The sequence below is a fragment of the Maridesulfovibrio frigidus DSM 17176 genome (assembly GCF_000711735.1).
Taxonomy (GTDB): Bacteria; Desulfobacterota; Desulfovibrionia; order Desulfovibrionales; family Desulfovibrionaceae; genus Maridesulfovibrio; species Maridesulfovibrio frigidus.
The window spans coordinates 230,687-282,266 of record NZ_JONL01000007.1 but is presented as its reverse complement, the minus strand read 5'-3'; the positions used below and the strand labels follow the sequence as shown (position 1 = coordinate 282,266).

55 protein-coding genes and 1 tRNA gene (1 of these 56 only partly in view) are annotated in these 51,580 nt (G+C 42.7%); 46 read left to right on the top strand and 10 right to left on the bottom strand.

Annotation, left to right across the window (positions count from 1 at the left end; translation table 11 throughout):
• Positions 1-16: 16 nt before the first annotated feature.
• Genes BR06_RS19860 through BR06_RS0114780 form a run of 20 tightly spaced genes read left to right on the top strand, consistent with a single transcriptional unit; the run spans position 17 to position 14,429 of the window.
• Entirely contained in the window at positions 17-457 is a 441-nt protein-coding gene (locus BR06_RS19860) for a DUF5675 family protein (RefSeq protein WP_051677120.1), read from the top strand.
• 2 nt (positions 458-459) lie between these two features.
• A complete protein-coding gene (locus BR06_RS0114870) occupies positions 460-1,047 on the top strand; it encodes a hypothetical protein (protein WP_031484434.1) in 588 nt (195 codons plus the stop codon).
• Positions 1,044-2,960 carry a portal protein gene (locus BR06_RS0114865; protein ID WP_031484432.1) on the top strand — a complete coding sequence of 639 codons (1,917 nt, stop codon included), beginning with the start codon at positions 1,044-1,046 and terminating at the stop codon, positions 2,958-2,960. Before BR06_RS0114870 ends, BR06_RS0114865 begins: the two co-directional genes overlap by 4 nt.
• Positions 2,935-3,255 carry a capsid staple protein gene (gp10, locus tag BR06_RS0114860; protein ID WP_031484430.1) on the top strand — a complete coding sequence of 107 codons (321 nt, stop codon included), beginning with the start codon at positions 2,935-2,937 and terminating at the stop codon, positions 3,253-3,255. Before BR06_RS0114865 ends, gp10 begins: the two co-directional genes overlap by 26 nt.
• Complete coding sequence (locus tag BR06_RS0114855; protein ID WP_031484427.1) at positions 3,248-3,478, top strand: hypothetical protein; 231 nt, start codon at positions 3,248-3,250, stop codon at positions 3,476-3,478. Before gp10 ends, BR06_RS0114855 begins: the two co-directional genes overlap by 8 nt.
• A gap of 9 nt (positions 3,479-3,487) precedes the next feature.
• On the top strand, positions 3,488-4,441 hold the full coding sequence (locus BR06_RS0114850) for a hypothetical protein (protein WP_031484426.1): 954 nt from the start codon (positions 3,488-3,490) through the stop codon (positions 4,439-4,441).
• A 9-nt stretch (positions 4,442-4,450) separates the two neighbouring features.
• The gene (locus tag BR06_RS0114845; RefSeq protein ID WP_031484423.1) at positions 4,451-5,464 is read left to right on the top strand and encodes a N4-gp56 family major capsid protein; all 1,014 of its coding nucleotides are present in this window, start codon (positions 4,451-4,453) and stop codon (positions 5,462-5,464) included.
• A 14-nt stretch (positions 5,465-5,478) separates the two neighbouring features.
• Positions 5,479-5,991: a hypothetical protein gene (locus BR06_RS0114840; protein WP_031484421.1), complete on the top strand. Its 513-nt coding sequence runs from the start codon at positions 5,479-5,481 to the stop codon at positions 5,989-5,991.
• The gene (locus BR06_RS0114835) at positions 5,991-6,647 is read left to right on the top strand and encodes a phage adaptor protein (RefSeq protein WP_031484420.1); all 657 of its coding nucleotides are present in this window, start codon (positions 5,991-5,993) and stop codon (positions 6,645-6,647) included. The genes BR06_RS0114840 and BR06_RS0114835 overlap by 1 nt, the downstream gene beginning before the upstream one ends.
• Positions 6,640-7,269, top strand: coding sequence for a hypothetical protein (locus BR06_RS0114830; RefSeq protein ID WP_031484418.1), 630 nt, complete (start codon positions 6,640-6,642; stop codon positions 7,267-7,269). The genes BR06_RS0114835 and BR06_RS0114830 overlap by 8 nt, the downstream gene beginning before the upstream one ends.
• Before the next feature lie 11 nt (positions 7,270-7,280).
• Positions 7,281-7,742 (top strand): phage tail fiber protein, encoded by a 462-nt coding sequence (locus BR06_RS0114825; protein WP_031484417.1) that lies wholly within the window; start codon positions 7,281-7,283, stop codon positions 7,740-7,742.
• A 2-nt stretch (positions 7,743-7,744) separates the two neighbouring features.
• Positions 7,745-8,047, top strand: a complete 303-nt coding sequence (locus BR06_RS0114820; protein ID WP_031484415.1) for a hypothetical protein — start codon at positions 7,745-7,747, stop codon at positions 8,045-8,047.
• Positions 8,044-10,674, top strand: a complete 2,631-nt coding sequence (locus tag BR06_RS0114815) for a hypothetical protein (RefSeq protein WP_031484413.1) — start codon at positions 8,044-8,046, stop codon at positions 10,672-10,674. The genes BR06_RS0114820 and BR06_RS0114815 overlap by 4 nt, the downstream gene beginning before the upstream one ends.
• Positions 10,675-10,890 carry a hypothetical protein gene (locus BR06_RS0114810; protein ID WP_031484412.1) on the top strand — a complete coding sequence of 72 codons (216 nt, stop codon included), beginning with the start codon at positions 10,675-10,677 and terminating at the stop codon, positions 10,888-10,890.
• 2 nt (positions 10,891-10,892) lie between these two features.
• Positions 10,893-12,599, top strand: a complete 1,707-nt coding sequence (locus tag BR06_RS0114805) for a hypothetical protein (protein ID WP_031484411.1) — start codon at positions 10,893-10,895, stop codon at positions 12,597-12,599.
• On the top strand, positions 12,596-12,787 hold the full coding sequence (locus BR06_RS0114800; protein ID WP_031484410.1) for a hypothetical protein: 192 nt from the start codon (positions 12,596-12,598) through the stop codon (positions 12,785-12,787). Before BR06_RS0114805 ends, BR06_RS0114800 begins: the two co-directional genes overlap by 4 nt.
• Positions 12,784-13,317: a hypothetical protein gene (locus BR06_RS0114795; protein ID WP_031484409.1), complete on the top strand. Its 534-nt coding sequence runs from the start codon at positions 12,784-12,786 to the stop codon at positions 13,315-13,317. Before BR06_RS0114800 ends, BR06_RS0114795 begins: the two co-directional genes overlap by 4 nt.
• Positions 13,314-13,955 carry a hypothetical protein gene (locus tag BR06_RS0114790; RefSeq protein ID WP_051677119.1) on the top strand — a complete coding sequence of 214 codons (642 nt, stop codon included), beginning with the start codon at positions 13,314-13,316 and terminating at the stop codon, positions 13,953-13,955. Before BR06_RS0114795 ends, BR06_RS0114790 begins: the two co-directional genes overlap by 4 nt.
• A 9-nt stretch (positions 13,956-13,964) precedes the next feature.
• A complete protein-coding gene (locus BR06_RS0114785; protein ID WP_031484407.1) occupies positions 13,965-14,228 on the top strand; it encodes a hypothetical protein in 264 nt (87 codons plus the stop codon).
• Positions 14,229-14,237: 9 nt separating this feature from the next.
• Positions 14,238-14,429, top strand: coding sequence for a hypothetical protein (locus BR06_RS0114780; protein WP_031484406.1), 192 nt, complete (start codon positions 14,238-14,240; stop codon positions 14,427-14,429).
• Between the two features lie 229 nt (positions 14,430-14,658).
• On the opposite strand, the gene BR06_RS0114775 is transcribed toward BR06_RS0114780, so the two are convergent.
• The 3 genes from BR06_RS0114775 to BR06_RS0114765 form a co-directional block, all read right to left on the bottom strand.
• Complete coding sequence (locus tag BR06_RS0114775; protein ID WP_031484405.1) at positions 14,659-14,934, bottom strand: hypothetical protein; 276 nt, start codon at positions 14,932-14,934, stop codon at positions 14,659-14,661.
• 212 nt (positions 14,935-15,146) lie between these two features.
• Positions 15,147-16,019 (bottom strand): GNAT family N-acetyltransferase, encoded by an 873-nt coding sequence (locus BR06_RS0114770; RefSeq protein ID WP_031484403.1) that lies wholly within the window; start codon positions 16,017-16,019, stop codon positions 15,147-15,149.
• A 312-nt stretch (positions 16,020-16,331) separates the two neighbouring features.
• Complete coding sequence (locus BR06_RS0114765) at positions 16,332-16,709, bottom strand: hypothetical protein (RefSeq protein ID WP_031484401.1); 378 nt, start codon at positions 16,707-16,709, stop codon at positions 16,332-16,334.
• A 468-nt stretch (positions 16,710-17,177) separates the two neighbouring features.
• On the opposite strand from BR06_RS0114765, the gene BR06_RS0114760 reads away from it, so the two are divergent.
• The 8 genes from BR06_RS0114760 (at position 17,178) to argH (ending at position 24,758) form a co-directional block, all read left to right on the top strand.
• Positions 17,178-17,411: a hypothetical protein gene (locus BR06_RS0114760; protein WP_031484399.1), complete on the top strand. Its 234-nt coding sequence runs from the start codon at positions 17,178-17,180 to the stop codon at positions 17,409-17,411.
• A gap of 175 nt (positions 17,412-17,586) precedes the next feature.
• Positions 17,587-18,753, top strand: coding sequence for a THUMP domain-containing class I SAM-dependent RNA methyltransferase (locus BR06_RS0114755; protein ID WP_031484396.1), 1,167 nt, complete (start codon positions 17,587-17,589; stop codon positions 18,751-18,753).
• Positions 18,754-18,887: 134 nt separating this feature from the next.
• Positions 18,888-19,256, top strand: coding sequence for a response regulator (locus BR06_RS0114750; RefSeq protein ID WP_031484394.1), 369 nt, complete (start codon positions 18,888-18,890; stop codon positions 19,254-19,256).
• A gap of 92 nt (positions 19,257-19,348) precedes the next feature.
• Positions 19,349-20,332, top strand: a complete 984-nt coding sequence (locus BR06_RS0114745) for a PhoH family protein (RefSeq protein WP_031484392.1) — start codon at positions 19,349-19,351, stop codon at positions 20,330-20,332.
• Positions 20,329-20,784, top strand: a complete 456-nt coding sequence (gene ybeY / locus BR06_RS0114740; protein ID WP_031484389.1) for an rRNA maturation RNase YbeY — start codon at positions 20,329-20,331, stop codon at positions 20,782-20,784. Before BR06_RS0114745 ends, ybeY begins: the two co-directional genes overlap by 4 nt.
• A gap of 195 nt (positions 20,785-20,979) precedes the next feature.
• Positions 20,980-21,957 (top strand): ornithine carbamoyltransferase, encoded by a 978-nt coding sequence (argF, locus tag BR06_RS0114735; protein WP_031484387.1) that lies wholly within the window; start codon positions 20,980-20,982, stop codon positions 21,955-21,957.
• Between the two features lie 18 nt (positions 21,958-21,975).
• A complete protein-coding gene (locus tag BR06_RS0114730; RefSeq protein WP_031484385.1) occupies positions 21,976-23,211 on the top strand; it encodes an argininosuccinate synthase in 1,236 nt (411 codons plus the stop codon).
• Positions 23,212-23,375: 164 nt separating this feature from the next.
• Positions 23,376-24,758, top strand: coding sequence for an argininosuccinate lyase (argH, locus tag BR06_RS0114725; RefSeq protein ID WP_031484383.1), 1,383 nt, complete (start codon positions 23,376-23,378; stop codon positions 24,756-24,758).
• 57 nt (positions 24,759-24,815) lie between these two features.
• Here the strand turns inward: argH and BR06_RS0114720 are convergent, their stop codons facing one another.
• A complete protein-coding gene (locus BR06_RS0114720) occupies positions 24,816-25,226 on the bottom strand; it encodes a bacteriohemerythrin (protein ID WP_031484381.1) in 411 nt (136 codons plus the stop codon).
• A 140-nt stretch (positions 25,227-25,366) separates the two neighbouring features.
• Positions 25,367-25,460 (bottom strand) — tRNA-Sec (locus BR06_RS0114715).
• Between the two features lie 193 nt (positions 25,461-25,653).
• On the opposite strand from BR06_RS0114715, the gene ftsH reads away from it, so the two are divergent.
• Genes ftsH through priA form a run of 8 tightly spaced genes read left to right on the top strand, consistent with a single transcriptional unit; the run spans position 25,654 to position 35,635 of the window.
• Positions 25,654-27,705, top strand: a complete 2,052-nt coding sequence (ftsH, locus tag BR06_RS0114710) for an ATP-dependent zinc metalloprotease FtsH (protein ID WP_031484380.1) — start codon at positions 25,654-25,656, stop codon at positions 27,703-27,705.
• Positions 27,706-27,718: 13 nt separating this feature from the next.
• Positions 27,719-28,561 carry a dihydropteroate synthase gene (gene folP, locus BR06_RS0114705; protein ID WP_031484378.1) on the top strand — a complete coding sequence of 281 codons (843 nt, stop codon included), beginning with the start codon at positions 27,719-27,721 and terminating at the stop codon, positions 28,559-28,561.
• On the top strand, positions 28,561-29,307 hold the full coding sequence (gene cdaA, locus BR06_RS0114700; RefSeq protein ID WP_031484377.1) for a diadenylate cyclase CdaA: 747 nt from the start codon (positions 28,561-28,563) through the stop codon (positions 29,305-29,307). The genes folP and cdaA overlap by 1 nt, the downstream gene beginning before the upstream one ends.
• Before the next feature lie 4 nt (positions 29,308-29,311).
• Positions 29,312-30,232 carry a CdaR family protein gene (locus BR06_RS0114695; protein WP_031484374.1) on the top strand — a complete coding sequence of 307 codons (921 nt, stop codon included), beginning with the start codon at positions 29,312-29,314 and terminating at the stop codon, positions 30,230-30,232.
• Positions 30,233-30,259: 27 nt separating this feature from the next.
• Complete coding sequence (gene glmM / locus BR06_RS0114690) at positions 30,260-31,609, top strand: phosphoglucosamine mutase (protein ID WP_031484371.1); 1,350 nt, start codon at positions 30,260-30,262, stop codon at positions 31,607-31,609.
• Positions 31,610-31,662: 53 nt separating this feature from the next.
• The gene (gene galU / locus BR06_RS0114685; RefSeq protein WP_031484369.1) at positions 31,663-32,532 is read left to right on the top strand and encodes a UTP--glucose-1-phosphate uridylyltransferase GalU; all 870 of its coding nucleotides are present in this window, start codon (positions 31,663-31,665) and stop codon (positions 32,530-32,532) included.
• Complete coding sequence (locus tag BR06_RS0114680; protein ID WP_031484367.1) at positions 32,523-33,281, top strand: hypothetical protein; 759 nt, start codon at positions 32,523-32,525, stop codon at positions 33,279-33,281. Before galU ends, BR06_RS0114680 begins: the two co-directional genes overlap by 10 nt.
• 11 nt (positions 33,282-33,292) lie before the next feature.
• Positions 33,293-35,635: a replication restart helicase PriA gene (gene priA / locus BR06_RS0114675; RefSeq protein WP_031484365.1), complete on the top strand. Its 2,343-nt coding sequence runs from the start codon at positions 33,293-33,295 to the stop codon at positions 35,633-35,635.
• A gap of 18 nt (positions 35,636-35,653) precedes the next feature.
• Here the strand turns inward: priA and BR06_RS0114670 are convergent, their stop codons facing one another.
• Together BR06_RS0114670 and BR06_RS0114665 are read right to left on the bottom strand one after the other, a co-directional pair.
• Entirely contained in the window at positions 35,654-36,718 is a 1,065-nt protein-coding gene (locus BR06_RS0114670; RefSeq protein WP_051677118.1) for an STAS domain-containing protein, read from the bottom strand.
• Positions 36,719-36,757: 39 nt separating this feature from the next.
• Positions 36,758-37,507, bottom strand: coding sequence for a Smr/MutS family protein (locus BR06_RS0114665; protein ID WP_031484361.1), 750 nt, complete (start codon positions 37,505-37,507; stop codon positions 36,758-36,760).
• A 379-nt stretch (positions 37,508-37,886) separates the two neighbouring features.
• Between BR06_RS0114665 and BR06_RS0114660 the strand changes: the two genes are divergently transcribed.
• The 3 genes from BR06_RS0114660 to BR06_RS0114650 all read left to right on the top strand — a co-directional run bounded on the left by BR06_RS0114660 (position 37,887) and on the right by BR06_RS0114650 (position 40,384).
• Entirely contained in the window at positions 37,887-38,648 is a 762-nt protein-coding gene (locus BR06_RS0114660; RefSeq protein ID WP_031484358.1) for an ABC transporter ATP-binding protein, read from the top strand.
• Between the two features lie 26 nt (positions 38,649-38,674).
• Positions 38,675-39,835, top strand: coding sequence for a SufB/SufD family protein (locus tag BR06_RS0114655; RefSeq protein ID WP_031484356.1), 1,161 nt, complete (start codon positions 38,675-38,677; stop codon positions 39,833-39,835).
• Between the two features lie 99 nt (positions 39,836-39,934).
• Entirely contained in the window at positions 39,935-40,384 is a 450-nt protein-coding gene (locus BR06_RS0114650; RefSeq protein ID WP_031484354.1) for a metal-dependent hydrolase, read from the top strand.
• A gap of 7 nt (positions 40,385-40,391) precedes the next feature.
• On the opposite strand, the gene BR06_RS0114645 is transcribed toward BR06_RS0114650, so the two are convergent.
• Both BR06_RS0114645 and sucD read right to left on the bottom strand, forming a co-directional pair.
• A complete protein-coding gene (locus tag BR06_RS0114645) occupies positions 40,392-41,483 on the bottom strand; it encodes a glycosyltransferase (protein ID WP_031484352.1) in 1,092 nt (363 codons plus the stop codon).
• Positions 41,483-43,573, bottom strand: a complete 2,091-nt coding sequence (gene sucD, locus BR06_RS0114640) for a succinate--CoA ligase subunit alpha (protein ID WP_031484351.1) — start codon at positions 43,571-43,573, stop codon at positions 41,483-41,485. Before sucD ends, BR06_RS0114645 begins: the two co-directional genes overlap by 1 nt.
• Positions 43,574-43,901: 328 nt before the next feature.
• Between sucD and BR06_RS0114635 the strand changes: the two genes are divergently transcribed.
• The gene (locus tag BR06_RS0114635; protein ID WP_031484348.1) at positions 43,902-44,678 is read left to right on the top strand and encodes a hypothetical protein; all 777 of its coding nucleotides are present in this window, start codon (positions 43,902-43,904) and stop codon (positions 44,676-44,678) included.
• Between the two features lie 14 nt (positions 44,679-44,692).
• On the top strand, positions 44,693-45,184 hold the full coding sequence (locus tag BR06_RS0114630; RefSeq protein WP_235727737.1) for a hypothetical protein: 492 nt from the start codon (positions 44,693-44,695) through the stop codon (positions 45,182-45,184).
• Between the two features lie 134 nt (positions 45,185-45,318).
• On the opposite strand, the gene BR06_RS0114625 is transcribed toward BR06_RS0114630, so the two are convergent.
• Positions 45,319-46,464, bottom strand: coding sequence for a polynucleotide adenylyltransferase (locus tag BR06_RS0114625; RefSeq protein WP_031484343.1), 1,146 nt, complete (start codon positions 46,462-46,464; stop codon positions 45,319-45,321).
• An 80-nt stretch (positions 46,465-46,544) separates the two neighbouring features.
• Here BR06_RS0114625 and BR06_RS0114620 point away from each other — a divergent pair, with 80 nt between their 5' ends.
• From BR06_RS0114620 to BR06_RS0114600, 5 genes are all read left to right on the top strand, one after another.
• The gene (locus tag BR06_RS0114620; protein ID WP_031484341.1) at positions 46,545-47,228 is read left to right on the top strand and encodes a TVP38/TMEM64 family protein; all 684 of its coding nucleotides are present in this window, start codon (positions 46,545-46,547) and stop codon (positions 47,226-47,228) included.
• Between the two features lie 30 nt (positions 47,229-47,258).
• Complete coding sequence (locus BR06_RS0114615) at positions 47,259-48,461, top strand: Crp/Fnr family transcriptional regulator (protein WP_235727736.1); 1,203 nt, start codon at positions 47,259-47,261, stop codon at positions 48,459-48,461.
• Between the two features lie 44 nt (positions 48,462-48,505).
• Positions 48,506-49,657, top strand: a complete 1,152-nt coding sequence (locus tag BR06_RS0114610; protein ID WP_031484337.1) for a Crp/Fnr family transcriptional regulator — start codon at positions 48,506-48,508, stop codon at positions 49,655-49,657.
• Positions 49,658-49,744: 87 nt separating this feature from the next.
• The gene (locus BR06_RS0114605; protein WP_031484334.1) at positions 49,745-50,668 is read left to right on the top strand and encodes a biotin--[acetyl-CoA-carboxylase] ligase; all 924 of its coding nucleotides are present in this window, start codon (positions 49,745-49,747) and stop codon (positions 50,666-50,668) included.
• Positions 50,669-50,933: 265 nt separating this feature from the next.
• Positions 50,934-51,580: the start of a PEP/pyruvate-binding domain-containing protein gene (locus BR06_RS0114600; protein ID WP_031484332.1), read on the top strand. 2,938 nt of this gene lie beyond the right edge of the window; 647 of the gene's 3,585 nt are visible here — the first part of the coding sequence; its start codon is at positions 50,934-50,936; the stop codon falls past the right edge of the window.

Below are 51,580 nucleotides of genomic sequence, written 5' to 3'. Positions count from 1 at the left end.
TCAAGGCGGCTAAGTAATGAAAAATTTACCTCCTCTTGACGCTTTTATCGTGCGTCGCCCCAGTACTGAACAAGGAACTATCGGCGTTCTGACTATTCCGGAAGTGAATTTCAAATGCTTCACCATCGAGCTTCCCTGGCTTGATAATGCAAACGGTATTTCCTGCATTCCAATCGGTATTTATAAACTCATCCTTCGTTGGTCAGATCACTGGAAAAGCTATGTTTACCAGTTTGTCCGTGTGCCTGATCGCTCAGCGGTGCAGGTTCACTGGGGCAATGTTGCAGGTGAAAAATCTAAGGGCTTCAAATCTCATTCTAAGGGTTGTGTGCTTTTAGGCTCAGTGGTTTGTCAGATCTGGGGCCAGCTCGCTGTCGGTAATTCCAAAAACACTTTTCGCAAATTTCTGGCCGCTACCTATGGCCGGGATCTGTTGCTCGAAATTCGGGAGGCTTAGTCATGGCTGATGCAGGACTGTTTGATATTATCGGTTCATCCTTGCTGGGTATCGGAACCGGCGGCATAGCGACCATCGCTCAAAACATTTTTGGCGGTATTTCCGGTTGGATCACTGAATGGCAGAAGCGCAAAACAATTGAGCTTCAGCACAAGCAAGAAATGGTGATGGCGGATAAGCAGATTGAAGTCATGCGTGTTGAAGGCGAAGTCGCTGTTCAGCAAGCGCGTGAAGAACGGGCCATGACTGAAACCATAATCGACGGCCAGAATTACCAGCAATCCTTGCTGCATGACAGCGCAACCTATTCTCGGGGCAAAGAGAAGACTTGGGCAGATTTTCTGCTGGTTGTTGCGGACTTTGTGCGGGGCATCACGCGCCCAACTATGACCGTATTTCTATGCTGGATAACATGGTCTACATATCAACATTTCACAGGCTACTTGGCCGAATCCAATGTGCTGGTTAGCAGCGATACAGCAAATGAGATGGTTCGTTACATCGTCATGAATACCGTTTTCATGTCCAGTTCTGCTGTGGGTTGGTGGTTCTCTTCCAGACCTTCGAACAAGGCTAAGGCTGCGGCATGAGCCAGAGTTTAGGAACGTTCCTTAAAGGTCTGTTTACCAAGGCCGAAGCCGCTAGAAAGGATAAAGAAGCGGTTTGGGCCTTGGATTACTTGCAGGAAAAGGGCGAGTACAGTCCGAAAGAGATGGAGAAAATCAAGCGTAGCAAAATGTTTGTTCCGGCTACCAGAGTCAAAATGACAACGGTTCGTTCGCAGCTTATGGATTTGCTTTTTCCTTCTTCCGGTGAACGCAACTGGGGACTTAAGCCTTCACCAAATCCGGAACTTCATCCAACGGTTATTGAGAACTATCGTAATCAGGCTTTGCAGAATGGTCAGGAACTTTCAGATGATGACATTGAATCCTTTGTTGAGAAGCAGGCAAAAGCATCCTCCGATGCAATGAGTAATGAGATTGCTGACCAGCTGGTTGGTAGTGGCGATCGTCAGTCATACCTTTCGGTTTGTAAGAGCGTAATCAATCAGAAGCTTAAATATGGAACCGGAATCCTAAAAGGGCCGCTTGTCCGTGAAGAATTCAGAGATGGGTACATTATCGATGAGGATGGGACGTGGACGCTTGAGAAGTCGCAGGTAAAAGAGCTGCGCCCGTTTTATGAAGCTGTTTCAGTCTGGAATATCTACCCTGATCCAAATGCTACGGATGCTCTGAGCTGTGAATATGTGATTCAGGATCACGTCTATAATCGTCAGGAAGTGCGCGATTTAAATGATTACCCAGGCTTTAAAGCTAAGGTCATAAGCCAGTATCTTCGCGATAATCCCGATGGCGATCTGGATGCAAAATCTTCATACCGTATCAGAAACGATAAAACTGGATCCGGCCGCAAGATCGAGAACCGTTACCGTGTGTATGAATTCTGGGGAACTCTCAGCGGTGAACAGTTGCAGAGTGCGGGAGTCGAAATTCCCGAAGAGGATCTTGCAGAAATTTTCCCAGCCAATATCTGGATGATTGGCGACAAAGTTATCAAAGCGGTCATTAATCCGCTTGAAGGCGCAACTATTCCTTACCAGTTCGATTACTTTGTAGAAGACGAAGATTCTATATGGGGTGACGGATTGCCTACTTTGCTACGCCACCCTCAGAAAGCTCTCAATTCATCCATGCGGATGTTGATTGATAATGCTGCTGTTTCCTGCGGTCCTCAAGCTGCGGTTAATGCTTCTGCCTTCATGCAGGGCGAAGACTTCCGCGACATTCATGCTTTCAAAGTCTGGCCTTTCAAATCCATCGAAGATGCCCGTAACGCGGTCCATTTCTGGTCAATGCCTTCTTATACGAATGAGCTGCTTGGTCTTGTGCGTGTTTTCAACGACATGGTTGATGATATGTCTGTTCCCCGTTTTATGTCCGGTGACGGTTCCCAGATGAGCGGAGCCGGCAAAACTGCGCGTGGCCTTTCCATGCTTATCGGAGCAGCGCACCAGATTTTAAAGGATCTGGTCAAATCATTTGATGAAAACATCACCCGTCCGTTTTTCCGCAAAATGTATTTCTGGAACATGCAGTTCAATGAACGCAGGGATATCAAGGGCGACTTTGAAATCATTGCTACAGGCTCCTCGGTGCTCATGGCCAAAGAGGTTCAGCTTGAAAGGATGCAGTCCATTCTAGCCATCACCGACAATCCCAGATTCGAGGGCTGGGTGGATGATGAGCGTCTTATCAAAGAAATTTTCAGCAATCTTGAATTGCCCGAAGGCATTCTCAGAAACACTAAGGAACGAGAAAGCTGGGAAAAGGAAAATGCCATGCAATCAGCCAGAGCAAACATAGGTGCGCTTGTTGAAGAGATGCAGAAGCAAGGCATGGATGTTCCGCAGGGATTGCTTCAAACGCTTCAGCAACAAGTTGGGCAGGTGATGCCCGAACAGGGAGGGCAGAATGAAGCTAGTGGATTTGCGGCGTAAGCCGACCAAAGAAAAACCGGATTCGAAACCGGTTGCTGTTTCCGAAGACGATTTTCCATATGGGCTGAGGATTCATCTTGAAGACGAATCTGTCACCAAGCTTGGGCTGAAGGTCAAGGACATCAAGGTCGGCTCAACTATCAAGCTTCAAGCCGAAGCTTATGTGTGCGGGATAAGTGCTCAACCGGATGGCAAAGGAAAAAGGATTGAATTGCAGCTCGTGAAGATGGGTATCGGTTCGGATGGAAGTTTTGAAGATGGCTTTAAAGAGGGATCGGAGAGTGAAGATGGATAGCCGTGAAGTTCTTGCTGAGCTGAATGAGCTTGGGACCGGTAAATCTATCCGGCTGATTAAACAATTTTTAGAGCTGAAAATTTTAGAGGAAAAGGACTCCCTTGTAACGGCTGCTGTGGACAAGGTTCCGCAGACTCAGGGCAAAATTCAAGGGTTGCAGGAAATTTTAGATGATCTGACTCCGGTTCCGGAAACTGGAAAGAGTCAAGACGCATATTCGTAGGAGGAAGTGATGGGAAGCGAAGATCTACACGCAAAGGATGAAGTAGTTGAACAGGACGAAACAACAGAGTCGGAAGAATTTGAGCAAGGTTTCACGGAAGCTGAATCTGCTTCTGAATCTTTGAATGATGATTCTGAAAACGACCTTGATGATGGGCATGACGGTGATGCCCAGTCAGAAGAAATGGACGACGATGATACGTCCGCTTCAGACCAGAGCTTATCCGAAGAGGATGAATCCGGCAGTGTGCAGGATTCTGCGGACACAGGCGATGAAACTTCCGAAGGTGATTCTCTGGCTGAAGGGCGCGATGTTCTTGACCGCTACTTCAATGATCAAACGGGAACTGCTGGTGGCGAAGATCCGCAAACACTAGCTCTGGTCGATCCTGATGAAGATATAGCTGATGATGTGAAGGATATCCTGCGGGTTAATCCTGATTATGAAAAGATCCTTTTGGAGGATTCCGATCAGGGAAAACGAATTAGAGCGAACCTGCATGAATTCGGAGCTGAAGCAGCTGTTCCTATGCTGGAGTCTATTTGGCAGTCGCAGGAAGTTTCAGCAAGGATTGATGCCGTTACTCGCAGCCATGAGCAGGATGAACGCAAGAATCACTTTGCGAAAGTAGGCAAGGCTCATCCTGATTATATGGAACTTGTCGCTGATCCTGCAAAGAAAGAGGAACTCGGGAAGTTCACTAGTAACGTTACCAGTTGGATTGAAACTCTTCCTTACAAAGAAGCACAACTGGCTTTTAAAGTAACAAAATCCGGCAGTGCTTCAGAAGTGTCCGAACTGTTGACCAAGTATAAAAAAGCAACTTCCGGAAAGGTGGATAAGGTTGATCGGAATAAAGCCGCAGCCGTTATTGCCGTTCCCGGTAAACGTAAAGGCTCGCCGCCATCAAAGCCGGATTCTAATGATTTCGGTGCTGGTTTTGATGATGCAGCTGATAAGTAGGAGATCAAAATGGCTTTAACTGAATATGGAGATATCAGCCCCAGAACTGCTGGTTTTGCAGTACCTGGATTTTTGGAAAGGGCTTCACATTTTAATATTTTCGGTATGTTCGGGCAGTCTCTTAAAATGCCTCAGAACAAAGGGCAGACCATTAAATGGCGTAAATATAATGCGCTTGCTCCAGCTCTTACTCCGATTGTTGAAGGTGTTACCCCTGCCGGTAAAAAGCTGAGCAAGACAGACGTTACCGCTGTTTTGAAACAGTACGGTGATTATATCGAACTCACTGATGTAATCGAAGATACTCACGAGGATCCAGTCCTTAGTGAGTCCATGGATATTCTCGGTGAACAGGCTGGAGTTACTCTTGATATGGTTTTGGAAGGAATCCTCAGAGGCGGAACAAATGTAATTTATTCCGGTGGAACTGCTCGAAACGCTGTCGTCAAGCCAATTACTAAAGGGATGCAGCGTCTGGCTACTCGCGCACTTAAAAAGCAGAGAGCCGGAAAGATCACCAAGGTTCTTAGTTCCACCGTCCATTACGGAACAAAACCCGTTGCCGCTTCATATATTGGGATCACTCATTCTGATTGTGAATCTGACATTCGGGATTTGCCAGGATTTGTTCCTGTTGAAGAATACGGCCAGCTCACTCCTTATGAAAACGAAATCGGCAAGGTGGAAGATACCCGCTATGTGGTTTCCACTTCCATTGAACCTATTGTCGATGCCGGGGGCTTAAAAGGAGCTTCAGGCAGTGACATGCTTTCTGAATCCGGTACAAACGCTGACGTATATCCCATCTATATCATTGGAACCAATGCCTACGGTGATGTTGCTCTAAAGGGCAAAGATTCCATTGTTCCGAAAGTCGTTAATCCAAAGACTCCAAGTAAAAGCGATAAGCTGGGCCAGCGCGGTCACGTAGGTTGGATTACCTATTACACCGGCGCAATTTTGAATGACGCCTGGATGATTCGCCTTGAAGTGGCAGTAACAGAAACACCGTCTGACAGTTAAGAGGAATGAATATCATGGCTGGTAAAAATGAAAGTGAAAATTTGGCAAAAGAGGCTACTAGTGCGAAGGCGCAAGAGACTCCCGTTAATTCTGAAGCCGATGATCTGAAAAAGCAACTTGCTGAAGCAAAAGCCGCATTGAAAACTGCTGATGAAGAAAAGGTAAAACTCGAAGGCGATCTTGATCTGGAAAAGAAAGCGCGTGAAGACGCAGAAGCTGAAAACCGCAAACTTGATGACCACGTTGCCAAGCTCGAAGGCTCCGAAATGGAACGCCAGAAAGCGGAAGAAAAAGTGAAGATCGTCATTGCGGAAGGTGAAGGCTCAGAAGGACGGGATGATGTCTTTGTCGGTGTGCAGGGTATTTCATATCAAATTAAGCGTGGCGTTGAGGTGAAAGTACCCAAATCCGTTTACAAGGTTCTGACTGATTCTGCCTCAACTGTTTATGAAGAAAGCGGTGACGGAGAAGATATCGAATATACTGCCCGTCCAGTTCCCCGTTTCAATATAAAGGTTGTGGAATAATGATTGCCGGCGAAGCTGTTAGAGATATTCGCATAGCTCTGCACGACCCTGACTGTGTGCGCTTTAGTGATGATGTGTTGCTACTGCATCTCACTCGCGCACAGCGTCAGGTCGTTATGATTCGGCCTGATTCAAACTCTTGCGTAGAGCGTGTGAAGTTGGAAGCGAATTCAACTAAACAGGAAGTTCCTGACCAGGGCCGGTTTATCGGTCTGGTCAGGAACGTAAAAGCGGATGGCTCTCCTGGAACTGCAATTACGTCCGTTGATCGTTCTTCGCTGGATGATTCAAATCTGCTCTGGCACATGGATCCACCTTCCGAAATTATCGACAACTACGCTTTTGAAGAGAAAGTGCCGACTGTCTACTGGGTAACGCCGCCACCTGCTGAGAATGTTCGGGTTGAACTCGAATATTCACGCAGGCCCGGTCCGCTTACTCACGGTGAACAGGACATGGAGTTGTCGGATATCTTCCTTGGGCCCATCGTAAATTACGTTCTCTATCTGTGTTTGGCTGTTAACAGCACTTCACCAACTAACTGGCAGAAGGGCATGGATAATCTACGTCAGATGTACGTTTCTCTTGGTGAAGAAGCCAAGGCGCGTCTACTCATGAGTCCAAACGCAAGCAAGCAGGGTGGCGGCAATGGTTAAATTGCTTACTGTCGGCTGGCGTGAATTTTTGCCACTGGCTCAACCTGCCCTGTCTCGCTGTCCAGTTCCTCAAATCATTTCAGAGCTCAGGAATTCAGCAATCAAATACTGCAAGCAAACGCGAGTCTGGAGACATGTTTCAGACCTGATGGATGTCTACAACGGTGAGTGCCGCTATGTGTTTGTGACTCCTCCTGATGCAACTGTAGCTGATACTTTAGAAGTCCGTTTCAACGATTATTCACTGCTTGAAATGGATGACAGAATTGTACGCGATGAACCCGGTGTACCCGGCTACTATCAAATTGAAGAACCGGGTTTTGTCCGTCTGATTCCATGTCCGCGTGAAGATGCAACCGCCATGCTCCAAACTGTGAATGCTCTTGCTCCGTCTGTTACGGCCGCAACCTGTCCGAAGTTTCTTTTAGAGACTCACGGACTGGCCATTGCTGCGGGAGCCAAAGCCGAACTCATGCTTGTTCCCGATAAAGGGTGGTCAGATCCGGCCAGATCGCAGGTTGAACAGCGCAAGTTCGATGGAGCTATGGCTGAGATTAGAGTCAAAGAAATGCGTGGCGGAACCAATAAAAAGCTTGAGATGCGCAGTGGAAATTACTTTTAAGGAGAGGTTTAATGGATACCTGTAAGTCAACTTATCTGAAAGACAAACTGGCTGGTCATGTTCTCAAAGGGGTTGTTTATCAGCCTCCTGAAAAGGTCTATCTGGCTCTTTTTTGTTCTGGAATTATCGAGACAGATTCCGAAGCTGTGAAACTTCAAAAGAACGGGGCTATTCTGGCCGCTCTGCGTATGGGCGATCTGGTCGGAGCTAAGGAACTTTCGTTTGATTCAAACTACGAACGGCAGCAGATCATTTTCGGAACTGAACCAGTTAACGGCAAGCTTCTAAACAGTGATGAAATCCGCTTCCCTCAATTCACTGATGATGCCGGTTTTGTCTCGCATTTCGCTGTCATGGATTCGTTCTCTGATGGCAATGTTTTGTATTTTGGGCAGTTGGAGCTGGGCCGCCTTGTTTACATGGGTGACACCTTCCATGTGCGTCTTGAAACCCTTTCTATTGAGGACGGTTAGTTTTGATTCTGTCTGGATGCATAGGCGGCCATGGTGTTGCTGAGTTCAGTTTCGGGGGTGGTTTCTGCCATTTTGAAGCTGAAGGTTCGGGCAAGGCTATGAGTCGTTCAACTACAGAACTTACAGGATCACTTGAACTTTTTGATACTGGTCATTGTGAAAGTGAATCATCCATTTCAACGCAGTCCGTCCATACTCTGATGAAGATCGGAGATATTTATTCTGTCAGTTCTGCTTTCTCAGATTCGCTGGTTAAGCGGCAGGGGATCGGGCCGGCAATTACTTTTGAGGGGAAGAGTTTATGATAAGTCTTAAAAATCTGGCGGAGAGTTTCATCACTTCCGCTATCTCGGATACAGCAACGGAAATCACGATTCCCGCCGATCATGCTGATCTGTTTCCAAGCTTGCTTGCTGGCGATCATTTTAGATGTGCGCTGGTGAATCCTGCAACGAGTGCGGTTGAATGGATTAACGTGACGGCTCGTAACGGGAACGTGCTGACTGTCTCCCGTGGCGAAGAGTCCGTTACTGCTATGCCGTTCCCTGTAGAAAGCCGTATCCATTTAAGGATGACCGCTGCGACTTGGGAAGAGATGGCCAGTGAATGCTGGATGCGTCCCAAGGATCAGAGCGGAGAAGCCGTGATTCCGCAGTTTATTGATTCGACTCATTTTTCAGTAGCCGGTGATTACACGGACTTTTTCAAAACAAACAGAGCAATCAAATCTTACCCGAACTTGTCAGTCGGTTTTGTAGAATCTGCCATTTTCGCGGATGATAAGACCACTGTAAAAGTAATTGAAATGGTTGTGCCGGATCCGCTCAGTCACATTGAAGCAGGTCTTGATCCGGACGCACTGGCCAAACGTACTCTCTCAAATGAAGAACTGCTCGGGTACATGACTCCGGTTCCCGTAATTACAATGGAAGCTTTAGAAGTGGATGGCGGAACATTGGTACATGGAACAATCAGCCATCCTGTTGCCGGTAATGCATATCCGGATTTAACTGAATTTCAATTTTCTCTGCCGGATAATGTCACGGATTTTGAACGCATAGGGCTTAATTTTAAATTACGTGTGCCGGTGATTGCAGAGGAAAATTCCCCGCAAGCGATCGGGCCTATTTCCTGCCGCGCTGCTCAAATGTCCCTGATTCTGTCCGATCTTTCCAATGTGATCACTTTGTCAGCCCGTTACGTGGGGATCAGCGCAGGCGTTACTCTGGCTTATGCCGATACTCAAGAAGGTTACCCAGGTGCGGATGTAAATGGTGATGGTGCGAAGCTTCCGGCTTGTACTATTGGACTGAATAATCCAAGCGGGAGGTCTATTTTAAGCGGTAGGGCTGAGTTTGAAATTACGGGTTCGGAGCTTGAGCTGCTTGAAGGTACTGATCCGAATAAAATAGTGACACCACAGGAAGTTGCTGAAGGTGATGAGCTGGTCTTTGTTCTTGCTGATGGGGCGCAAGTGGAGTGCGCTGCCGGGGTAGTTACTGAAGGAAATACTTCAAATGAGCTAATACCTCAGTCTGATCTTCACTCATATCAATATGTTAATCCAATATGGATTGGTGGGGACTTGGTTCAAACAGGAGTGGCTGTAACTCATCTAAATCTAAGGCAAGCTCCAGACCATACTAATACTGGGACTCAAACTGCATCACTATTTCTATTTGAAAAAATTAATGAGACTGAATTCAAAATAGTAGGGCAGACGCTTCCTGTTCTTTTTGTTGCCGGAGAAAATAAAGTTGCCTTAATTACACCTGCTCTTACTGAAGCCGGAAAAGAATATATAATTGGTGTCGGAGGATCTGGTGCTGGTGGTTACATATCTACAGCTCCATCCGCAGCTCATGGGGATGTTACGGGTTATACTTCTTCGGCAACTGGCGGAGCAACTGGCAGTACTATTACTGTCGTTGGGCCTTGGGTTAACACGACTCTCAATACAGGGTATACTTTTGGTTCCACCGATTACGAAATAGCAATTAATCTCTTTTTGCTTCCGACAAAAGCTTTCAAAAAACCAGCCGTTGGGGCAACCATTGGAATCGGTGCAACGGATGAACCCATTAATCCGGAAACCGCTCTGACTCTAGGTGAAGGCTCAACAACCTCTTCCATCGTTCTGACTTCCGACACTTCGCTCAAAGACAAGATCTACACTGATGGTTCCATTCATAAAAGTATCAGGTGTGACGGTCAGGTTGTTGCGGTTGATAGTGTGAGTGAAGAGGTCACAAATGGACTTGTCACAGAGTGGAAGAGTGATGAAACGACTGCTTCCTCTGCCGGATTCGCTAATAGGACTACCATCTGCCAAGATAAAGTCCCGAATGGTACAAGTCTTACAGCTCTCGGTGCAAAACTTACCTCTGACGCAGTTGTTGCCTGTGCGGTGTTTAGACATGATGGTGGCACAACATTCACCTTAGTTTCGCGCACTGGAGTTATTCCTAGTGCGGATGGATTTGTTTTTGTTGATCACTCATATACCGTACCAGGTGTTGGAGATTTTTATGTAGGAACTCTTATTACCTCGGGAACCATTCCATACGCACAAGGCGGTTCAGTATGGGTGGTTAACGGATATATATCCGATGCTGTAGGCACAACAAGAGAGTATCCACTTAGTAATGAAAGGCCGCAGTGCGGGTATCAAGAACGTGGTGCTGATGGCATCAAAACCATCGTAAACCTCGCCACACCACTCGCAAATATCCCAACAACCGTAGCTCTCCCAGATTGCTTCTCCATATCTGCCGCAATTGAATCCTACGTCATAAACGGTTCAGCCTTAAAGTTCACAGGAACCAAGGTTGATATATCCGATCCTGCTGCAAAGCGTCTGGCCTTGAAAGTAGTAGGGGCTGATTCTCTGCGCGTAAAAGCTACTAAGATTTATACCGAGGAGGGTGTTTAAATGCCAGTTGTTAAAGTTGACGATCAGCCTGGCGGAGCTGCGCTCTGGGAAGAAGTTGCTGCACGTCCTGCTTCCGAATTTGATCTCAGTCTAGTCAGTGAAGATTCAAGGGAAGCTCTTCGTAACGCTACTACTCTTGAAGAATTTAAAATAGCATCCCTGACAATTCAGTACGGCCGCGAAGCCGCTCTAACTCTTCTCGGGCTGACAGAGTAAACATGTTTGAAGTTACTGTCTTTTCCGGCATGAAGCCTGCCCTTGCTTCTCACCTCCTGGAGCCTGGGCAGGCTGAAACTGCTGTAAACTGTCTGCTTGAATCCGGCGAGATTCGTCCTCTTGGCGGCTTGCTGAAAGTGGACAGCATACAGGGCGCGGCAGGTACTATTTACCGTTATCAGGACAAGTGGCTGTCATGGGTTGGCCGTGTGATCCTGCGTGACGGTCCTATTGCTGGTGATCAGAAAGAACGGGTTTACGGCACTGATGATGAGGGCGCGTTTCTGTTTTGCAATGATGATGAGCTTGAAAATAGCAGCATTAAGAATCGCTATTCTCTGGGTGTTCCATCTCCGGATTCTGTTCCCTTAGTAACTGTTTCCGGTACTGGCATTGAAGATACGGATATCGTTTCCCGTGTTTATGTGTACACGCTTGTTTCCGATCTGGGCGAAGAGGGACCGCCGTCCGCTCCATCTGCTGTTGTGGACGTACAAGAAGGGCAGACAGTCAATGTTTCGGGGTTGAACAGCGTCGCAGAAGGTTTTCGGCCTATATCATTGATACGGATTTATCGGACTGTTGCCGGTACTGAAAGTGCTGAGTTTCAGTTTGTAACAGAGTTTGAAGCTGGAACCGCAAGCTTTGCTGATTCCGTACCAGATTCGGATACAGCCGAAGTTCTGGTTTCGCGGTACTGGGAACCGGCTCCGCAAAAGCTTCAGGGGCTGACTTCTCTACCGGGCAACATGTTTGCAGGATTCAAAGGGAACGAGGTTTTCCTATCAGAACCTGGATATCCTCATGCTTGGCCGGATTCATATGGCATGTCAGTTCCGCACGAAATCGTAGCCATGGAGTCAACCGGAAACACGCTGGTGATTCTCACCCGTGCAAATGTCCATACCATCACAGTTGATGATCCTTCTATGTCCGTTCCGAATCGCTTGGACGGCTATCTTCCTTGCACTTCTGCAGCTGGAGTTGTGGCGTCTCCTTTTGGTGTGATTTTCCCAAGTCTCAACGGGCTGTATCTGGTTCAACCGGGTAGTGCTCCTCAAAACATCACCGCTGGAATTTTCTCAGAAAAAGACTGGAGAGAATTGAATCCTGATTCCTTTAACGGAGTCTGGCATGCCGGGCAGTATATCTGCTTCCATAAACCAGGAGCAGGGTTTGTTTTTGATCCATTATCAAAGCTGCTCACCAAGCTTGGATTCCATTGCACCGCTCTGACAGTTGAGCCGGAAGGCAGGCTTCTTCACGTTGCATATCCGGCAGGAACACAGACCATAATCAACCAATGGGATGGTTCTGATTTTTCTTTGAGAAGTGAATGGGTATCCGGTGAAATGCGGAATCAGGAGCCGGTAAACATGGAGGCCGCTATAGTTACAGCTGATTACGCCAACGCACCTGATGATAGCTTTCTTAAACAACCACTTGAACTTTCTTGCATAGGGTCCGACATGGCCGGAGCTGTTTGTTTGGGCGGTGATTCAAACAGTTTCTATAGGGTTCAGCGTAAAGGTGAAGTCCATTTCATTCTGACTGCTGATGGGCGGCAAGTGTTCGAAGGGCGGGTGAAAACAGACAGTCCATTTATCCTGCCAGCTGGATATTTGGCCACAAGATTCAAGTTTGGAGTTGTTAGCGATATTCCCGTTTCCAAAGTGGCTATAGCTTCTGCAATGGGTGATCTTTTATGAAGTTACCAATGCTTCCTGCTGTTCACGCTGGCAATATTATGCATTTTCTGAATCAGATCCGGACTGTGTTGAAGCTCCGGTTATACGGAATTCCAAACCCTATGCACCGGGTAGCGACCTTTAATGATCTGGTTGAACTGGGACTTGTCTCTGAGGATGAGGCCCGTAAGCAGGCGGTGAAAAGATGAATCCAAAGTTTAGACTTATTCCATATTTAGAGTGGGATGGCATTCGTTCATTCCCGGATAGTTACATCAAAGATCTTTTTGAACGGATCGAAGTAGAAGGCCACGCTGCTACCGTTTTTTATGAAGAAAAAATTCATAGTGCGGATGGGTTTGTGAAGGTCTTAAAGGATGCAGTTGCGTGGATTCTTGTGCAGGACGAAATAGCAGTTGGTTTGGTTTGGCTGGACCGTCATGAAGGGCGTTTTGCCCGCATGCACTGGGTTGTTTTTGAAGCCTGTCCCCGTCGTGATCTTATCGATTTGGGGCGATTCACATACAATGAAATTTTGAACATGAAGAACAATGCCGGTGATTATATTTATGACATGTTGCTGGGTTACACCCCGATCAGAAACAAGTCAGCAGTCAAGTTTGTAATGCGTTGCGGAGGGCAACTCTGTGGCGAAATTCCAAATGGTGCTTGGATAGCGAAGGAAGGCAGAAGCGAGCCTGTGGCAGTTCTATCTATAACAAGAGAGATGATGTCATGAAGATTTATACAGAAGTTGTGATTGATATGGCGACTGGTGAAGTCGAACACGAAGAGTCCTTTGAATATAACGGACCTGTTGCCCTTTGCGGTGGAAGTAGTGGAGGTGGCGGTGATGGTATCGATGAAGCATACAACGATCGCATGGCTACTATTTATGAAGCCCAGCAGGGTATGTCCGAAAAGTCTTTTGATTTTTGGGAGACGGATTATAAGCCCATGGAACAAGAGCAGATTGCTGCTAATCGCGAGCTTATTCCAGTTCAGACTGCGCTTGCAAAAGAACAGATTGCTTCAACTAGAGAGTTGCTGCCTCTTCAGACTGAAGCCGGCAAACAGCAGCTGAATGTGCGTCAAGATTTTATGGATGAAGCTCAGAAAGGCGTAGATGTGAACAGCCGTGTTTCACAAGCAGAGGCTGACGTTAAGCAAGGTTTCGGCCTTGCAGGAATGCAGGCTCAACGCAATTACTCGCGGACTGGTCAAAATGTGAATTCTGGTCATTTCGCAGGAATGCAGAAGGATCTTGCTCTTTCTCAAGCAACGGCTGTTGCAGGAGCCAGAACTAAGGCACGTAACACAGCAAAAGATGAGAACTTTAACCGTTTGAAATCAGCCTCATCACTTGGAATGGCATAGGAGTTAATTATGGGATTTGGAATGTTCGAAGTTGCGAACCCTGTAGACAAAGCTATGTCTGGAATGCAGGGAGCTGCTAGTACTGCAGCTCATATGCAGCGGGCAGTGCCTCAGCAACAAGAGCCAGAAAAAACAGCTGGCGGGGCATTGAGCGGAGCTATGGGTGGAGCCGCAACGGGGGCGGCTATTGGTTCTATTGTGCCGGGTATTGGTACTGGCATCGGTGCTATTGGCGGGGCTGTTGTTGGTGCAACCGCATACATGCTGTCATAAGGAGTTATAATGCCGGATAGATATGGTCGTTTTAATATGGCAGACGGTTTTGGGATCGCTCAGCAGGTTCTTGGTTTTTCTGAATATCAGAAAAAAGGTGAAAATAGAGATCAGGTTGAGCGTGGCTTGGGAATGCTCGGTGCAGGAACTGCCGAAAAACCAAAAGATATAACCCATCAAAATTGGTTAAAAGCAGAATAGGACTTATTTGTAATTATTTTTACCTGTTATTTCAGGCGTATAATGATCGAGGTTGTAGTTTTAGGATCCAGCGGTTAATCCGTGAGAGTTCGAGTCTCTCCTTTCGCACCAACCTTAATAAAAACAGCTCCTTAGATAGATGTCTAGTACATTGGTCTTGGGAGCTTTTTTTTGTGGTTTTAGCCATATGAACAATTTGTTATTCTCGTTCAAATAATTGATTGTTTTGCTAACGAACTGAAGGAGGGGAAATGTTCCCGGAAACTATGCACCCAACTGCTTCATGGTCAGTTGTTTCAATTACATTTTGAGGGTCTTCTTTACAGGTAAAGGTTGCCTTCATTTTCTTTCTACACACCCTACAGTTCATTTTTAGAGATGCATGATGTTCTATCGTACTCTCCATACTATCTTCTTTTCCTTCGAGGGCTTTAGACTCCCAGTCCAGATCATTACAGCCTATTGGATGTTGGCATCTGCAAGAATCACAAGTAATGGTTGGCATCAATATACTCCTTGTTGCGCGATAAATGTGTAACTTTTTGTATGAATATGAGTTTAAAAGTTAAGAAAAGTTCGCATATATTGTTTTTCTAAATAATAATCAGGTAATGTGATTTAAGTCTCTCTTTTGTGTTCAACATCTACTCTGTTATGTAAAAAAAGGTGTCTGTTTAGTGTAACAGAAACTGACACAGCTGAATAACTTGATCAAAATCAGCCCAATTCGAAGGTTGTCACACCGAAAATTTTATCTAGGCCTAATTGGGGAGCCTCTCCAGTGTACATACGCGCTGTACCGAATACTTTTTCCATTCCATAACTGCTAGCGAGCCCCATTGCATGTTCATTGACCTCGGGAACATCTATGTAAATTTGGGTGTTTGTTTCAACCTCTGAACACAAACGCTGGAAAATAAGGTCTGCAACTTCATAACTATCGGCGAAAAGAGGCCCTATTTTATAACCTGTCCTGCATGGCCTGATAACTCCATAACCACATATGTTCTCATCTTTGCGCATTGCGAATGTAAATGAGTCTGGCATGTTTAGCCAGTGGGTAAGGAAGTTTCTACGTTTAGTGGGGAACATGTTGTGCTCATAAGCTGTGATACTTGATATGTCCTCAGTTCCAATCGGATTGATAACTCTTGAGCCTGTTTCAGGAAAGACAGTGCCAATGTTCTCTATGTTGCGGGTATTACGGTGTTCAAATCGAATGTTGCTGTATTGGAATGTAAAGTCGCTCTTACGATAGTTGTCCTGTTGTTCGAAAACGCCATCAAGACCGATTAAATGCCCTTCTAAGCGCTTCATAGCCGCTTTCCAGAGTTGGATGCCATACCCTTTTCCTCTATAGTCAGGGTGGATAATGTAAAATCCAATAAAACCGAATGTTCCCTCATAACTGACAGCTGAGATACAGCCGATGATTTTATCTCCTAAGAGGCCAATGAGATAACCGTCAGGGTCTTGGGAATAGAAAGAGTCTGCGTCATGTAGTCCTGGATTCCAGCCTTCATTTGCCGCCATATCTATAGCCCAATTAAGTTCATCCCTGCTCATGGTTCGTATAATGAAATCAGTCATTGATTGTTTCCTTATTTCATTGATTAACTTATTTTTACTTAGCGAATGTATTCGTTAAAAAAGAATATGGTAAAATCGGTTGATTTGAAACAAGAATAGTTTGGAGGGAGCTGGCTATAAAAAAAGGTTTGCTAACCCTAACATAGGTAGGCAAGCAGCTTCTTGTGTGAATTAGTTCATGGTCCAATGCTAGTCGATATGAGGCATTGCGGTTGAAGGTTTAAAGTAGGCTGAGAACTGGAAAATCCTCCTACGAAATCGACAGGAGAGGCATAGTAGGTCAGTCCCATCTTCCCGAGAGGGATGAACGATTTATTTCCCTGGTTTATATATAATTCTACCGGTACCAAGTTTCTGTTCTATATCCTTAATGCTTGAAATAAAGATGTAGCCCTTTCCATTATCCCAGTTCCAGGTCTTTCCTGTTACAAACTGTTTAATTGGTAGATCTGGGGCAACCAGCTCAATAGAGTCTTTTACAGTGGAGATGACCTGCGCCCCCATCATGTCTGAAGCTTGTGAAAGATGGGAAACAACCCACAGCTCATTCCCTACTTCGGTTACTTCCGTTATCTGGATTGTCCACGTCGTATCCGGAACCTGAAGTTCAACGGTAATTTCTTTTCTGTTTTCGGCAATAGCAGCCGAAAACAAGCACATTACAAGCGCTATTGCTAATACGATTCTCATGTCACCCTCGAAAGTTTAATTTGTTGTCTATTTATTCTATTATTGCGCTATAATATAGCTGCTATTTCTATTAGTAGGCAACATGTTTTTTGATCTTGATTCAGGTTTAAAGAATAGAATTTGACATGTCAGTAATGATGCTTTTCACAATCTAATAACTATTACACTAATGAACGTCTTGAAAAACAGGCTATTTTTTATATATAGAATTTCTGTGTCCATGTTTTCTTTTCCGTAGGAAAAAGGTAAGCGCTATCATCTTTCAAAGCAGATAGCTCCGCTTTACATGGTATTATTTATAGATCTTGATAAAGATGGTATTCTTGAACGCGAAGAAATGGAGTTCTTTATTATCAATTTTTAACGCTTCTTTTTTTAGAAGGAACAATAAACAATTAACTCTGGTCATACTTGGATGAATTTACTCAATTACCATATTTTAGATAACTTTTGGTGTGAACGGTTAACATGAACTACCTAAAACAATACGCAGACCAAGTCGCAACCATATCAAATGATATGAAGGCTGGGAATATATCTATGGAAGAAGGGGCGGAGAAATTGCTAGTTGTTGCTGAACGTGCTGAGCAATCCTCTGTTCTAGTAACTGGCGCTGTTTATTCAGATCTCCTTAATGAGATGGCAGCGAAAATCTATGCTGTTGTTGATAAGATGATACCTGAGCATAGAATTATTCAGTAACAAGTATTCGGCAATATGATTATGTGTATTCTTGTAGTGGTTTTAAGAGTTGTGATGTTTATGGCTGTTTATATTCTTTTTTAGATAAAAAGATTTGTGGAATTTTGTGTTTCTGTATATCGGTACCTAGTAACTTGATTAACAATACAGATTAATATTTCGTAATGAGGATATAATGCTCGATTTTGAACGCAAAAGTGTGGTTATGGTCACTTGCCCCAAAGGCTTTTCACCCTATCTCGTTGATGAAATTTCCAATATGGGTTTTACAGTAAGAAATGAATTCTATGCTGGAGTTGAAACTAAAGCTTCGCTCAATGAATGCATGAGGCTCAACCTTTGGACACGTAGCGGTCACAGAGTATTATACCAGCTTAAGAAGTTTAAGGCTGCGACTCCAGATGAGATGTACGAAGAAGTCAAAGTTATGGAATGGGAAAGAATCCTAGGTCCTGATGATTATCTAACGATTACATCCTCTGTTATCACTGAAACTATTAATGATACCCGCTTTGCCAATGTCAGGGTCAAAGACGCTATTGTTGATAAAGTCCGTGAGAAGCTGGGCAGACGTCCTTCTTCCGGTCCAGATATGACTGGTATTATAGTTTTTCTTCACTGGAGAGATGACGATTGTACCATCTATTTAGATACCTCAGGCGTGCCTCTTTCTAAAAGAGGATATAGAAAGCTTCCTCACAAAGCGCCACTACAGGAAACTCTTGCAGCTACTTTAATTAAAGCTTCAGGGTGGAACGGTCGAGTAAATTTTATTTCTCCAATGTGTGGTAGTGGAACTCTTGCTATTGAAGCTGCGCTTATTGCGCTTCAAGGCGCTCCAGGACTCATTCGTGAGAAGTTCGCATTTATGAATTTGCCCGGATATAATGAACCATATTGGGAAAATCTTTGTATAGAAGCTGAGGACCGCGAAAAAACTTCGCTCGAGTGCAGGATTATATCTACTGATATTGATCCGGTTGCAATAGAAGCTTCTCGTAAAAATGCCCGTGCAGCTGGTGTTGAGCATCTTATCGAATTTGAGGTTTGTGATTTTCGTGAAACTGAGATTCCAAAAGGAAAAGGCGTTATCTTTTTTAATCCAGAATATGGCGAAAGGATGGGCGCAACAACCTTGCTTGAAAAAGTATACGCCGGCATTGGTGATTTCTTAAAAAACAAATGTCAGGGTTACAAAGGGTATGTGTTCACCGGAAACTCAAGCCTTGCTAAACTTGTTGGTCTCAAAACATCTCGCAGATTGCTTTTTTATAATGCTAAAATTGAATGTAGATTGCTTGAATTTGAAATTTTTGAAGGAAGTGGAAAACGAAGACACTAAGTTTTATTTCTTTAATTGTTGAAAATATGTTTTTAAAGAGATAATTGGTTTAGTTGAAAATTAAATGCTTATTTTAATCTATATTGTACTATTTTAATTGTAAATATTAAGATTTAGTAGTTAAGGAGGCTGGTATGCCGCGGATTCTCGTCGTCGATGATGATCCTATATCTCGCCAAATTCTTAGAGCTATGCTTGAGAAGGAAGGCCACATTATTTCAGAAGCTGAAGATGGTATAAAGGCTCTTAATAATTATGATAAAGATGTTATTGACATTGTTATCACTGATATTTTTATGCCAGAGAAAGAGGGTGTGCAAACTGTTCGGGAATTGATGAAAGAAAACCCTGATGTCAAGATTATTGCAGTTTCAGGGGGAAGTTCTTCCGCAAATTACGATTCCCTCGATTGGGTTAAAATGTTTGGTGTGAAGTATACTTTCACTAAGCCTTTTAATTCAAAGGAAATTGTTGCAGCCATTGAGGAACTTCTTTCCAATTGATTATTTTAATTGGATGGCACCATAGCATTCAGTTGCATATTATTAGAACCTGCCGTATTTCTTCCTGACAAAATCAAGAAGAGTAATATTTTATGACGGAAAATGAGAAAATACGGGTGAAGTTGGAATTCGACGATGTAATGTTGGCGAGTACGCTTTTTGGTGCTCAAAATTCAAACCTCGTTGTTATTTCCAAGCTCTCAGAAGTTCAGATTGATAGCCGGGGAAACTCGTTGCAACTGACAGCCGACAGCCATGAATTGATTGATCCGGTTGCCAAAACTTTCACTCAGCTCTATGCGGTCCTTAAGGCTGGCAAAAATGTTTTCCCTCAAGATGTTGAAGCGGCGTATAAAATTCTTTGTCAAAATCCAGCCGCGGACCTTGTAAAAATTTTCAGAGATGAACTTTTTTCCGTTTCACGTAAGAAATCAATTGCTCCGCGCACACTTACTCAAAGAGCCTATTTTTCCGCAATACGTGAAAATGATATGGTTTTTTCCATCGGTCCAGCCGGCACAGGGAAAACTTATCTGGCGGTAGCGATGGCTATTTATGCCTTAACTCGCAAAGAAGTTAAGAAAATTATTCTAACCAGGCCTGCTGTTGAGGCTGGTGAGAAGCTCGGATTTCTGCCCGGCGATATGGTTGATAAAGTCGATCCTTACATGCGTCCATTGTATGATGCTCTTTATGATATGCTCGACGTTCCAAAAGTTCAGGATATGATTGAAGAAAATATTATTGAAATTGCTCCATTAGCATTTATGCGCGGCAGAACTCTCAGTAACGCATTTGTAATTCTTGATGAAGCGCAGAACACTACTCCTGAGCAAATGAAAATGTTTATTACACGTCTGGGACCCGGTTCCAAGGCTGTAATTACTGGCGACGTTACGCAAATAGATCTGCCTGGCCATGTTTCATCCGGTCTGGTCGTTGCCCGCAATGTTCTTCATGATGTTGAAGGAATAAATTTCATAAAATTTGAGGATACTGACGTTGTCAGGCATCCGCTGGTTGCAAAAATTGTGAAGGCTTACGAATCTTATGAAGGCCAAGGTTATCATAAATGAGCCTTTCATTAACATATGAATGCAAGCCTGATTCAAATTTCCCTTTAAGCAAGAGAGAAATGCTCCATATGTCAGAGCAGTTGCTTAAGGTGCTTAAGATTGAAGGTTTTGATTACGACCTTAAGATTACTGATGATTCGGCAATTGCTGAAATCAATCAGGAATTTTTAGGGTGCGTTGGCCCTACAAATGTTTTGAGTTTTCCATTTTCTGAAGAGCCAGATATCGCTGAAAATAAATATTTAGGTGAAATTGTATTGTCAGTTGATACTTTGGCCCGTGAAACTGTGCTTTATGGTCAAGCTCCCGAAGAACACATTGTCAGGCTTCTGGCTCATGCGTTGCTTCATTTGGCCGGGTATGACCATGGTCAGGAAATGTATTCACTTACGGATACGGCCGTCGAGTCTGTTTCTCCCATTTTCCGACAGCGAACAGTGGGTTGGCAATAGAATTTATGCCAGCCCGTTTTAGACAGATTATCGAATTTATAGTCCGATAATGCTGTTTTTGTGCTTTTCAGATATTTTTAATGCTATTCACTTAAATTTCACCATAAATTTTAGTTTACAATAGCAGGGCTTATAAGCAATGATTTCCCGTTCTTGCTTTGCGAGCTTTTAAACATACTATTTTGGAGTTTAATAATGATCAGGCATCTGCTTAAAATTAATGATGTTCCACGTTCAGAACTCGGTCAGCTCGTGCTTAGGGCAAAAGAGCTAAAAGATAATAAAATCAGAAACAATGCTCTTGAAGGCAAGACTGTTGTTATGGTTTTTGAAAAAGCTTCAACAAGAACTAGAGTTTCCTTTGACGTTGCTATTGAACAGCTTGGTGGTCATTCCATATTTATGACACCAGCTGAATCCCAGCTCGGAAGAAGTGAACCTCTTGAAGATACTGCTAAAGTTTTATCCCGCTATGCTGATGCTTTAGTTGTAAGGACTTTCGGACAGCAGAAATTGCGCGTACTTGCAGAAAATTCCTCTGTTCCTGTAATTAATGCTCTTACCGACAGGTACCATCCTTGTCAGGTCTTGAGCGATATGTTGACTATTTACGAAAGAACACCTGATCTTGGAAATCTTCAGGTTACGTGGATTGGCGACGGTAATAATATGGCGCATTCATGGATTAATGCGGCTATATATTTCCCTATTTATCTTACCTTGTCTTTCCCGGAAGGCTATGAGCCTAATTCTGATGTTATCGCACGTGCACTTGCTATGGGCGCTAAGATCAACATGAGCTACGACCCAATTGAAGCGGTCAAAGGAGCTCATTACGTTAATACTGATGTATTTGCCTCAATGGGGCAGGAAGAAGAGCAGACTGAGCGTGAAAAAGCTTTTGCTCCTTATCAGGTTAACGAGGAACTTCTCGCTCATGCTCATCCAGATTGCAAAGTTATGCATTGCTTGCCTGCACATAGAGGTGAGGAAGTAACGGCTGATGTACTTGACGGGCCGAGATCTATTATATTTGATCAGGCAGAAAACAGACTGCATATGCAGAAAGCTATTCTTGAGTGGGCTGTTAACGGTATAGAAGTTGATCTTGAAGCCGTTGGAAAGCTTCTTGGGCCGATTACTGTTGTTCCAAATGTTCATGCTGTAGAATAATATTTGAAGGAATTAATAATGAGTAAAGTAGAAAAAGTAGTATTGGCATATTCAGGTGGTCTTGATACCTCCGTTATATTGAAATGGATCAAGCAGGAGTATGACTGCGAAGTTATTACTCTAACTGCTGACCTAGGTCAGGGAGAAGAGCTTGATGGAATTGAAGAAAAAGCTCTTGCAACTGGTGCTAGTAAGGCATTTGTTGAAGATCTGCGCGAAGAATTTGCTCGCGATTTCATTTTTCCATGTTTCCGCGCAGGCGCAATTTACGAAGGACGTTACCTCCTCGGAACTGCCATTGCTCGTCCTTTGATTGCTAAAAGAATGGTTGAAATTGCCGAGAGCGAAGGCGCTCAGGCTGTAGCACATGGTGCGACAGGCAAAGGTAATGATCAGGTCCGTTTTGAACTTGGCGCAATGGGAATGAATCCTAGGCTTCTAAATATTGCCCCTTGGCGTGAGTGGGATCTTAAATCCCGTACAGACCTCATGGCTTTTGCTAAAGATAATGGTATTGATATTCCGGTTACGCGCCGTAAACCATGGTCAATGGACGCTAACCTTCTTCACGTAAGTTTTGAAGGTTCTGAGCTTGAAGATCCGTGGAATGCGCCTTCTCCTGAATCATACAGATATTGTACTCCTATTGAAAAAGCACCTAATGATCCTGAAATTATTACTATTGATTTCGAACGCGGTGACCCTGTTGCAATCAACGGTGTTAGTCACTCCCCCGCAGCATTAGTTGAAAAACTTAATGAAATCGGTGGAAAGCACGGAATTGGTAGAGTTGATATGGTAGAGAATAGATTTGTTGGAATGAAATCCCGCGGTGTATACGAAACTCCTGGTGGAACAATCATTCACGTTGCACATCGCGATCTTGAAGGTCTTTGCATGGACCGCGAGGTTATGCATCTCAGAGACAGCCTCATTCCTAAGTATGCTGAAATGGTATACAATGGATACTGGTATGCTCCTGAACGCATAGCTCTTCAGGCAATGATTGATAAGACTCAGGAAAAAATTACTGGAACAGTTAGAGTTAAGCTCTACAAAGGTAATGTTATTCCTGAAGGGCGTAAGTCTCCTTACTCTCTCTATCGTGCTGATCTTGCTACTTTTGAAGAAGATGAAGTTTACGACCAGAAAGATGCAGAAGGTTTCATTAAGCTCATCGGTCTTAGACTGAAAGGCAAAACTGCTGAGTCTGGGTCCAATTGGCTCACAGATGGCAATAACTGCGACAAATAGTTAAATTATATGGCTCAGGTGGGGAATAACCTGCCTGAGCCTTTTGATCCTGCCCATATTGATCATTTTCAATCCTACGGACTGAGACTTTGATTTAAGGTGGGATTTTTTGTTTTGGTGTTATTTAAAGTTAAAAGAAACATAGACATTACGAGGTATTGAACATGGCTGAAATTAAATTATGGGGCGGAAGATTTGCTCAAAAAACTGCTGCGTCAGTAGAAGAATACACGCAGTCTGTCAGCTATGATAAAAATCTGTACCGAGAAGATATTGAAGGCTCAAAAGCGCATGCTCAGGTGCTGGCAGAGCAGGGTGTTCTTACTGAGGATGAAGCTAAGACTTTGGTCGAAGGTCTTGATACTGTTCTCGGTGAAATCGAGTCTGGTAAATTTGAGTGGAAAAAGGAGATGGAAGATCTCCACATGAATATCGAGAGCAGACTTACTGAAATTGTTGGCGCAGTCGGTGGGAAGCTCCACACTGGTCGTAGTCGTAATGATCAGGTTGCCCTTGGTTTTCGTTTGTACGTAGTTCGCAGTCTCGAAGCATGGAAAGACGTGCTTGAAAAACTAATTTCCGTATTCACCGCAAAAGCTGAAGGTCATCTAGGCGTTTTGCTTCCGGGGTATACACACTTACAGCCGGCTCAGCCTGTAAGCTTGGCTCATCACATGCTCGCTTATGCCTGGATGTTCAAAAGAGATCATGAACGCGTTTGTGATTGTATTAAGCGTGTAAATGTAAGCCCACTTGGCGCTGCAGCTCTCGCTGGAACAACTTATCCTCTGAATCCTTCTTCTGTAGCTGAAAAGCTTGGTATGGATGGAACTTTTCGTAATAGTCTTGATGCAGTTTCGGATCGTGATTTCGTGATGGAATCATTGTTTACAGGCTCTTTGATTATGACTCACCTAAGTCGAATTTGTGAAGAGCTTATCATATGGGCTAACCCTTGTTTCGGCTTCATTAAGCTGCCTGATGCTTATTCTACCGGCTCATCAATCATGCCTCAGAAAAAGAATCCTGACGTGTGTGAGCTTATGCGTGGTAAAACGGGCCGAGTTTTCGGCGATTTGATTTCAATGCTCACAACTGTGAAAGGTCTTCCGCTGGCATACAATAGAGATATGCAGGAAGATAAAGAGCCGTTTTTTGATGCTGACAAAACGGTCTATGCATCAGTGTCCATCATGGCAGATATGATGGAAGTAATGGGCTTTAATGCTGAGAATATGGAAAATGCCCTGAAAAAAGGGTTCTTGAATGCGACTGAACTTGCTGACTATTTAGTCGGTAAAGGCATTCCCTTCCGTGAAGCTCACCACATTACCGGATCGGCTGTTGCTCATGCAGAAACAGCAGGTAAAGGGCTTGAGGATATGACGCTTGCCGAGCTTAAGTCTTTTTCAGATAAAATTGATGAAGATGTGTTCGAGATTCTTTCATATGAGGCCGCGGTAAGACGTAGAGTGTCTCCCGGTGGAACTGGGCCTGAGTCTGTTAAGTCTCAGATTGCTGAACTAAAAGTCTGGCTAAAGAAATAAGTCAGTTTGTTGTAATTTGTTTTAAAAAAAGCTCCATTCAATTTGAATGGAGCTTTTTTATTTTGCTTTTTCTAATTCTTCTATCGCCTTGAAGTCAGCAACATCTATATTTTGAATATGCGATGTGAGCCAGTTTTTCATAAATTTGAGTACTTTCTGAGATCCTTCGGTGTTGTCCAGTAAACAAACGCTATTGAATTGCTCAACTTTTTCGGAAAAAGCTTGATGTTGATTTAGATGTTTAGAAAAATCAATGGATGGGTATTGGCTGAAAATTTTTTCTTCTGTTTCAAAATGGTAGATGCTGTATAAATATAATTCAGAAATAATATCTGCGATTTCACTGTTGTCGTTTTCATCTATTTGTGAATTAAATTTTTCCAGAAGTTTAAAGAAGCCTTGATGCTGTTCGTCAATTGCATCGCATCCTGTATATAAAAAAGATCCTTTAGTACATTTTGAATCCATTTTTGTGCTCCTTCTTTTTGTCGTGCAAAAAAAGGCTATAAGAGTCCCTCTTCATGTATTATAATACTTATTATTTGTCATACTGGGAAGCTAATAATTGTGTTTTATTGATAGTTCTGAAGGGGTGTTGGGGGAGTGAATGGCGGAAGTGTATAGGAGTCGAACCTACCGACGAGGGTTAGCCCGTCCACTGGATTTGAAGTCCAGGCGCCACACCGGTGACGAAACACTTCCGTTCTCATGAAAAATCAGCTACCAATTTTACACGGTAAGGGCAAGCATTAATAATATTTCTTATTCCCCTTGCCTTTTCTAGAATTAGACTTATTAATACTGATTGAAGCTAAACAAAGAACTGATTTTAGTCCGTATACCTTAGGTTTGCGCGTTGCAGACATGGGCCGGACAAATATGAAGGAGATGAATTTTGAACAGTTTTGCCAAGAACCTCTTGGTCTGGGTAACCATCATGTTGGTGATGATTGTTTTGTTCAATCTTTTCAACCAGCCTGCAGCTCCCCAGCAAAAGGTTTCCTATACTGACTTCCTTATGAAAGTCGATAGCGGAGAGATCATACAGGTCAAGATTCAAGGACAGAAAATCAGCGGAGTTATGGTTGGCGATAAACGTTTCGTTACCTATAGCCCTAATGATCCTACTCTAATTCCTAATCTGATTAAGAATAAAATTGAAGTGATAGCAGAACCGGCAGAAGATTCTCCTTGGTATATGACTCTGTTCATATCTTGGTTTCCTATGCTGCTTCTTGTTGGTGTATGGATATTTTTCATGCGTCAAATGCAAGGCGGCGGTGGCGGCGGACGTGGCGGGGCCATGTCTTTCGGTAAATCCAAAGCTCGTATGCTTAATGAAGAAAGCGCTAAAGTAACATTTCAGGATGTTGCCGGAGTAGACGAAGCTAAAGAAGAGCTTTCTGAAATAGTCCAGTTTCTTAGCGAACCTAAGAAGTTTACGCGTCTTGGCGGTCGTATCCCTAAAGGGGTTCTTCTTGTCGGGTCACCGGGTACTGGTAAAACATTACTTGCACGTGCTGTTGCTGGTGAAGCTGGCGTACCATTCTTTTCAATTTCCGGTTCGGATTTTGTTGAAATGTTCGTTGGTGTCGGTGCTTCTCGTGTTCGTGATCTTTTTGCTCAGGGTAAAAAGAATGCTCCTTGTTTGATATTTATTGATGAAATTGACGCAGTTGGACGTCAGCGTGGCGCCGGTCTCGGCGGCGGGCATGATGAACGCGAGCAGACACTTAACCAGCTTCTCGTAGAGATGGATGGATTTGAGTCTAACGAAGGCGTTATCCTTATTGCTGCTACGAATAGACCTGATGTACTTGACCCGGCTCTACTTAGACCAGGTCGTTTCGACAGACAGGTTGTTGTTCCTACTCCTGATGTTAGAGGCAGGGCGCATATCCTTAAAGTTCACACCCGCAAAACACCTTTGGCAGATGATCTTGATCTTGATGTCATTGCTCGCGGAACCCCTGGATTTTCCGGTGCGGATCTTGAGAACCTCGTCAATGAGGCGGCTCTCTCCGCAGCGAAGAACAATCAGGATTACGTGAAAATGGTGGATTTCGAAGAAGCCAAAGATAAAGTACTTATGGGTAGAGAACGTCGTAGTCTTATTCTTAACGATAAAGAAAAAGAGACTACAGCGTATCATGAAGCTGGGCATGCTCTTGCAGCTAAGCTTCTTGAAGATACCGATCCAATTCACAAGGTCACGATTATTCCTCGTGGTAGAGCTCTTGGTGTAACCCAGCAGCTCCCAGTTGATGATCGTCATAACTATTCTAAAAGATACCTTGAAGATACACTTGTTATGCTACTTGGTGGTCGTGTTGCAGAGGAACTGATCCTTGACCAGATGACCACTGGGGCCAGCAATGATATCGAGCGCGCTACTAAGATGGCTCGCAGCATGGTTTGTCAATGGGGTATGAGTGAAAAACTCGGACCTATGACTTTTGGTGAAACCAATGATCAGGTATTCCTCGGTAAGGAATTTGGTCATGGTAAAGACTTTAGTGAAGACACAGCGCGTCTTATCGATTCTGAAATCAGAAGAATTATCGATACCGCACTTGAAAAAGCTAAGATGTTGCTCACTGAAAATAAAGAACATCTCCATACGATTGCCGCTGCATTACTTGAGCGTGAAACTATCTCCGGAGATGAAATTGATACGCTTATGAACGGTGGAGTGTTACCTCCACTTGAGAATTTGGCTAATTCAGCAACTCCTTCAAACGCTGCGAAGGCTTATGAGTCTTCAGCAAAAGCTGGATATACTCCGGTTGAAGAGAAGGATGAAGCCAAGTCTGAAGCTGATTCAACTGAAAACAATGAGTTTTCTTTCGACGAATCACCAGATAATTCAGATGATAAATCTAGCCAAGAATCTGAAGCCAAGTCTGAAGAAGAGAAATCCTCTGATGATAAAAAGAGCTCTGATTAGCCGGAAGAGTTAAATGAAACGGACCTACACATGGACCATTAAGGGGGGAAGGGTTTTAGGCCCTTCCCCTTTTTTTATTGCCGGAATAGTAAATGTAACTCCTGATTCTTTTTATGATGGCGGAGTAAACTATGATCCACAGCATGCTGTTGCTAATGGCAGAATGCTGGCATCGCAGGGTGCGGATATACTTGATGTCGGCGGTGAAAGCACAAGGCCCTTTGCAGACAAAATTTCTGCAAAGGATGAAATCCGCCGTGTAATCCCGGTTGTTAGAGAACTAGCTAAGGATCACGTTGTCTCCGTTGATACCGTTAAGCACGAGGTGGCTCTTGCTGCCCTCGAAGCTGGAGCTTCTATTATCAATGACGTTTCAGCTTTCAGTGCTGATCCTGCCCTTCTTGAAGTGGTTGCGGATATTAAGCCGGGTTATGTTTTGATGCACAGTCAGGGCAGCCCAGATAAAATGCAAATTGCGCCACATTATGATAATGTAATCGGAGAAATTTCAACTTTTTTTAAAAAAAGTCTTGAAAAACTCTTAAAAGCTGGATTACCCGAAAAAAACATAGTAATTGATCCAGGTATAGGGTTTGGAAAAACTCTTGAGCACAATATTGAGATTCTTAAAAATATTGATGCGCTCATGGAATTAGGTTTTCCGGTTTACATGGGGCTTTCAAATAAGTCATTATGGGGCAAGTTGCTAGGGCTTGAACCGCAGGATCGTCAAAACGCAACGCAGGCTGCTACAGCTGTTCTTGCCGCGCGCGGAGTTCCGATTCATAGGGTTCACGAAGTAGGTTTGACTGCTCAGACCTTGAGGATTGTGAAGGCGATTGCCAAGGATATTTAATGTTTGAATTATTAGGATTTCAAATTTCCTGGAAGGAACTACTCGATATCGGCCTTGTCGGTGTAGTCTATTTTTACGTAATTCTGCTTGTACGTGGAACTCGTGCTGCGGCTATTATTTGGGGTTTGTTTGTTATCCTTTTTGTTTATTATACTTCAGATGTTTTTGGCTTATACACTCTGAACTGGCTACTCACGAACTTTTTGAGTTCAATTTTCCTTATCATAGTTATTTTATTTCAGCGTGATATCCGAAAAGGTCTTGCTCAAATGGGCGCAGGGCGCTTCTGGCGCAAAAACGATTTTAAGATTGCAGTTATTGATGAGATTTGTTCAGCAATGGATTCAATGGCTCGCCGTAAAATCGGGGCTCTTGTGGTTATTCAAAAGAACGTTCCACTCGGAGACATTATCGAGAAGGGCGTTGAGATTGATTCTAAGATTACAAAGCAGCTTCTTATAAATATTTTTTGGCCGGATACACCGCTGCATGACGGAGCTGTAGTGATTAATTCTAATAGAATTGTAGCTGCATCATGTATATTGCCTTTAGCACAGGTTTCAACCAGAAAGAGTGCTATCGGAACAAGGCATAGGGCCGCTCTCGGTATCAGTGAAGAAACAGATGTAATCGCAATTGCCGTTTCAGAAGAACGGGGCACAATTTCTGTTGCTATAGGTGGCAAGCTTACTACTAGCTTGGATATTATCAGATTAAAACGTGTTCTGAAAAACACTTTGAGCTAATATTATGGTAGATAAACACTGGAAAATAGCGCTACTGGCGATAACAATGGCCGTTTTAACATGGTATCTGGTTACAGGCCGTGATCTTGTTGAAACGTGGGTTGAATTCCCATTGGAAATTGTTAACCCGCCTCAGGGTATGATTATTCGTAGCGGAATGATTACAAAGGTTTCTGCCCGTCTCAGAGGTCCCAAAGGACTTATTCGCAATCTAGATACAAAAAAAATGGCTTATTCTCTTGATACTGGACACCTTATTGTTGGCAGCAATCCTATCGCTGTTGTTCCCGAGAAACTCGGGCTTGGTAGTGCTTTGGAAGTTGTTGAAATTAAGCCTTCAATAATAAATCTTGTTGTTGATATGTATGTTAAGAAAACTGTTAGGGTTATCCCCACATGGAAGGGATCTTTGAACAAAGATTTTACCATTGAAGGAAAATCTTGTGTGCCTGCCGAAGTTGTTCTCCGCGGTCCAGCTTCGATACTTAAGAAAGTTGCGCAGGTTCGTACGCAGGACATAATGCTTGATACTGATTCTCCTGAAGTATGGAAGGGGTTGATTCCATTGAATCTTCCTGAAGAAGTAGAAGCTAATCCGGGAATGGTTTCTGTTTCGCTTGTTTTTAAGGTAAGAAAGGCTAAGATGTGGGTAAAAGTTCCCTTGTATATTTTGGGGCCCGAAGAAATTGATTTTACTGCTAGTCAGAATTTTGTGAGACTTTTTGTTGAAGGTCCAAAACCCTTTTTCCGTAAAAATGATTTTAGAAATGAAATTACTGCTTCTATAGATATTAATGCGACAATACCAAATGGTGAAAACATCGTTAATTATGATGTTAGCGTTCCTTCAGGGTGCTCAGTTACTAAAAAGAATCCTGAAGTAATAACTGTAACAATATCAAGACAGGATTTAGTGGATCAGTAGATCCTATTCTGTTTTGGGAGATGATGGATGAGTAAACGTTTATTTGGAACTGATGGCCTGCGTGGTCAAGTCAATATATTTCCGATGACACCTGATATTGCTTTGAAATTAGGTCTTGCATGTGGTCATTTTTTTAGAAATGGCAATCAGCGGCCCAAAGTTATAATTGGTAAAGATACAAGACTTTCAGGCTATGTTTTTGAGTCTGCGCTTACAGCTGGGCTTTGTGCTATGGGAATGGATGTTTTTCAGGTCGGGCCGATGCCTACTCCTGCAATTTCTTTTCTTACCCGAAATATGCGCGCTGACCTTGGCATAGTTATTTCTGCTTCTCACAATCCTTTTATGGATAATGGGATCAAACTTTTTGATAAAGACGGCTTCAAACTTCCTGACGGACTCGAAGACGAAATTGCTGAAATGGTACTTTCTGATAATCCTAACTGGAATTATCCTCAGTCTGAGAACGTCGGAAGGGCATCCAAGATTGAAGATGCGAAAGGTCGCTATATCGTTTATTTGAAGTACAGCTTTCCTCAGAAAATGACGCTTAAAGGCGTTAAGCTTGTGCTTGATTGTGCCAATGGTGCAACTTACAGTCTCGGCCATATGTTCGAAGAGCTTGGTGCAGAAGTTGTGACTATCGGGAATAAGCCTAATGGTCTTAATATCAATGACAAGTGCGGTTCACTATATCCTGAGATTGTCGGGCAAAGAGTGATTGAAGAGAATGCGGATATCGGCCTTGCTATCGATGGTGACGGTGACCGTTTGATCGTAGTCGATGAGAAAGGGCAGGTTCTTGATGGTGATCAGCTCATGGCTCTTTGTGCTGCAGATCTTATGGAGCGTGGTAAACTTACCAAAAATATGCTTGTCGCAACTGTGATGAGTAATATGGCTCTTGAAAATTTCATGAAAGAACGCGGCGGAACGTTGCTGCGAACTAATGTTGGTGACCGCTATGTTATGGAAGCCATGCGCCGCGAAGGTGCAGTTCTTGGCGGAGAGCAGTCTGGCCACCTAATATTCAGAGAGTATAGTACAACTGGCGATGGACTCCTCGCGGCCCTCCAGTTATTGCGTATACTTTGTGAGAAAAACAGACCGCTATCTGAGCTTTCAGGTTTGCTTAAACTGTATCCACAATCGCTTGTAAATGTTCATGTTAAGAGAAAAGTTCCTTTCGAGGAAGTGCCCGCAGTGCAGGAAGCTCTTAAAAAAGTTGAAAAAGCACTTGGTGATAAAGGTAGAGTTTTGCTCCGTTATTCAGGCACTGAGTCTGTAGCTAGAGTGATGGTTGAAGCAGAAGACAGCTCTAAGGTTGATCTTTATACCGCTGAGCTTGCGGACGTTCTGGAAAAGCATTTAGTTTAAATAATTTGTTCAGCGCAATAATTAGCCGCTGAATTATTCAAGGAGTCTGAACGATGGTCATCAAAAAAGTTATTATTCCTGTTGCTGGTTGGGGCACAAGATCATTGCCTGCTACTAAAAATATTCCTAAAGAAATGCTCCCGATCTTTAGAAAGCCTGTCATTCAGTATGTTGTTGAAGAAGCAATGACTAGTGGACTAACAGATGTTGTTTTTATTACAAACCAAAACAAAAAAATAATTGAAGACCATTTTGACTATAACTTGTCCCTTGAAGATGTTCTTAAGCGTGCTAACAAGCATGAAATTTTAGCCGAGTGCAGACGAGTCGCGGAAATGGTTAACATCATTTCTGTTCGTCAGAAAAAACAGCTTGGACTTGGTCATGCTGTACTTTGTGCCAAAGAAGTCTGTAAAAATGATCCTTTCGCCGTAATGGTTGGGGATGACCTTATGTTTGGCTTAGAGCCTGGTATTAAGCAGCTTATCGATGCAGCGCGTACAGAAAATATGGCTGTTGTAGGTGTTATTGAGGTTCCTGAGAATAAGGTTGATCGTTATGGTATTGTTCAGGGAGAAGAATTTGCTCCTGGAATGTACAGAGTTCGTAACTTGGTTGAAAAACCACCTATAGGGCAGGCTCCATCAAGGCTTGCTATTGTTGGGCGTTACGTTCTTTTGCCTGAAATATTTGATCATCTCGAGAATCTAGAGCCAGGTGTTGGCGGAGAAATTCAGCTCACTGATGCTTTGCAGTGCCTTGCTCAGGACAACAAACTCCTTGCGGTTAAATTGCGCGGGCAAAGATTTGACGCGGGCGACTGGGTTGAGTATCTTACTGCAAATATTTATTTCGCTCTTCAGGATGAAGAATTACGTGATGGTTTAGTAAAGAGTTTGCGGGAGCTTTTGTCTTGTTCGTAAAAAAAATACCAGCATTTTTGTTCATAATGGTCCTTGTTGCTAGTCTGTTTTGGTGCAGATCAGCAAGGGCCTTTTTTCCGTCAGATGAAGCCATAGATGATACAATGTATCAAAAATATGGTGCGTTAACTTCGTATGAGGCTCTCATTACTTTCCCTTCTGAGCCGGGTACATCGCTTAGAATAAAGCGTGGAGATGACCACTGGCAGCAGACCTTTGTAAGCAACTCCGGTAATGGAACTGTTACAGCAAAATCCATCGGGCAGTATTTCGAAACTTCTGCTGAATGTCCGATGAATGCGGATCTTCCCGTTTCCATGTTGCAGTTTTGGGTTTCTGATGATGCTACCAGTGACTGGAAAAGTCTTGGTATGACAAACTCTACAAGAAGTTACGGATTCAATGACGGCTTCCCTGCCTTTGTTTTTGGTGCAGAATCTACTGATGATTCCTCACCTCAAATTAGGCTTGATAATGAAAATTTTGCTCCTCTTAAAATTACACTTGGGGCTGGAAGGTCCATTTCCTTTGGTACTTACACAAAGTTCGCGGGATTTATGCTTCCACATACAGGTGTGATTATAGTGGGAGATGATTCTGTTGAATTTAAAATTGAATGGCTTGGAGTCAGGCAAAAAATTGACCCAGTTGTTTTCTCCGCTTCAGCTCTAAAAAAAGAGCCATCATGCGGCATCCCCAGTAGTTTTGCTTTAGAACTGCTTAAAAAATGTCTCCGCATTAAACTCTAGCAGGGACTAAGATGACTACACTCTGGCAGGCCTGCCTCGCCAGTCCTCCATACTCCATTTATACTTATTCAGCGCCCGCTGACCTTCCACAATTATCGGAAGGTCAGCGGGTTCTTGTTCCATTGGGGAAATCTTTCAGAGTTGCTTTTTTAATTGAGATTCAGACTGTTGCTCCAGAAAATATTGAGCTTAAATCCATCGTATGGCCTCTGGAAAAGCATCCGTTACTGAATTCAACTCATTTTCAGCTGTACCGGAATATTGCAACGCGGCAGTTGCAACCGCTCGGCAAAGTTTTGGAAAACGTTGTTCCAAAAAGATTCCGCAGCGCTAAGCTGACTTTCAAGATCGCTGATAGAAATTTTCCGACAAAAATAAAAGGTGCTGACCTCGCACGTATGTCCTTTGAATCTCGTCTGAATCTTGTCTCCATCTATAATGATGACAGAATGAACGTCAGCTTGCCTGCGTCCATAGAAAAAGAAGAATACGTCAGCCTTACTACTGATCCTCCGTGGCCCGTTCGGCCCAATGCGGCCCGCCAGTTGCAAGTTTTGGAATATATTTATGAGAATGGCCCGCGTGAGAAAGGTTTCCTTAAAATGATTATGGGAGATTGGACCACTGGGGTTATTAACAAGCTGCAATCTGACTTACTCTTAAAAGTTGGCCCGCCACCAGCAGAAGAGCGCAATCCTGCAGAAAAGTGTCAGATATCATCAGATGAATGGGATTTCATTCCTACTGAGCAGCAGCAGGCTGCTATTGAGGAGTTGGAAGAAGCTCTTGATAGTGACAAAAGTGAAGTTAAGCTTTTGCATGGTATAACTGGAAGCGGAAAAACGCTTGTCTATATGACTGCTGCACGTAAGTGTCTTGATCAGGGACGTTCTGCTGTCGTTTTAGTGCCTGAAATTGCGCTTGCGTACTCTCTCTGGAATAGTATTTGTCCTCTTTTTCCAGATACAGATAAATATCTTTATCACGGCTATCAAACTCCCGTTCGCAAAGAAGCTATTTTCCGTGCTGTAGCAACCGCCAAGAAGCCTACGCTGATTATCGGGACCCGTTCTGCGTTGTTTTTGCCTGTTCAAAATCCCGGTCTGTTTATTATTGATGAAGAACATGATGAGTCATATAAGCAGGAAGAACGCCTTCCGTATCAGGCTAAAGAAGTCGCTTATTTTCTCGCTCAAAAAACTAAAAGCTTACTCGTATTAGGTTCGGCTACGCCTGATTTAAAGACATTTTATGCCGCGCAGCAGGGCGCTTTTAATCTCATTTCAATGGAAAAAAGAGTTGGTAAATCCATGCTTCCGAAAGTGCGGATAGTTGATACCAGCACTATTAAGAACCCTGAGCAGCCTTTTGCGCCTGAAACAGAAGACCGATTAAAAGAAGTTATTGCGCGCGGTGAGCAAGCTGTAATCATGCTTAATCGTCGTGGATTCTCACCTCTTATTTATTGCATCGACTGTGAAGAGCCGATTAAATGCCCGCATTGTAATGTCAGCATGACCTACCACAAGGGGCGTGAGCGGTTAATTTGCCATTATTGCGGTAATGCTCATCATTTTCCTTTGCCATGCACAATGTGCGGTGGAAATAATCTTCTGCCTCTTGGCGGAGGAACCGAGCGACTTGAAGAACAGGTTGCCAAAGCGTTGCCACCTGAAACAAAAATTTTGCGCATGGATCGAGACAGTACTCGCAGACAGGAGCGGCTCGAAGAGATTTTGAAAAATTTTGCCAAAGGTGAAGCTCAGGTTCTTGTTGGTACACAGATGTTATCTAAAGGGCACAACTTTCCCGGGGTAACTCTTGTTGTTGTTTCAGAGGGTGACTTGGGACTAAATCTTCCCGATTATCGTTCTGCTGAACGTACGTTTCAGCTACTGGTGCAGGTTTCAGGTAGGGCTGGCAGGGGGGAGAAACCCGGTGAAGTTATCATTCAAACCAGAAATCCTGAAAATCCAATTTGGAGTTCCGTTTCGTCAGCTGATTACAATACTTTTTTTGAACGCGAAATTGATAAGAGACGCAAATTCCGCTATCCGCCATTCACTAAACTTGCACTCATTAGAATAAGCCATCCACTTAACTGGGGTGGGGGGGATCTGTTTCCCAAATTTTTTGATAAAATTCGTGAGAGTGCTACGAAGGCAGGACTAATGGCGATGGGACCCGTGCCGGCTCCGATGGCTTTGCTCAAAGGGCGTAAAAGATTTAACTGCCTTATCAAATCCGATGACTGGACAAAAACGCGTGATTTGTATGCTGAAGCAATGAGACTTAGTCCTGATAAGAAAAATGTTAGAATAACGCTTGATCTTGATCCGGTTAATATGCTTTAGGCGTATGTCGGATATGTATTATTCAAATTCACTCTCATCAATAGCATCACCTTGTTCATTAGGCTCGTCTTCAGCAATTCCCGGTAAGTCTTTAAAAAACGAAGCGATACCGGATTGATGCATAAGAGTGAGTACTTCTGGAGAAATATTTTGAATGGAAACTTTTTTATTATAATGTGTACAGATTCTATTTAAATAAAAAATTGCTTCCAGACCTTTGATAGAGATGGCCGTTGTTTTAGACAAATCAAGCTCAATATCCATGTCTTGCTGCAACATTTTTTTTCCCATCCGCCCAAGCTCGGGAATTATTGCAGAGCTTAGAACTCCTGAAACTTTAATTAGCGCATGTTCTTTTTTGTCGTCATAGCTGATGGAGCTTGGAACTGAAATGGAACACGATTCTTTTATGTGTTGCAGAAAAAGTGTTTCTTGCCGCATTAAAAGTAACGGTGAAATGATGTTCGAAATTTTATCTTTTAAGTTACATTTTACTTCATCTATTGGAGTGCAGATGAGCAGGCAATTAGGCATTTTTTTGTAAATTTCAGGAATAAATTTTCTAAGCTCATCTGGTGATGCTGAAATTAAAATAATGTTCGGGTTTAAATTTGCTGCTGCGGAAACTATTGAATCCTTTTGCTTTTCATCTAATTCGTCTGAAATTTTGAAATTCGTAAATAGATCCCATGAAAGCGGAACATAGCCATCTGCTACCAGTATATCAGTTTTTAGAGACGTAGCTGAAACATGGAGAAGGCTATGTCCATAATGTGCGCATATTGTGGCTATTTGCTCTGGAAATTCAAAATATTCCATAGGCAATTTTATATTCTGGCCGTGTTTGCTAGCCATGCCTGTTAGTGTCGAGTCCGTGGCTAAAAAAATGTCTGTATCATCTAATCTGTTTAAAGGATTTCTCCCATATTCAAGTAACCACGGTGCAGAAACCGCAAAAATAAATTTTTTGCGTCTGGATTCAACAAGTTCACCTACCGCGACAAGCAGTTCGTGAAAATCCAGACTGTCAAATGGGATGCCGAAAGCAATTTTGATCTGTCGTGATTCAATAAAATTATCCACTTACATCCTCATTTTGCGCCGAAACAGAACAGGAAACGTTTATTTGTCCCAATTGATTCCCTTATCCCACGTAACTTTGTCCTTCGCTTTCTTTTGGCTGCGCAGGAGGATATAAACTGCACCGGCTCCGCCATCTTTGGGCTGAGCAGTACAAAATGCTAACACAACACGGCGGAAAGGATCGCGAGTCAGCCAGCCTTGAATTTCTCTTTTGAGAACAGACTGTCCGCCCGGAGAATTTTTACCTTTTCCAGTAACAGCAAGCACGCACCTGCACCCATGAAGGTAGGATTCTCTTATGAAAAACATTAGATTATCAAATGCCTGATCCGAAGTCATTCCATGAAGATCAATGCGCGATTCGTTGCTATAGGAACCGGCTTTCAGTTTCTGATAAATCTTTGCATCAATCCCGCAGACATGACCGAACATGAACTCTTCTGAGTAATCAAGTTCAAATTCGACATTGCCAGCAACGAGATTGTTCCGATATGCATTGCCATTTTCGTCAGTACAATGGACCGCCGTAACTGGCATAGTTCGTTCAACCTTCACAACTGAACTTTCTATGCGCTCAACTCCGGACATGGCATTCATGAACGCCATCTCTTCCGCAATAGGAATCTCTTCAGGGTCAGATTCAGCCATGGGTTCAGGTTTTTTATTAATAGCGTCTAAAACCTTTTGTACAGATTTAGGCATTTTAGGGTCGCCGCTTTTTTCTTTTTTATCATCTTTAAACTTTAATGTTTTTAGATCCGCAAGAGTCTTAACTTTATTTTTTGCCATATTTTTTCTCCTAAAAGTGAAGATTCAAATTAGTCATATTTTTCGCTTAAGTAAATCTTTCTATGAGTAAAAGTTGAGTTTTTGTTTTTAATTCCTTGACTTTTTTTTGGTCATGCCCATTTTTAATACTGTATGAAAACAGGTTAGAGATATTTACTTCACAGCTGAGATGATTCATTAAGGCTTGCAACGAGCGGAATTCTATACCTCTTTGGTATTTAAATAAACTCATTAAATATAAGTCTACGGTATTATTGGTCGCAAGTGATAAATAATTTTTATTCTGGACTTGAAAAGCTTATTTTATTAGCTCTTGGAACGAACTTAATTAGATAAATTAAAAATGTATGACATTTCGTTTGTAAAGTGAGGGAACTCAATGCTTAAGATAGAAGACTTGCACGTCAGTATTGGCGACAAGGAGGTCATCAAAGGCCTCGACCTACATATAAAAGAAGGGGAAACCTTTATTCTTTTCGGACCTAACGGTTCCGGTAAGACCTCATTGCTCATGACTCTTATGGGGTTCAGCAATTATACGGTAACTAAAGGTAAAATTACATTTAAGGGCGAAGATATTACTTACGCTCCTATATATGAACGTGCTCGCCTTGGTGTCGGCATGTCTTTCCAGCGCCCCCCAACCATCCATGGACTTAAAACCAGACATTTAGTTGAAATGTGTGGAAATGGCTCTAAGGTTGATGTTGAAGGGCTAGCTAAGAAAGTTAATATGGAAACCTTTCTTGATCGCGATATCAACTCCGGTTTTTCCGGTGGTGAAATCAAACGGTCCGAGCTGCTTCAATTGATGGCTCAAAATCCGGGCATGGTTCTTTTTGATGAACCTGAATCCGGTGTCGATCTCGAAAACATGCACCTTATCGGTGAAATGGTTCGCACGCTTCTAGACGGGGAAATTCGCCCTAATCTAGATCTGAGCATGAAAGAGCAAAAAGAAAGAGGCTCTAGCACATGCGGGCTTATTATCACGCATACAGGACATATTCTCGACTACATTAACGCTGACCGTGGACAGGTTCTTTACAACGGACATCTCTGCTGTGAAGCCAGACCTCGCGACATTCTGGAACATATTCGCAAATATGGATACCAAGAATGCGTTAAGTGCTTGAAGTAGAAGCATAAACTCCACGGAGAAATATTATGAAAAAAGTCGATCTCAATTTATATAAATTTGATGGCCTTGAACACGATGCCGTAGCTGATTTGTCTACCCTTAATGCGGAAGATAAAGAACAGCTGCTTATGGCTGGTGTTGATGTGGATAGCGAAGAAACCAGCGGAACTTTTTTGCAGGTAGACCATTCCAACGTTCATTGTGGTTCAACCAATAAAGACGTTGAAGTTATGGATATCAAAAAGGCTCTAGAAAAATATGACGGCCTCCCTGATTATTATTTCAACCTTGTTGATAAAGATAAAGATGAGTTCACAAAGTCTGCTGCTGAAAATCTTCACGGTGGTTATTTTGTGCGCACTAAAAAAGGAGCAAAGATTAAAGCTCCTGTGCAGTCTTGTCTTTTTCTTAAGGCTGAGCAGTCTGGTCAGAATATTCACAACATTATCGTTGTGGAAGAAGATTCTGAACTTCAGATTATTACCGGATGTGCTGCTGCACATGGTGAATTTACTGGAGCTCATTTCGGTATCTCCGAAATTTACATTAAGAAGGGCGGCAAGCTGACCTTCACAATGGTTCATAACTGGGGCGAAAACGTTACTGTTCGTCCTAGAACTGTCGGAGTTGTTGAAGAAGGCGGAGTCCTTTTAAATAACTACGTACTGCTCAAAAAGGTCAAAGATGTTCAATCTTACCCGACCATTTTCCTAAATGGTGAGGGCGCTGTTGCTCGCTTTAACTCTGTTTTGGTTGCACCCGAAGGTTCCCATATTGATACTGGAACCCGTATTATTATGAATGCGCCAAATACACGTGGCGAGATTATTTCCCGTACTATTACTACTGGTGGAACAATTATTTCCCGTGGTCATATTCAGGGTAATTTTGCACCTGCACGCGGACATCTTGAGTGTCAGGGACTACTTCTCGGCGGCGGGATCATTCATGCTATTCCTGAACTGGAAGCTACTGTTGAAGGCGTAGAGCTTTCTCATGAAGCGGCTGTAGGTAAGATTGCTCAAGAAGAGATCGAATACCTCATGGCTCGCGGAATGGATGAAGAAGAAGCTACTTCAACGATTGTACGTGGATTCCTTAATGTCGATGACATGGGACTTCCTAAAAAGCTCCAGATTGAAATTGACAAGCAGATTGCTGAGCTTGATTCAAGCGATGCTATGTAATTGACGGTTAATATAGTTATTATTAAAGTGCCTTTCCTTATGGAGAGGCACTTTTTTTGTGCATGAAATTACTAACAGCAGAAATCAGAAGGGTTGAAAATGCCTGGATATAAAGTTCATATAGGTGGATCAATTGTTGCCGGATTACTAGTGCTTTTGATGCTAGTGAATGTCGGGTGGTATATTATTGAGCCGCAACAGCTTACAGTTTTGATTGTGCTGAGTATTCTGGGCGCACTTTTTCCTGATATTGATACGGATTCAAAAGGGAAAAGGATTTATTATTCAGGAATGTTGATTCTTTCTCTGACACTGATTTATTTCAAAGAGTTCCAGTGGGCAGCCTATCTGGGAGTTTTGGCAATGCTGCCGGGGGTAAGTGCTCATCGCGGTTGGACTCACACATGGTGGGCAATGTTGCTTGTTCCTATGCCTATGCTTTTGCTGCCATACTATGTCTACGGTCAGCCTTTTCCAACTTTACTTCCATATTATGTGGCTTTTGTGACGGGGTATTTCTCTCATTTATTGCTGGATAAAGAATTTTAGCGGTAGATTATTCTTCAATTACGTCGATTAATTTTCCTAAAACAAGTGGCGTATTAAATTTATTAAGCACTCTTTCCCTTCCAAACTTTCCCATTTTAGTGCGTAATTTTTCATCGCGAATGAGTAATTCAAGGGCTGCCGCAAGTGATTTTACATCGCGGGGAGGCACTAGAAGACCTGTCTTGTTATTGTTCACTACTTCAGGGTTTGAGCTGATTTCGAACCCGACAACAGGCTTTTCAAGGGTCATTGCTTCAACTAGCACATATCCGAACCCTTCCCATAGTGATGGCAGACAGAATATGTCCTGCGATTCATGAAATGACTTCATATCATCGACAAAGCCTACAAACGTAACGACATCAGAGACGTCCAGTTCCTCGGCGTAGTCTTTAAGATCCTCTTCCATTTCACCTTTTCCAGCTATTAAAATACGAAAGTTTAGATCTTTCTTTTTAAGTATTTCGGCAGCTTCAATAAGAAAATTTTGTCCCTTCTGGACAGTTAGTCTTGCTGCATTTCCGATGACAATTTCATCATCTTCTTTGTCATATAGTGGTGAGGATTCCTGCTTATCGTATTCTGCAACATCAAAACCATTGTATATTTGTCTGATCTTAGATTCTTCAATAAGGGCTGGGTTATTGGCGAGTACGGTACGTTTTGTTTCAAGCGAATTTACTATTAAACGGTCAATTATTGTTGAAAATATGAACCTGTTAAGGAGTGAATCTTTAACTGGAACAGCAATTCCGCGGCGATAAATTACCTTAGAAACACCCGCTAACTTTGCAGCTATTCCGCCACTTTTTATGTCAGAGGGCAAGGCGGTAACGAGAGTTTTAATCTTGTTTTGCTTAAAAAATGATTTAAGACGCAACATTGTTGCGGGATTTAGAAAGGAAAGATTGCCGATTGATTCGCTATGAAGAGTTATTCCCGGCTCATTTGTCAGGCGGTTTTTAAGTTCTGATTCGTGGTTTGTTACCACAAAAACATTATAACCTTTGTCCCGAAGGAGCAGGGAAAAATGGTGATTCCACTTTTCCCCGCCGCCCCAGGCTTTATTGCTATTAAAAAAACAAACGTTTTTATTCACTATATTTTGATTCCGAGAGCGTCCGCTGTGAGCTGTGCAATTGATTCAAGGCTTGGACAGACTGTGAAGCCTGCTGAACGCATTTTTTCCAGCTTGCCTTGAACTCCGGTTCCTTCCTGCAAAATAGCACCGGCATGTCCGAGACGTTTCCCGGGAGGCGCGGTCTGCCCAGCAATAAAGGAAAGTACGGGTTTGTCAAATCCTGTTTCAATTACGTAGTCAGCTAAATCCTGCTCAGCGGTTCCGCCAATTTCACCTAAAACCATCACAGCCTTGGTTTCATCATGATTGCGAAGCATCTCAAACATATCCGCAAAAGTTGTTCCGATGTAGGAGTCTCCGCCAATGCCTACGCTTAGTGATTGGCCTATACCAACCTGATTTAAGCGATCAGCAACTTCATATGTCAGGGTCCCGCTTCGTGAAAGAACGGCGACAGGGCCGGGTGAGAATGGAGTTGTCGGTAAAATACCAATTTTTGTCTGGCCGGGTACAATCAGGCCGGGAGTATTGGGACCGACTACTCTGGTTTTGCCGCCTTTGATCTGTTCAAGAACATTAAGCATAGAACTCTGAACAATGCCTTCGGTTATACATATAACCCACGGAATTTCGCAGGATGCGGCTTCGAGTATTGCGTCAGTTGCCAGCTTTGGCGGAACAAAAATTATTGATGCGCCAATTTTATGATGAAGCTGTGCTTCCTTAATGCTGTTGTATACAGGTACGCCTAGAACTTCCTGACCGCCTTTAAACGGGGTAACTCCGGCAACGATGTTGCTGCCGTATTCGAGCATTAACCGCGTGTGCAGTCGTCCTTCTTGTCCCGTTATTCCCTGAACGAGAATTGGTGTGTCCTTATCAATCTCAAATATTGACGAAGATTTATAGCCTATGTCCTGCGGTGTAGAGTCGGGCATTGCTGATATTGGGTCTGGAAACTCAATCTTTGGCGTATTTGCAGGCTCTAGCGTGCGAAGAATCTCAATTGCCTCATTCATATTATGAGCGCGGTGTAGTTTATCACTGCCTAGCTCTTTTAGAATATTAAGGCCCTCATCCGCGCTGTTTCCGGACATGCGAACAACGATCGGTTTCTCTAGATCTTTACCGCCAAGAGCAGCAACCAGAGCTTTTGCAACAAGTTCGCAGGAAAGAATCCCACCGAACAAGTTAATAAAAATCGCTTCGACCTGTTTATCCTTAAAGAGCAACCCTAAGGCTGTTTCGATTCTTTTCTGGTCGGCAGCTCCGCCAAGGTCTAGAAAGTTCGCCGCAGGTAGTCCTGAGAAGTTGAGTGCGTCCATTGACGCCATAGCGAGACCTGCGCCGTTGGCGATGAGTCCTACCCATCCTTTTAGGGATACAAAGCTCATTCCAGCATCGCGCGCAATATTTTCTTCGGCGGTGGAATGCTCTGGCTGATAAAACTTCTCGAAGGCGGGATTGATATCAACGATGTTGTCGTCCATCTCGATTTTACCGTCTAAGGCAAGGAGTTTGCCGTAACCCGTAAGGGCGAGTGGGTTAATTTCGGCAAGTAGTAAGCCGTAATCAATCATAGATTTATATAGGTTGCTGACAATTCCACTGAAGTCAGCGAAAAGCTCTTTAGCTATCCCTATATGGAAAAAAGCGGCGCGGATCTGATTGGGCTGTAATCCTCCGGGCAGGCTGATTTCCTGAACGAGCAGATTGTCAGGACCCATGTTTTCGATTTCAACACCACCTTCACGGCCCACGGTCATTATGACTTTGCGGCGCTGGCGTGAAAGGGTGAGTGAAAGATAAAATTCTTGGCGGATATCAACAGCTGGTTCTGCTCTAATGAACGGAACTTTGTTTCCCTTGATTTCCATAGATAAAATTTCGCGGGCAATCTTTTCGTAATCTTCACGGGAATCTACTTTTTGGATTCCTCCTGCTTTCCCACGTCCGCCAACTGGAACCTGCGCTTTTAGAATCCATGGAAGAGGAAAGTAAGGTTCTAGATTTGGAAGGTCTTTTAAAGTGATTTTAACGCCTGTAGGTACAGGGATCCCGGCAGCTTCCTTAAGAAGTGTCTTGCTGAGATGTTCATTGAGCAGCATATTCCCTCCAGCATATCTACGGTTATAACTTCATGAGTTAATTGGAATAAAAATCACCTGTAAAGCATATCAGAAAGCAGAAACAAATTAATGATGTATTTCAATCTGCTAAAATATCAACATAATCTAACCAAAACAATTTTTTGGTCGGGACTAATGCCAATAGCGTATAATGCAATTATATGGCACTCTCAAGTTTAATTAATGAATTCTATTCTGTTTTTTTTTGCCAAAATGGCATTGATGTATGTATTCTGCTGTCTAAGGTAGTTTTATTATTTTTTAATGATGTGCTTTTTATTGTGAAATAGCAGTGAAGGATGAAAAAATGGCAGCTCTTAAAGATTTATCTAATGCGTTAACTGACGAATTCTTAAATGACATGGCCACTAATTTTTTTGGAGCAAGAAAAGATATTGATGATACTTTAGAATATTTTGAGTCTTTATCTGCTCAGCTTCTCGATCAAGTCGAAGATATTCATAAGTCTTGCGCGTTGTTACAATATGTTTGCCTTGGCGAAGGCGGGTATAGCGAATTCTGTAAGTGTGCGGGAATTGACCCCTCTATTTTTAATATTCCGAGTCAAACTGAGCCCGCAGAGTTCACTGGCAAACCTTCTTTTTCCATCACAAATAAAGGTGAATACATTAAGTGGGTGAGTCTTGCTTACCATCAGCTTGCACATAGTGTTGAAAAATATATGCATGGGATTGTTACCTCTAGTAAAGCTGATCATGGTCGCAAAATAAGATCCTTAAACAGGATCGATTTTTACCTTTTTGCTGAGGATATTAATGCAAAGATAGTTAAAGTTAATACGAATTCCACTCCGTCAGAAGTTCTCAAATTTACAAAATCTCTCGATCCTGAAACTTCATCAAAACAAAATATTACTGGGTGTGTTGGTCCGGAATGTGCCATAATTGATAACGACTTGGCTTTTAAGACGATCAATATTGAAGAGCTTAATTTTCCTGAATTTCCTGATCTTCCTGCTGATGAAAAAAATCCTTCATTTGTGTGTAAATTTTGCTCTAAAATATATGCAAATAAAACATTGGAAGTGAAGGATCTTTTGAAAAAGTTAAATGTGAAATCTTAATTTGGAGTATGAAGTTGAAGAAAATAATTTTTGCGTTACTTACAATAAGTTTGCTGAGTTTCAGTTCATACGCTTTTGCCGAACAGGCTAAGGAAGTTCCAAACGCTAAAGCTAAGCCTGCTGTAGTCGTTAAAGACGTTAAAAAAGCTGAGCAGAAAGATGGAGTTGCCATTGTTGTTGAGCATGTTGGTGATGACGAAATGGGCGGCACTTTGGCCTTAAAGTTAAAGGAAAGCTTTAGGAAATCTGTTTTGTTTAAGCTTGCTGATAAGTCGCTTAAATCTATCAGAATAAAGGTGTTGTCTCGCAGCGAATTTAGTGAACGCCCTGAAATAGGTTCGATTTATGCTGTGATTTGGACTTTTGCTGAGAGCGAGGATGTAGTTCCATTTTATCTTAGTGAAACCATCGGGACCGTGAATTTAAGGACTGTAGAAACAACTGCAGCTAAATTGATGAATGCGACTGACAAAATCGCGGATCAATATAAGTTTTTGTTTCAATAAGGTAAGTGACAGAAGCGGGTATAGAGTCGAGTCGGTTGGTTTTAGGGTGATATGATTTTAATCGATGTTGATCTGCCGATCTCGAAGAATTTATCTTGAGTCAGCAGCCGTGTCGGATGTTCTGGATTTCAGACTTAATTTAACTCTTTTAATCTCTTTGCCCTAAGGTCTCTGAGCTTATCGCCCGACTTTTTGCCCAGATTACGATCTTCTTCCGCCAAGTGCACTTTGAGAATTTCTACCAAGTCAGAGTGCGCTTCTTTCATTGAGTCCACACCTCTATCGGCTTTGCATAGATCTGCCATATTTTCTACCAATCTTTGCGAATTAAGTTTCGTTAGCAAATCTACTTTTGTTCCGGGGCGCAGAATAGTGTAGTTGCCACAGTTCATGTGAAGTTCTGGAGCTAGTTCCCCGGCTTTGATGTATTTGTTCGGCAGTAATAGTCTACTGGCTAGCTCTTTAGCGGGCTTTATCCCCTTTTTGTCGTGCCCTCGATGCGAAGGTAAATACTTTTCAGAAGTTAAGACCTTGCCAAGATCATGACACATTGCCATCCAACTTGTTATAGGATTTCCTGCCACTTTATCCATCACCTCGGCTGTATGACCGAGAACAGATTTATCATGAAATTTTGGGGGACCCGCAGGTATTTTGTCAGAGTTAGCAAGCTCTTTGAACCACGGATGAAGGCAATCCGCCTCATTTAGTGTTTTTATAAAATTACCCGGCTTCTCGCTTTTCATGGCTTTAATCAGTTCTACACCGATCCTGTCAGGAGCAATATTTTCCAGTAATCCTTGTTTGCCTGCTTCCCGCATTCCCTCGATAAGGGATGAATGAGCTGTGAAATCTGGAAATCTTGCAAGGAAGGTTGCCGCTCTAAAAACTCTTAAGGGGTCAATTTTAAAAGTATCCGCGAAGGCAGGGCGCAGGGTTTTGCTTGCGTAGTCTTCAAGCCCCTTCGGGTGTATGTAAAGTTCTCCGTCCTGATCCAGAGCGAAACAGTTTATAGTAAAATCTCTAGCCGCAAGATCAAGATCTATGGTCTCTTCGGTGCTGTTTCCTGTAAATCTTGGAAACGAAAACTCAAGCCCGTTCATGAAAAACACTTCATATGATTTACCGACAGGTTTTGCCCTCGGGAATGCTTTTTGGAAGTCAGCAACAGTCCCTTTGGCGACTAAGAAATCAAAATCGTTCGGCTGTCTGCCCAAAATCAGGTCTCTTACTGAGCCGCCGACCGCTAAAATAGATATCTTGTTTCTGTCGCTAATCATGTTGTATATGGCTCTATTTTTTAGTTAATAATATATTAAGAACTCTTGCCAAAATCACTGTAGATGGTATCTTATTGTTAATGAAAAACAAAATCTTAATATTTATATTGCTTGTAGTCGGGATTGTAGCATTTTTTGCATTCGATCTGGGGCGATTTTTAACCTTGGATTATTTAAAAAGCTCACGTTTGGAATTTCAATCTTTTTATGATTTGCATCCAGTTCAAGCTATTGCCGGGTATTTCTTAGTTTATGTTGCTATAGTTGGCCTGAATCTTCCCGGAGCTGCGGTTCTTGGGCTTGCTGGTGGAGCTTTATTTGGCTTCACAGTAGCTGTGATTACGATATCATTTGCAAGCAGTATTGGGGCGACCATCGCTTGTTTCTTCTCTCGTTATCTTTTCCGTGATTACGTTCAACGTAAGTTTGGGGATAAACTGGAAAAAGTCAACGAAGGAATAAAAAACGAAGGTGCATTTTACCTGTTCACAATGCGCTTAATTCCGGCTATCCCTTTTGTTGTTGTTAATCTTGTTATGGGGTTAACACCCATTAAATTAACGACTTTTTACTGGGTTTCCCAGGTAGGAATGCTGGCCGGTACAATGGTTTTCGTAAATGCGGGAAAGGAGCTGGGGCAGATATCCTCACTGGCAGGAATTATTCAGCCTAGCGTTCTAATATCATTTGTTATTTTGGGTTTATTTCCACTTGTTGTTAAAAAGGTTGTTGCTGTTGTAAAGAAGCGGAAAAGTCAGGAATAAGTTAAGTTAGAAAAGGAATTCTACGTAAATATGGCGAAATCACCATTAATGTCCATGACGACAAAAACGTCACCCACGATTCGGAATTATCATAAGGGTAAAATTATTTTCCATGAAGGTCAGGAAAGTAATGTTGCTTATATGATCAAGTCCGGATCGGTTAATATTTTTAAGAATATTAACAATAAAAAGACTATTTTGATGACTTTGCAACGTGGTGATATTTTTGGTGAAATGGCGCTACTCGCTAATGAACGGCGCACTGCAAACGCAGAAGCTGCTGCCTATTGTGAACTTGTTCCGCTTACGACGGATATTTTGAACAGATTTCTTGACGCCTCACCTGTTACTGTAAAAAAGATGGTGGAGCTGCTTGCTGAGCGAGTTTTAAGAGTTGATAATAATGCGGTAACCAACTGTTCAGAACTTAGTGGGCCGCTGATTTCTCTGGCAACAATATTAGACCTTGCTTACAAAGATTATATTTACACCCCTAGAGTTGAGAAGTTCAAGATAGAAAATTATGATTTGGGGCTGTCAGTCACGACTTTCACAGAAATAGTTAAAGGACTTGCTGTTTTTTCTACTATTGAAATTGATACTTTTTTGCAGACGGTTTTCAACTTTAGGCTGATCGATCTTAAATCAATAAAGAAAGATGGTAAAAGTGCATTCGCTGAGCGGTATATAAAAATTGAGGACTATCTTGAGTTTCTACCTTCGCTAAAGAGGCTATGTGCGGAAGTTCAGGAGCTTGGATCTGAGCTTGAGCTTAAGATGAACTTCATATCCTTTTCCGATCTTGCTAAGCGAACGGGCTGTAAAGATGATTTTATCTACAATAAGGTAATGAAAGCTGAATTTCCCGAAAATCTTTTTTTCTTCAACCAGGCAAAAGCGCTTGATTGGAGCAAAGATAAAGAACCTTCTTTCTTTAAAAAATTCAAGCTCCCTAAAAAGTCACTTAACGATATTCACAATGTTGATGACTTTGTTTTTATTGATAATCCGACGCTGCAAGCAGCTCTTAAAGATTTTAACTATCACAAAATTTCTGTGCTTTATTCAGCCGCTGATGGGCGTAATAAAAAGAAAATTTTATATAATATCACCAGAAAGATTGCCAGAATACTTACCGACGAACCGCCTCAAGTCCGTGAAGCGGATGATATAGAGGTTCTGGAATGTTCAGATGAAATTCTTGATATAGTAAAAAAAATGAAAGGTTTATAGTTAATGTATTCTGCTCAATGTTTGACCGCTGAAGGAGTTGCTAAGTGAGCCCTTTGAAACCTAAATCGAAATCCTATTCTAAAGGCGAATTGATTTTTCGTGAAGGAGATATGGGTGATTTTGCTTATTTGGTTCACAAGGGAAGTGTTAACATTGTCAAAGAGATTAACGGTGTTAAAAACGTTTTGGCGACACTTGGACCGGGAGAAATATTTGGTGAAATGGCTATCATTTCACGCAATACAAGGGTTGCCGGTGCAGAGGCTTCAACTGACTGCATTCTATTGATTTTAACGTCCAAGCTTGTACTACTTTTGCTTAAAAAAAGTCATCCGACTGTCTTTCATCTCGCACGTGTTCTTTCTTCAAGGCTTGCTGCCGCTGACAAAAAAATTGTTGAGAATAGAAGTGGGAATACGTGGATGACTTTATGTCGTCTTTTGAATTTGAAACACAGAATTTTTGTTAATGAACCTGCCCCTGTCAGTGGGCCTGCCCGTGATAAAGATCCGGGGATTTGCCATAAAGAGTTTTGCGCCGAACTTTCTAGCATAATAAACATTTCTGATTTTGAGATTGAAAGGATGCTTAAGGCTGCAACCTCTTTTAATTTGATTACGATGAGTACTGTTTCTAGCAGAGTTTTTATTGAAATAAATGACCCTGAACATTTTTTGCAAGTGGCTGATTCTTTATCAAAAGATGTTAATAATCTTAGCGGGAAACTCTGCTATACCGATTATATTGATATTAATGATTTTTCTGCCATGTTTGGTTCTTTGCCTGAACTGATTTATAAAAAAGTTGGTGTAGGAGATTTTCCAGAAGACATATGCGTTCTGCATAAAGATGCCACATCCAAATGGGTGAAGAACAAGGGTGATGAGTATTTTAAGGAAAAGAAACGCGTGCGTAAGTCTGTGGAAGAGCTGGAATCCATTGACGATATCGTTTTTGTTGACCTTGGAACATTAAAGCAAGTATTTAACAGGCTTGGTTATTATAAGCTCGGAATTCTGCTTTCAACTGCTGGAGAAGAGGGCAGAGCGCGGATTCTTGAAGCTACCCCTAAAAAAATTGCCAATGCTATAATGAAAGAGTCAAAAGGCGCGGATGCTATTGATCTTAATGAAGCCGACGAAGTTGAAGAAGAATTGCTTGATATGATCAGAGAAATTAAACTAAGCAAAAAATAGTAACGGTCTATTACCGAGTATAAAAAAATGTGCAAAAACGGCCTATCAGCTCTTGCCATAAAACCTTAGTATGTGAGATAATAAGCCATGATAACAAGAATTACCATTCTCAGCGGAAAAGATGAAAGCCCCATTCCAAAAGTAACTCCTGAACAAATTTTTCAAGCTCACCCTTTATGGGCCAGAGACATAGAACATTTCAGTCCGTGGAATAGCGAAAATGCTGAATACCGAACCTACACAACTTGGTTATCCGGCGCCCGCAAGGGTGTCCCTATTGCCATAAGCGGGTGCTGTGTATCCAGTCTCGACATTGCATGGCGGCTGAATGCTTTAGAAGATCTGCCTGAGTGGGGAAGCGTACTTTCGCTTGAGCAGCATACCGGACGAGGCCAAGTCAGACGGGAATGGATTTCTCCTCCCGGAAATGTTTACGGCGCAATTAAGTGGCCTGCATTACCAACGGCGGAACTTGGTAAAGAGCGGCCCGTATGGACCAGAATTTTACCATTAATCGTCGGCTATCTTACATGCAAAGCTCTTAAAGATATCGGTGTAGATGCTCAGCTAAAATGGCCTAACGATATTCTGATGAATGGCAAAAAAATTGGCGGCATTCTTATTGAAGAGCGTGGCTCGGTCATAATTGTCGGCATTGGTTTAAATACAGCTTCTGCGCCTGAGACAAGTGCTCTTCGCCCTGGTCATGCCGTTGAAGCTACAAAAATTAATACTGATGAAATGGAGCTTGGCCCACTTGAAACATGGATTGAATTGGTAAGTTACTTCAAAAGCCATTTTGATTCGATTGTTTCTACACAAGATCCAGAAGATTTCCTTGCAGAACTAGCTGATCAGATGGTTTGGTTCGGAGAGGAAGTTAAAATAGTTGATGGTCCCAAGGATGTTACCGAAGGACGCATTTGCGGCCTTTGTCCTGATGGCGGATTGATAATTGAGAAAGACGGAGTAAAACATAGCGTTTATTCCGGGAGCGTGATGCCTCTCTAGCTTTACAGTTATGTTTGGCGTTCTTAAACGCTCTTTTTAGCTAACTTAATTTGTTCTATGAACTTATATTAAACTTGGACAACTTTTATTAAGTTGTCCAAGTTTTTTGAATTTAGTCCTGTTTTTTGCGGAAAATAGGGTGTATACATTAATAATATTTTCAAAGATTTAACTGTACGTTTATGACCTTATATTGGCGGATTGCTTTTAGTGTAATTAATTCTTTCGTAGGATAACTTTTATCATGGTGCGTAAGGAGGAAGTGATGGCTGGTAAGACTGAAAAAACTGGATCCGCTAAAAAAGATGAGGCTACCGCTCCTAAGAAAAGCCAGGTTGTAAAACAACTTGAGCAAAATATGGTTTTGGCTGGCTCCGATATTGTCAAAATTGGAGAAGATGCAGAGCTTCTTGTTGGCGGTAAGAATTATAATACGGCTCTGATCAGTCAGGTTGAAGGTATCAGGTCGCCGCAGTTTAGAGCTATATCATCTATCGCTTTCCATAAACTACTTGATGAAACAAAGGTCCACGCAAGTGTTGTAAGGTCTGTTGTTGACGCTCAGTATAATGCCGTGGATTGGCATAGTGAGGACGTTAACAGCGACACCGAATTTATACAGAACTTCGTCCGTTCGATTTCTTTGGTGATCAGAGAAGAAGCAGAAAAGCATTCTGAAACTTTGATTCAACTTAGAACCTTCATTAATAATGTTGTTGAAGGTTTTGCGACGTCTCCTGAAGGTATCGACCAATTACGCAAAAGATCTGTCTTGGTTCAGAGTGCTATTCTTTCTGTTGATCTTCCAAAAGAGGTTGATGCAGCTGTTAAAGCCGCATATCTGGCTATTTGCAAAGATGCCGGGCTTGAGAATGAACCTGTTGCCGTCAGATCCTCCGCCGCCGGTGAGGA

Coding starts and splice junctions, on each gene's coding strand:
- BR06_RS0114650 (WP_031484354.1), top strand. CDS start 39,935: ATGCCTGGATATAAAGTTCATATAGGTGGATCAATTGTTGCCGGATTA.
- BR06_RS0114790 (WP_051677119.1), top strand. CDS start 13,314: ATGAAGATTTATACAGAAGTTGTGATTGATATGGCGACTGGTGAAGTC.
- sucD (WP_031484351.1), bottom strand. CDS start 43,573: ATGCTGCTCAATGAACATCTCAGCAAGACACTTCTTAAGGAAGCTGCC.
- BR06_RS0114615 (WP_235727736.1), top strand. CDS start 47,259: ATGGCGAAATCACCATTAATGTCCATGACGACAAAAACGTCACCCACG.
- BR06_RS0114835 (WP_031484420.1), top strand. CDS start 5,991: ATGATTGCCGGCGAAGCTGTTAGAGATATTCGCATAGCTCTGCACGAC.
- BR06_RS0114870 (WP_031484434.1), top strand. CDS start 460: ATGGCTGATGCAGGACTGTTTGATATTATCGGTTCATCCTTGCTGGGT.
- BR06_RS0114765 (WP_031484401.1), bottom strand. CDS start 16,709: ATGAGAATCGTATTAGCAATAGCGCTTGTAATGTGCTTGTTTTCGGCT.
- BR06_RS0114810 (WP_031484412.1), top strand. CDS start 10,675: ATGCCAGTTGTTAAAGTTGACGATCAGCCTGGCGGAGCTGCGCTCTGG.
- BR06_RS0114605 (WP_031484334.1), top strand. CDS start 49,745: ATGATAACAAGAATTACCATTCTCAGCGGAAAAGATGAAAGCCCCATT.
- BR06_RS0114635 (WP_031484348.1), top strand. CDS start 43,902: ATGGCAGCTCTTAAAGATTTATCTAATGCGTTAACTGACGAATTCTTA.
- BR06_RS0114770 (WP_031484403.1), bottom strand. CDS start 16,019: ATGACTGATTTCATTATACGAACCATGAGCAGGGATGAACTTAATTGG.
- gp10 (WP_031484430.1), top strand. CDS start 2,935: ATGAAGCTAGTGGATTTGCGGCGTAAGCCGACCAAAGAAAAACCGGAT.
- ybeY (WP_031484389.1), top strand. CDS start 20,329: ATGAGCCTTTCATTAACATATGAATGCAAGCCTGATTCAAATTTCCCT.
- BR06_RS0114800 (WP_031484410.1), top strand. CDS start 12,596: ATGAAGTTACCAATGCTTCCTGCTGTTCACGCTGGCAATATTATGCAT.
- BR06_RS0114845 (WP_031484423.1), top strand. CDS start 4,451: ATGGCTTTAACTGAATATGGAGATATCAGCCCCAGAACTGCTGGTTTT.
- BR06_RS0114655 (WP_031484356.1), top strand. CDS start 38,675: ATGAAAAAAGTCGATCTCAATTTATATAAATTTGATGGCCTTGAACAC.
- BR06_RS0114780 (WP_031484406.1), top strand. CDS start 14,238: ATGCCGGATAGATATGGTCGTTTTAATATGGCAGACGGTTTTGGGATC.
- BR06_RS0114660 (WP_031484358.1), top strand. CDS start 37,887: ATGCTTAAGATAGAAGACTTGCACGTCAGTATTGGCGACAAGGAGGTC.
- BR06_RS0114750 (WP_031484394.1), top strand. CDS start 18,888: ATGCCGCGGATTCTCGTCGTCGATGATGATCCTATATCTCGCCAAATT.
- argH (WP_031484383.1), top strand. CDS start 23,376: ATGGCTGAAATTAAATTATGGGGCGGAAGATTTGCTCAAAAAACTGCT.
- BR06_RS0114865 (WP_031484432.1), top strand. CDS start 1,044: ATGAGCCAGAGTTTAGGAACGTTCCTTAAAGGTCTGTTTACCAAGGCC.
- folP (WP_031484378.1), top strand. CDS start 27,719: ATGAAACGGACCTACACATGGACCATTAAGGGGGGAAGGGTTTTAGGC.
- BR06_RS0114745 (WP_031484392.1), top strand. CDS start 19,349: ATGACGGAAAATGAGAAAATACGGGTGAAGTTGGAATTCGACGATGTA.
- BR06_RS0114720 (WP_031484381.1), bottom strand. CDS start 25,226: ATGGATTCAAAATGTACTAAAGGATCTTTTTTATATACAGGATGCGAT.
- BR06_RS0114775 (WP_031484405.1), bottom strand. CDS start 14,934: ATGCCAACCATTACTTGTGATTCTTGCAGATGCCAACATCCAATAGGC.
- BR06_RS0114855 (WP_031484427.1), top strand. CDS start 3,248: ATGGATAGCCGTGAAGTTCTTGCTGAGCTGAATGAGCTTGGGACCGGT.
- BR06_RS0114830 (WP_031484418.1), top strand. CDS start 6,640: ATGGTTAAATTGCTTACTGTCGGCTGGCGTGAATTTTTGCCACTGGCT.
- BR06_RS0114825 (WP_031484417.1), top strand. CDS start 7,281: ATGGATACCTGTAAGTCAACTTATCTGAAAGACAAACTGGCTGGTCAT.
- BR06_RS0114665 (WP_031484361.1), bottom strand. CDS start 37,507: ATGGCAAAAAATAAAGTTAAGACTCTTGCGGATCTAAAAACATTAAAG.
- BR06_RS0114795 (WP_031484409.1), top strand. CDS start 12,784: ATGAATCCAAAGTTTAGACTTATTCCATATTTAGAGTGGGATGGCATT.
- BR06_RS0114840 (WP_031484421.1), top strand. CDS start 5,479: ATGGCTGGTAAAAATGAAAGTGAAAATTTGGCAAAAGAGGCTACTAGT.
- glmM (WP_031484371.1), top strand. CDS start 30,260: ATGAGTAAACGTTTATTTGGAACTGATGGCCTGCGTGGTCAAGTCAAT.
- BR06_RS19860 (WP_051677120.1), top strand. CDS start 17: ATGAAAAATTTACCTCCTCTTGACGCTTTTATCGTGCGTCGCCCCAGT.
- BR06_RS0114815 (WP_031484413.1), top strand. CDS start 8,044: ATGATAAGTCTTAAAAATCTGGCGGAGAGTTTCATCACTTCCGCTATC.
- argF (WP_031484387.1), top strand. CDS start 20,980: ATGATCAGGCATCTGCTTAAAATTAATGATGTTCCACGTTCAGAACTC.
- BR06_RS0114850 (WP_031484426.1), top strand. CDS start 3,488: ATGGGAAGCGAAGATCTACACGCAAAGGATGAAGTAGTTGAACAGGAC.
- BR06_RS0114805 (WP_031484411.1), top strand. CDS start 10,893: ATGTTTGAAGTTACTGTCTTTTCCGGCATGAAGCCTGCCCTTGCTTCT.
- cdaA (WP_031484377.1), top strand. CDS start 28,561: ATGTTTGAATTATTAGGATTTCAAATTTCCTGGAAGGAACTACTCGAT.
- priA (WP_031484365.1), top strand. CDS start 33,293: ATGACTACACTCTGGCAGGCCTGCCTCGCCAGTCCTCCATACTCCATT.
- BR06_RS0114695 (WP_031484374.1), top strand. CDS start 29,312: ATGGTAGATAAACACTGGAAAATAGCGCTACTGGCGATAACAATGGCC.
- BR06_RS0114625 (WP_031484343.1), bottom strand. CDS start 46,464: ATGATTAGCGACAGAAACAAGATATCTATTTTAGCGGTCGGCGGCTCA.
- BR06_RS0114620 (WP_031484341.1), top strand. CDS start 46,545: ATGAAAAACAAAATCTTAATATTTATATTGCTTGTAGTCGGGATTGTA.
- BR06_RS0114785 (WP_031484407.1), top strand. CDS start 13,965: ATGGGATTTGGAATGTTCGAAGTTGCGAACCCTGTAGACAAAGCTATG.
- BR06_RS0114730 (WP_031484385.1), top strand. CDS start 21,976: ATGAGTAAAGTAGAAAAAGTAGTATTGGCATATTCAGGTGGTCTTGAT.
- BR06_RS0114760 (WP_031484399.1), top strand. CDS start 17,178: ATGAACTACCTAAAACAATACGCAGACCAAGTCGCAACCATATCAAAT.
- galU (WP_031484369.1), top strand. CDS start 31,663: ATGGTCATCAAAAAAGTTATTATTCCTGTTGCTGGTTGGGGCACAAGA.
- BR06_RS0114755 (WP_031484396.1), top strand. CDS start 17,587: ATGCTCGATTTTGAACGCAAAAGTGTGGTTATGGTCACTTGCCCCAAA.